Raw genomic sequence first — 57,671 nt, forward strand, 5'->3', positions numbered from 1 at the left:
CGACAGACGAGGGGCAGGTAAGCGCAACCCAGGCGATTGAATTTAAGGTAGATTTTGCCGACTATAACGCAGAGCAAGAAGTAGGCGTAACACGTGCAAACAAAGAAGTAAAGCTTGAACAACAAATGGTAGACTTGGGTAATGGAATCCTGGCACAATGCACGCTTCAGCGCGATACAACCAAGCAAACCAAGTCGGCAGCAACCCGCGCATTAGCTAACGACACGTATACGATGCTGGCTTACGACGCAAGCACACATGCGTATAAGGGTGACATTACCGGCACAGTAACCGGCGGCGTATTTACTGCTACTTCTGCCAATAAAGATATTATTCTTACGCCAGGTACGTACGACTTTGTGCTCTACAACAGCAAAGTGACCCGCAGCGGCAACAACCTCACAGTGAATCGTGCTGATGCCGACGCTGCACTGATCGGCCGCACACAACAAGTCATCACAGCCACGCCGCACAAACAGAAAGTACCATTCACCATGAAACATGTGGGCGCCAAAGTAAAGATCAAGCTCACAGGATATATGGACATCCCTGCCGTTACTGCAACATTAGCTTCGGTCAATGCGACCGATGTACCAGGTTCCTCCATTTACGATGCAGCCAATGATACATGGACAGCCGGAACTGGAGCAGCTGTATCTGCCAATACCACATATGCTGCTAGTGCTGAACCCAAATATACTTCTGCCACTTACACTTCAACCAGCAACGAAGACTTAGCCTTCATTGCAACCACTGATGTTTCGAAGCTCAAACTAATTTTCAACAGCGGTAGTATTTATCAGCAGAATATGGCTAACGCAGGCCTTACTTTCAAACCTGCTTCAACGTTAAAGTTCGAGCAAAACGGTGCCTACGTGCTCAATGTCAAACTGATGTACCGTTTTCTTTACTTGATGAGCGATGGCACCACCGGATTCATCAGCGAAACCACCTATGGTGGTGGCACTAAAACGCCTATTGCTGTGGTTTTGAGCCGCAGCAAGCATATGGCTATAGCTCTGAAAGATGCTGATGGTGATGATATGTATTGGTGCTCCAGTCCATATTGGGAAACGGAAGCCAACACACATTCGACATTCGTGGACGGGGATGCATCATTAGCTAGTAAAGCAACTAGTGGCTTAGACGAAACATGGAATGCGAGCTACAGTAAGGGGAGTTTTGGTGTTAAGGCAATTAATCCTGCTTTCATCAGCTTTAAAGCTGCTGCCGAATATAATCCAGGTGTGACTTATACGGGTTCACCTGCTTTGAAATGGTATTTACCTTCTGTTAGTGACTTTAAATGGATGTTCTCTAGTCTAGGTTTCGGTGATAAAACAAAGGTAACCCAGCTTCAGACCAGCTATTCTTGGTATGGGAACTTAGCTAATGTCGCCTTTACACAAGTGGGAGGTACTGTAATAACTGGTAAATGGTTCTGGTCAAGTACAGAAGGCAGCTATCACTATGCCTGGCCCATACGTTCAATCACGTCGTATGTAGAGTGGGTCTATATCCAAAAAAAGAATACCTGTCGCGTCCGCCCCTTCGTTAAGTATTAATGTTGGCGGAATGGCATAATTTGCTCATCCACGGACGTAGATTGTCAAAAATTCTGCCAGGCAGGCAATCCACGGTCGTAGATTGCCAAAAATTCTGCCAGGCAGGCAATCCACGGTCGTAGATTGCCAAAAATTCTGCCAAGCGAGCAATCCACGGTTGTAGATTGCCAAAAAATCTGCCAGGCAGGCAATCTACGGTCGTAGATGAGCAAAAATTGATACCAAGCTGCAGAAAATCGGAAAAATTTCGTATTTTTTCATACAAACTTAAATCAACAAAACAAAATGGTAATCAAGTCTATTCAAAAAACGCATCTCCAAAACATGGAGCATTATCAGTTTGCGTCGCGCGTGCTGCAACTCTGCAACGAGGCCAAAGTGGGGAAACTCACGGCGGTGTTGGGTCCGTTGGCAGCCTGCGTGGCCGACGAAGATCGGGTGCTGAACCAGCCGCGCACCGGGGCCGACACCAAGGCGCTGGAAGAGGCCGATCGCAAACGCGACAAATCCTATCAATCATTGCGGTTGCTCGTGGCGTTGCATCTCAACAGCGCCGACAAGGCCGTGTTGGCCGCCGCCGAAGCCGTGGACCGCGTGATGAAGGCCTACCCCGACGTGGCCGCAAGCAACTATGACAAAGAGACGGGCTTGATCAAAAACCTCGTGGCCGACTTGCGCACGGCTGCACTCGCACCACACGTGGCACGACTCCAAGCACAAGGCTACATCAACCTGCTCGATGCCGACAACAAAGCGTTTGACACGCTGTTTCACGCCCGGGTGAAGTCGGGCGCGCCCGCCGGCTCGTTCGACATCAAACCGCTGCGCGCCGCCACCGACAAAGCTCTCAACGCCGTGCTGCGCCGCATCGACGCTCTCGACGAGCTGGAGCCGTCGGCCCCGATCACCGCACTCATCACACAATATAACAACTTGGTGGACAATCGCCGGACACTGTTGGCCGGTCGGGCGGCCACGAACAAAGCCCACGCCGACAAACAGGCCGAAGCCCTCCGCAAAGAACTCGCCCCCCTCATCCGCAAATTTGAGGAAGCCAACGGCATCGCCCCCAACATCCTCACCTTTACCGGCAAAACCAAAGGCACCGGCAAACAGAAAGCCTATGAATTGGCGTACAGCACTGATCCGAAACGGACGATGTGGGTTGTGCGCGAGAAGGATGAGCTGAAAGAAGTGAAAGAGTGAAAAGATGAATTAACCGGGGAAAAGGGTGAGAAGATGGGTGATGGCTGTCTTTTCACCCTTTTGCTATTTGACAGACTGACATCCGCTGAAAATGAAATCTCTTGGTAGTGATTTGGAGTTATCACGGGAAAACGCTATCTTTGCAGAAAACAGACAGCATGCGTAAAGTGAAAGCAAACTTTTGTTGCACTGTTTTTGCAATCGCACAAATAAAAAAGGTAGGAGGCAAAGCAATGAATACAACGGCAATGCATAAGGAGACGGTAAAGATGGGAGTTTCCAGTATCGCTGGCATCAAATTTCTTAAAAATCTTGCCAAACGCATGGGATGGACGTTCGAACATGAACGCCGTACCGGGCTTGACGAGGCGATAGAAGATTTGAAGGCGGGGCGCGTACACAAGGCCAAGAATGTGGACGAACTTTTTCTTTGTGGAAGGCGAATTAAAGGTGAAAAGGTGAAAGAGTGAAAAAGGTGAATTAGACCGGAAAGGGTGAGAAGATGGGTGATGGCTGTCTTTTCACCCTTTTGCTTTGTGGGGGTAGGGGGGGGTGCATCGTGGGTTAATTACAGGCTGAATGATGAAAAACATCCATCTTGATTTATGCGCATTTTCCAACGCTTTTTCGTAACTTTGCAACGCCGTATGCTCGAATCGAATGCGAACGGGGTGCATTTTCGGCAACATTCGGAGGCGATTGGCACACGACTTTTTATAACAACGGGATGAAATTCAACGAGGTAATCGGGCAGAGAGAAGCGCAGAAACAACTGCTGCAAATGGTGAGCGAACAGCGTGTTGCGCATGCCATGCTGTTGTGCGGGCCGTCGGGTTGCGGAAAAATGGCGCTTGCGCTGGCTTTTGCTTCCTATCTGTTGGGCGAAGACGATAGCCTGCCGACACCGCAAAAACGCAACGCCGAAACGATGCTTCACCGTTGGGAGCATCCCGATTTGCATTTTACCTATCCCGTGATTAGGCCCACCGGCACGTCGAGCGAGCACAAGATGGTGAGCGGAGACTTCGCTCGGCAATGGCGCGAGATGTTGATGCAAGGCCCGTATTTCACAATGGACCAATGGCTCGACCGCATGAAAGCAACCAATCAACAAGCATTGATCGGCGCCGGAGAGAGCGACGAACTCACCCGGAAACTGAGTTTGAAGTCGAGTCAGGGTGGATTCAAGATCAGCATCATCTGGTTGCCCGAGCGAATGAACGCCGAATGTGCCAACAAACTGCTCAAATTGTTGGAAGAGCCGCCGCTTCAAACAGTGTTTCTGATGGTTTGCGAAGCGCCGGAAATGTTGCTCGACACCATTCGAAGTCGTACGCAGCGAATCGACATACGCCGAATTGCCGAGGCAGATATTGAAGAGGCTCTTATCCATAGGCGCGGCATCGACGAGGAGTCGGCCCGTCGCATAGCGCGAGAGTCCAACGGCAGTTGGCTCAAAGCCCTCGAAACGTTGGATGCCGGCAATGAAAACCGCCAGTTTCTCGATCTGTTCATCTCGCTGATGCGCCTCTCTTATCAGCGCAATGTGCGTGAATTGAAGAAATGGAGCGAGGCCGTTTCGGGTTTCGGGCGTGAGAAACAGCGTCGTCTGTTGATCTATTTTGCACGGATGATTCGCGAGAATTTCGTTTACAATTTCCGTAACCCTGCTTTGAATTACATGACTGCCGACGAGGAGAATTTTTCTAAACGTTTTGCCCGTTTCATCAATGAGGCCAATGTGACAGAAATTGCCGAGTTGCTGACCAAAACCCAACGAGACATCGGCCAAAATGCAAACGCCAAGATCGTGTTCTTTGATCTGGCACTGAAAATGATCGTACTGATAATGAGAAAATAACGACTTATGAAATATGAAGATTTGAATTACAAGATATGCAATGATTGCGACCGCGGACTTTGTCACAGTGCCTGCGGGCGACAAGATCGCCAACTCAACACGTATGACTGGTTGGCTGATGTTCCGGGCAATCTTTACAGCACCGATTTGGTGGAAGTTCAGTTTAAGAACACGCGCAAAGGATATTACCACAACGTGAATAATCTCGAGCTGCATAAGGGTGACACCGTTGCCGTGGAAGCCAATCCGGGACATGACATCGGTGTGGTGACACTCACGGGGCGCCTTGTCAAGCTGCAAATTAAGAAAGCAAACCTGAAATCTTCGGATGAGATCCGACGCATCTATCGCCTTGCCAAACAGGTGGATATCGATAAATACAAAGAAGCTAAAAGCCGCGAACACGGCACGATGATTCAGAGTAGGCAGATCGCTAAGGATCTCGGGCTGCAAATGAAGATCGGAGACGTGGAGTATCAAGGCGATGGCAACAAGGCGATTTTCTATTACATCGCCGACGACCGTGTGGATTTCCGGCAGCTGATCAAGATTTTGGCCGAGACGTTTCACATCCGCATCGAAATGAAACAGATTGGCGCGCGGCAGGAAGCAGGTCGCATCGGTGGTACAGGTCCATGCGGACGCGAACTTTGTTGTGCCACTTGGATGAAGAATTTTTCCAGTGTCAGCACCACTGCTGCACGTTATCAAGACATTTCACTCAATCCCCAGAAGCTGGCAGGCATGTGTGCCAAGCTGAAATGTTGTCTTAACTACGAGGTTGACAGTTATGTGGAGGCAAGCAGAAAACTGCCCGGCAAGGATGTTATCCTGCAAACACAAGACAGTGATTATTATTATTTCAAAGCAGATATTCTATCGGGACAGGTGACATATTCTACTGACAAGAATCTCGCTGCCAATCTCGAAACGATCTCGGCAGAACGTGCCCATGAGATTATCGAACTCAATCGGCAGAGCGAAAAGCCGTTGACACTCTTGGCAGACGGCAAACAGAAGGTCTCGAAAAAACCTGTCGATCTGCTGGCTAACGCAGATATCAGTCGCTTCGACAAGTCGAAACAATACAGAAAGAAAGACAACGGCCCGCGAAATAAGCGTAGATCGGAAGGCGAAAGACCGTTAAACGGAGAGCGAAAAGCCGTTGATCGTAAGCCAACTAACCGTTACCGGGAAAACGGCAAACAAGCGGCTGAAAACAAACAGGCTGGATCGGGCAGACAAGTGCGATATAATGGTAATCCGAATCGGCATAACCATGCTGCAAATCGGAGTCAGAAGTCGGATGCTCAATCGCAAAATGCAGAATGAAACTGATGCGAAAAGCCTTTTTCTCATCATTCCTGACACTCGTTCTGCTGTTCGGTGCATGCGGTAACAAGGTGTATGACCGCTTTTGTCATACGCCTCTCGAAGGTTGGGAGAAAAACGACACGCTCTCATTTGCCGTACCTAAGATTGCGAATACAGGACTTTACGGCATTGATTTATCCCTAATCACCAGCGCATCTTACCCTTTTCAAGGTCTGACACTCATCGTCGAGCAACATATTCTGCCCTCAAAACGCACTGAAATAGATACGCTCAGCTGTGTGCTCTTCGATCAAAACGGTCGGTCGAAAGGTCGGGGTATCAGCCGTTATCAATACGAATTTCACGTCAACGACCATCATCTGTCTTCTGACGACAGCCTTTTCGTCACCGTGAGGCATGATATGAAACGTGAGATTTTGCCCGGTATCAGCGATATCGGAATTCAAATCAGAAAGCGGTAGGTCATCTTCGGATCATTCCCCGACTGGCATCGATCCGAAGAAAAATAAACAATAGGAGCGTGAATCCCCATAAAGAGGAACCTCCGTAACTGAAAAACGGCAAGGGAATACCGATCACCGGTGTGAGTCCGAGCACCATCCCCACATTGATAAACACATGGAATAAGAAAATACTCAACACGCAATAGCCGTACACCCGACCGAATGTGAAAGGCTGGCGTTCGGCTAATTTGATGAGTCTTAGGATCAAAGCGAGGAACAGCAACAAGACGGTTGCCGATCCGATAAAGCCTTCTTCTTCGCCCACGGTACAGAAAATGAAATCAGTGTCTTGCTCGGGTACAAACTTTAATTTGGTTTGTGTACCATTGAGAAATCCCTTTCCTTTCAGTCCGCCAGAGCCAATGGCAATCTCACTTTGATGCACATTATAACCGGCTCCGGTCAAATCTTCTTCTAACCCGAGCAAAACATTGATACGAACACGCTGATGCGGTTCCATCACTTCATTGAGAACGTAGTCGGCCGAATAGAAAAATGCAATGGAACTGATGGTAAACAGTGCGATATAAAAATAGGAAGTCAGGCGCGAACTGATTCCCTGATAGATGAAATAAATGATCAGTGCAACAGCGATAGAAAGTTGAACCCACATGATGTCGAATGGAATGACATACTCGGAAAACAACAGAAAAATTAGGGTTATGCCTATTGATAAAGCCGCTAATCGCAAAGCGCGTTTCTTGTCATCGCAATACACATAGACCATTGCCGTAGAAAAGATTTGCACCAATAGCAGAACGATAAATTTTCCGATAGAAGTGGGGGTGTCCCAAAGCAAAACCTGCTCGTATTTGATGCCTGTCACGAAATAAATGATCATGGCAACGCCTGTGAAGAGAATGCTTCCGGGCATTCCTTCACGATAAAACATCAGGAAAAAAGCCAAATAAACAAGTGCAGAACCTGTCTCTTTTTGCGCCACAATAAACAGCATCGGAAGCATCACGACACCGCATGCAGCTGCAAAATGCTTCCATCGGTGGATGTTGAAACCGTAAGTGCTCATCAGTTTGGCTATTGCCAAACCTGTGGCAAACTTAGCAAATTCGGCGGGTTGCAGCCGAAGCGGTCCTAAAACAAGCCACGAACGCGAGCCTTTAATCTCATGCGGATTGAAGATTGTAGCGAAAAGCAACAGCAAAAATATAGCATAAATGACATAGGCAAAGGTGTCATAAAATCTGTCGTCAAGCATCAGCAAGATGAATCCTAAGCAAATGGAAGTGCCGATCCATACGATCTGCATGCCCGATCGAGCACCGAGACTGAATATTTCGGTATCACCATACGTGTAACTGGCACCGCAAACACTCACCCATCCAAATATAAGCAACGCTAAGTAAATGCCGATCGTCCACCAGTCGAGCGATGCAAGCACGCTGGATTGTTTATCTGTTCCTCGCTCCATAAGCTATTCTACGTCGTTGAAACTCTGCCGCCCGTTTCTCAGAAACATCAGAGAGTTTTCCTTTTATATATTGTTCCATCATCAAGGAGCCGATGGGTACGCCATAATCGGCACCGAAGCCGCCATTTTCCACATAAACAGCAATGGCAATCCGAGGCTTTTCCATCGGTGCAAACCCCATAAAAACAGAGTGATCTTGCCCTCGATTCTGTGCTGTTCCGGTCTTTCCACAAACGAGATAATCAGCTCGATTAGCTTCCCTACATGTTCCTTTTACGACTGATGAACGCATTCCTGCCACAATATAATCATAAGCTCGACGACTGGCACGCGTGTAATGGCGACGTGTGAAAGCCGTGTCTAATGGCTCTCCTTGCACCTTTCGGACTACGTGAGGAGTGTAATAATAACCTCGATTGGCGATAGTCGCACCAAGATTAGCAATCTGCAACGGTGTGAGATTCACTTCTCCCTGGCCTATTGCAATACTAATGATTGTCAAACCATTCCAATATCCACGATAAGCTTTATCATAGAACGTGGCGTTGGGTATTAAACCGCGTTTCTCTCCGGGCAAATCGATACCGATTTTATACCCGAATCCCATGCTCACCATATAGTCGCGCCAAGTGTTCATAGCTGTTTCAACATCCTTATATTTACGTCGGTTGGCCATCATATAATATAGTCCCCAACAGAAATAAGCGTTGCACGACGTGCTGATTGCTGAAACCAAATTGAGTGGAGAGGCATGACCGTGACATCCCACATGCAAACCGCGATAATAAAAGCCATGATGACAAGGGAACATCGTATGTGGAGTAATGATGCCTTCGGTCATATAAGTAAGTCCCTGAGATGTTTTAAAAGTCGAACCTGGTGGATATTGTCCCATGATCGAGCGGTTGAGCAGTGGCTTCCAAACATTGCGTGCCAAGGCGAGATGATTCTTTCCACGCTGGTGTCCCACCATAATTCGAGGATCGTAAGTGGGTGATGAAACCATACACAACACTTCACCCGTGGATGGTTCGATTGCAACAATACTGCCGATCTTGCCTTTCATCAAACGCTCTCCAAGTGCTTGCAGCTTGATATCGAGGCTCAATGTAAGGTTTTTACCAGCAACCGGGCGATGATCAAACCGCCCATTCTGATAGCTCCCTTGTATTCTTCCATGGGCATCGCGCAAGAGTATCTGCACGCCTTTCTCTCCTCTGAGTTCCTTTTCATAAGAACGCTCGATGCCGAGTTTACCGATATAGTCGCCCATTTGATAATAATCGTCGTCTTCTATATCGCTTGTCGAAACTTCAGCGACATCTCCCAAGACGTGTGCTGCATAAGGATATTGATACTGGCGCACGCTGCGCTTCTGCACATAAAAGCCCGGAAAACGAAACATCTTCTCTCGAAAGACACTGAAAACCTTGTCAGGAAGCTGACTCATAAATAATTGTTGGGTGAAACGAGAGTATCCTGGATTCTTCGATCGATCCTTAATTTCATCCATTCTTTTGATAAAGAAATCTTTGGCTATCCCCAAAGCATTACAGAATTCAGCTGTATCAAGCCGGCCGCTTTCTTCATTCATCACCACCATAATATCATAAGCAGGTTGATTGTAAACCAATAACTTACCGCCTCGATCAGTGATAATACCACGTGAGGGATATTCAATTTTTTTTTGAAACGCATTACTGTCGGCATTCTTCTTATAATCGTCGCTCATCAATTGCAGTGTAAAGAGCCGCACAATATAGATGACTATGATTACCACAGCCACTCCACCGATTATCAAACGACGATTTCCAAGATTGTAATCCCTCATGAATTGCTTTTTCTCATATTCTCAATCACCAAGATTAAAATCACAGTGAGAACCGTACTTCCACCCACAGCCTCTGCCCACTGCTGCCAATTAAAGAAATTGAATGTTTCTAACGTGAAGAATAATAGGCAATAAGTCAAGACCAAAAGAATGGTGTAATACACGAATTTAGCCGTACCCAGCGAATTTATTGTTGGTTCTAAATCCTCCGGACTGTCACGAGGAATAAAGAGCATCAATAAATAAGGCTGAATGAGTCCTATCAAAGTCATGGACACAGCACTCACACCGGGCGTGTTAGAAAATACATCTACGAAGAGTCCCATCATGAAACTCCATACTAAAATACCGGAACGAGGATAGTTACGACAGAACAATACCACGATGTAAACAGCAAGCAAAGGAGTTGCAAAATTAAAAAGATGGATGTGATTTAACACCAATGCCTGTGCCAACAAGAGAAAGCCAAATCCTAATAGTCGTTTAATTAAATTCGAATCCATTGCCGTTCTCGTTGTCATTACCTGTTTGTAAGCGAATCTTGTGCTGTTCTCAACAATTGCATACGCTCTTCCATCGGTGTATTATCAATCACACACACATCGCGAAGATTACCAAAATCGGTTGCCAATTGCACCTTTAAGCGATACGATAAACCATCAGTCGAATTATAAACATGCTTGATTGTTCCGACCAAAACACCTGGTGGAAAGATCGAAGAATAACCACTGGTAACCACTTTTTCATACAGTTTGAAGTGTGCATGCCGTGGAATATCGTCAACATAAGCCATATCGGTTGCACCACCAGTCCAATGCAATACGCCAAAATAGCCACGTCCTTGAATAGAACAACCAATATTCGACCGTGAATTCAATACTGGAATTACAATGGAATAGTGTGATGAAACTATATAAACAATACCTACGATGCCATTCCCGCAAGCTACTCCCATATCTTTATGCACCCCATCGGCCGATCCTTTATCAATAGTCATGAGATTATCGATCTTATTGACAGTGTTGCTAACCACCTTAGCGGGAATCAGTCGATATTGTTTGAGTTCAGATAGTTGGTTTGAGGATATTGTAGCACTGTCTCTTCCTGTTTTTGCAAGGGTATCCGAGAGTATCCGCACTTGTTGTTCGAGATACAAATTACGCTGAGTCAGCGTCTCATTCATCTTACTCAACGAGAAAAAAGACGCCATCTCGGAACTCCATTTATAACATTGACCGCTCACAGCATTGGCTGAAGAAAACCACACACTGCTCTGATAGTTGTTATATTGGAATAACAACACCAGACCAATCACTTCGAGGATGACGAAAACGAACCAATGATTGTACTTTGCAAGAAACTCCAAGAGATTCCGCATAGCCCTATCTCATCAGGAACGAGAAGCGATCTACGTTTTTCAAAGCTATACCGGCACCTTTTGCCACACTGTGCAACGGATCTTCGGCGATATGGAATGGAATATTGATTTTATCCTGCAAACGACGGTCCAAGCCACGAAGCAAAGCTCCGCCACCGCTAAGATAGATGCCATTCTTCACAATGTCGGCGTAAAGTTCAGGCGGTGTATTCTCCAAAGCAGATAAAACAGCATTCTCTATCTTAGCAACTGTCTTGTCAAGACAATGTGCGATCTCTTGATAACAAACCGGAACTTCCATCGGAAGAGCAGTATACGATTCGGTCCATGCACGATGTAATCCTCGGGAGCCTCTTCTCCAAGATCGGTTAAGGCCGAACCTACATGTATTTTAATACGTTCTGCCATTCGTTCGCTCACTTTCACATTGTGCTGACGGCTCATATACTCCTGAATATCAGACGTAAGATCATCGCCAGCAACACGAATCGAATTATTGGAAACGATTCCGCCCAAAGAAATCACAGCAATCTCGGTACTTCCACCACCGATATCTACAATCATATTACCCTCCGGAGCCTCGACATCAATGCCGATGCCAATAGCTGCGGCCATAGGTTCGAAGATCAGATAAACATCGCGACCGTCGGCGTGTTCGGCTGAATCGCGCACAGCACGAAGTTCAACCTCAGTACTCCCGGACGGTACTCCGATAACCATTCGCAGCGACGGAGAGAACAAACGACTGCCCGTGTGTACCATTCTGATTAATCCGCGCATCATTTGTTCGCACGCCGTGAAGTCAGCAATCACACCATCACGTAATGGACGGATTGTACGGATGCTGTCATGTGTCTTTTCATACATCATCTTTGCTTTCTCTCCGACGGCAATCATCTTGTCCGTGCGGCGATCAAGAGCAACGACCGACGGTTCATCCACAACGATTTTATCATCGCTGATGATAATGGTATTGGCCGTTCCAAGGTCCATTGCAATTTCCTGAACAAACGAAAAAAATCCCATTTCTTAGTTTTTTGAATTATGCGATAAATGATTTCTTATTTGGCAAACCATGCGTGAATGGCCGAATCATAACGACTGCTTACGCCGAAAGCACGTTCTGCCAGCATTTTGCGATCTTCGATGTCGGTCTGTGCACCGTTTTTGTTCAGCAGATTCAGCAACACCGGATATTCGGCTTTGCTCGGAACAATGACCACATCATTGAAGTTCTTAGCACCGGCACGTATCAATGAAATACCGCCGATGTCTATTTTTTCGATGATTTCGGCATCAGATGCACCCTCGGACACGGTTTGTTCAAACGGATATAAGTCCACGATGACCAAGTCAATAGTCGGAATTTCAAACTGTTTCATTTGTTCCGAATCATCGGGACGATCTCGCCGGGCCAGTATTCCACCGAAAATCTTCGGATGCAAAGTCTTCACCCGGCCACCCAAAATTGACGGATAAGAAGTCAAACTCTCAACCGCTTGGCAGTCATAACCCAATGATTCGATGAAATTCTGCGTGCCGCCGGTTGACAAAAAACGTACTCCTTCGGCATTCAATTTAGCGAGTAATTCATCCAACCCATCTTTGTGATAAACCGAAATAAGGGCTGTCTTGATTTGTTTAGTCTCAGACATTCGTTATCGTACTTATATATAATGAGATTGCAAAGTTAAGAAAATCCGTTGATTTCACATGATCTTCGAATTAAAAAAAACATAATAGCAGCTTCCCTCTCTATAAACCGTTAGAGGTTATCAATCAAAAAAAGCGGAAACTCATTCACATGAGCTCCGCTTTTCCATTTTATTTATCAACCATTAAAACAAATTTCAGTCCAGTTGAGCCAGTTTATTGTCAGAGCCAAGCACATCAATGATCTTGTGCTTGTAAAGCTCTGTCATCAGATCGCGTGCCGGGCCACAGTACTTACGCGGATCAAACTCGCCCGGTTTCTCGTTGAACACCTTGCGGACAGCTGCTGTAAAGGCCAGACGAGAGTCTGAGTCGATATTGATTTTGCACACGGCGCTCTTGGAAGCCTTGCGGAGCTGTTCTTCGGGAATACCCACTGCGTCGGGCAACTTACCACCATTCTCATTGATAATCTTCACATATTCCTGTGGAACGGATGAAGAACCGTGGAGCACGATGGGGAATCCGGGCAACTTCTTCATGATCTCATCAAGCACATCGAATGCCAATGGGGGCGGAACCAACAGCCCTGTCTTCGGGTCGCGGGTGCACTGCTCGGGTGTGAACTTATAAGCACCGTGGGATGTTCCGATAGAGATAGCCAGCGAATCAACACCTGTCTTGCTGGTGAAATCGATCACTTCTTCGGGTTTTGTGTAATGAGATACTTCCGAAGCAACCTCGTCTTCAACGCCGGCAAGCACACCTAACTCACCCTCTACGGTCACATCGAATTGGTGCGCATAGTCAACCACTTTCTTGGTCAGGGCTACATTCTCATCGTAAGGCAGTGAAGAACCATCGATCATCACCGAAGAGAAACCGTAATCGATACAACTCTTACAAGTCCCAAACGTATCTCCGTGATCCAAGTGCAGAACGATCTCGGGATGCTTGCAGCCCAACTCTTTTGCGTATTCAACGGCTCCCTGAGCCATATAGCGCAAAAGTGTCTGGTTGGCATAATTCCGAGCACCCTTGGAAACTTGCAAAATAACCGGCGATTTGAGGTCAGAAGAAGCCTTGATAATGGCCTGCAACTGCTCCATATTATTGAAGTTGAATGCCGGAATAGCATAACCGCCGTTGATGGCTCGCTTAAACATCTCACGAGTATTTACCAAGCCTAATGATTTGTAATCTACCATAATTTATTATTTAATTTGAAAACCTGAATCTAATCACGTGCAAAAGTAATACAATAATTTGTTAACGCAAAGCGATAACTAAGTTTTTAATGCCCTGGTGAGGTTAAAATTCTTAACAGTGCAGCGTTTGTCAACCGGAGTTTACACTCTCCTGGCTTTCATTGCTTTATCTTTTCTTTTGCAGCCGAATGGCATACGCCAAAACAACCACATATCCGATAAAAGGCAACAGGAATGGAACGACCATTCCGAAGCTGTCGGCCGCATATCCCATCAGCAAGAAACCACAGCCGCCAATGGGTGTCATCATCAGCAACGAAGACGCACTCTTGGTGAGATTCCCTAATCCAGATAAAGCCAAAGAGAATATTGTAGGAAACATGATGGCCTCGAATAAATAATTGCCGATCAATGACACCATTGAGATGGGTCCCCAATCGGCCAGCACCAGACCAATACACGCCACGCTGCCAACGGCACAACCAAGCAAGACCCGACGTGCATCGACACGCCGCATAATCCAACTACCCACGAATCTCCCCACCATGAAGAAGCCCAAAGCTATCGTCAGCACCACCGAAGCGGTGTTGTCGTTCATCCAACCTTGCCCTGTCACAAAGTTAATAAAATAGCTGTTGATAGATATTTCGGCCACTTCATAGGCCAACAACGACAGTAAACCGAAAACAAACAGCCTTTGATGCCACAACCGAGCAAAGTTTCCGCCACAGCTATTAGCCGTTTTGTCTGTAATAAAATGGGGTATTTCGGGTAGTTTTACGCGTGAAAAAGCCAGTGCGATAACCAACACCAGCACGCCCAAAATGGTGTAAGGGACGGCCACATCATTGTTTGTTTCCGTTTGCCGAAAGAAGAATTGCCCCACGGCAAACGTGGCAAAGAGGCTTCCCAAACCGTTGAACGACTGCGAGAGATTGAGTCTGCTGGTGGCTGTGGCCCTATCACCCAGCTCCGTCACATAGGGATTGGCAGCTGTTTCGAGAAAAGTGAGTCCGCAACCAATGATAAACAATGCTCCGAGAAAGGCGTGAAACGTGCCGATTTTGGCACCGGGAATAAAGAGCAAGGCGCCTATTCCGAACAGCAATAGCCCCAAAACGACACCGCGTCGATAACCGAATCGATTGATAAACAGCCCTGCCGGAATAGCCATCAGGAAATATCCCAGATAGGTTGTGACCTGAATCAGTGCCGATTGGGCGATGGTGATGTGGAGCTCGTTTTGCAAATGCTTGTTCAACACATCGAGAATCGCCCGCGCGAAGCCCCATAAGAAGAACAACATCGTGACCAAAACAAACGGCACCACATATCGCTTGTCAGTCAAAGCAGGTTTTGAAGTTGGCATCATTGATTGAAGGTAGATGGTTTTTAACGGTCAATAGATATTGAAACAAGGGACGGACACTCTCTGATCCGTCCCTTGTGATCTATTCGGAATTATTCTTTTTCAGGATCAATCACTCGCCAAACGAGTGAAGCCATAGCTCCGCCGACAAACGGACCGACGATAAATATCCACAGATTAGTCAATGCCGATCCGCCCTGAAACAGCGCTGGACCGAACGAACGAGCCGGATTCACCGAGGTTCCGGTATAGCGAATGCAGACGAGATGCACTAAAATCAGCGACAAGCCGATAGCCAACCCGGCGAAATTATTGGTTGCGCCATTGGTTTTGGCAGTCGTTCCGAGCACCACCAAGACAAAGACACAGGTGAAAAAGATCTCTGCCAATAGACCACCCAACACCGAAACACCATCCTGCAAATTGTTGGCACCGGTGCCACTGAGCTCTGAATTGGCTGTCAACAACCACAAAACACTGGCGCCAAGCACAGCTCCAATCACCTGAAACAACATATACATACCGGCATCTTTGGCACTCATGCGTCCGCAGAGAAAAACACCCAATGTGATGGCGGGATTAATGTGGCATCCCGAAATACCGCCAATCGTGTAGGCCATAGCCACTACCGACAGGCCGAAAGCCATTGCCGTACCGATCACTGTGCCTGCATTGGCCACATCGACACAGTTGGAAGAACAATTCAAGCTGACAGCTACGCCGCAACCCATTAAGACCAGTACCATCGTACCGATCATTTCTGCTAAATACTTTTTCATACTCTCTTATTATTAATTAAAAAAAATCGCGCGACCGATCATTTACCGATCCCCAAACCAGAATTCAGAAGGGATTCGGATAGACGCTATACACATATACTCCTCTCTAATATGTTGTTTGCACGGCTGCAAAGATAATTTAAGTTTTTTAATATTCCAAATTTATTGGGCGGCAAATCGTCTTTCAGTGTTTGCTTTCCAATCTTTTGAAACACAAATAGTAGCCTTTCAACTAAGCGTTAATCGCACGCCGATTAATCATTATTTGTCGTGCAACTGACGCTTAATCGGCACGTGATTAACGGATAGTTGCAACGAGGCGTGTCCCATGTTATTTTTCAAACGCCAAAGAATGGCGTCAAAATTTGGATATAATATGTGGGCGATTATATATTTTTTCGTATTTTTGCGCATCAAAAATATCAGATCATGGCTATCGTAATTGGAATCGATGTGGGGATCAGCACGACCAAAATCGTGGGTATTCGCGAAGACGGAATCGTCGTTTCGCCCATCCGAATCAAGGCAACCGATCCCGTGACGTCACTTTACGGCGCATTCGGGAAGTATCTGCACGACAACAACATTCAGTTAGAAGATGTGGAGCAGGTGATGTTGACAGGAGTGGGCAGCGCATATATCGATTCACCGATTTATGGTCTGCCCACGGGGAAAGCCGAAGAATTCATAGCCGATGGCTTGGGAGCGCGTTATGAGTCGGCGCTCGACAGAATGATAGTTGTGAGTATGGGCACGGGCACCTCGCTTGTTCAATGCGACGGCGACCATATTGAGCACATCGGCGGCATCGGAATCGGCGGCGGCACACTGCAAGGTTTGGCTCGAATCATGCTCAAGACAGACGATATCAACCAGATTTCCATGCTCGCACAAGATGGCGACATCTCACATATCAATGTTTTGATCGGCGACATCAGTGCTCATCCGTTGCCCGGCTTGCCGATGTCGGCCACAGCATCACTGTTTGGAAATGCCAGCAGCGATGCCTCGCGAGAAGACATTGCATTGGGAATCATCTGCATGGTGTTGCAAGCTATCGGTAGCAGTACGATCCTTTCATCGTTGAGGAGTGGCATCCGCGATTTCGTGATGATAGGTAATCTCACTTTACTTCCACAATGTATGGAAGTCTTTCCAGCCATGGAACAACTTTACGGGGTGCATTTCAGTATTCCCAAATATAGCGAATTTTGCACAGCAATAGGTGCTGCGCTCTGCTATATCAATAAAAAAGATTAACGTTTGGGGGAAATAGGTCGACGAGTTGACGAATAAAGGAGTTGACAAATAGACTTGTTGAGTTATCAACTTGTCTATTTGTCAACTTTCATATATCATCCTAAGATGTGCATTTTACCGACAAAGAAGAGCACGGTGTAACCCAATGCCATGCTGATGATGCCTACCACCAAACCGACTTTGAGCATATCATTCTGCTTCACCAAGCCAGTGGAATAGGCGATAGCATTCGGCGGTGTGGAGATCGGCAGACACATGGCGCTGGAAGCAGCCAAAGCAATACCGATAATGATGGTTGATGTTCCGCCGATAGCACTCAATCGATCACCCATACCCGTACAAACAACGGCCAAGATGGGGACAAGCAAAGCGGCTGTAGCTGTGTTTGAGATGAAGTTTGACAGAAAATAACAGATCAATCCTGAGATAACCAGAATCACAAGAGGTGACCATTGCCCGAAAGGAATGCTTGCAATGGCGGCGTCTGCAAGTCCCGAACCATTCATTCCGAGGCCGAGTGCAAAACCGCCGGCCACCATCCAGATGACACTCCAATCAATGGATTGCAGATCTTTACCATTGATAACACCCGTGATGGCAAAGACTCCGATGGGGATCAATGCAACATTGTTGGCATCTACACCTGTAAAAATGTCGAGCAACCACATCAAAATGGTGACGATAAATGTACCGGCTACCACCCACATACGCCATCCATGATGCACATTACCCGTTATTTCCAGTTCGATTGTCTTCTTTGAGAAAGGAAATAGCTTTTTAAGTACTATCCAACTGATGACCAGCAACGCGATAGCGAGTGGGAACATGAATGACATCCATTGGCCGAAACTAATGCCGAGATTCAGTCCCTCGGGATTATTCAGTGCCTGCAAGGCAATCGCATTGGGAGGAGTTCCGATGGGAGTAGCCATACCTCCGATATTGGCGGCAATGGGAATAGAGAGTGTCAAGGCGATGCGTCCTTTTCCGTTTGCAGGCAGTGCGGCGAAGACCGGCGTGAGAAAAGTGAGCATCATAGCTGCTGTGGCAGTATTGCTGACAAACATCGAGAAGATACCCGTGATCAACAAGAAGCCCAGTAACACATTCTCACTTTTGTTTCCGAATGGTTTGATCAGATTCTTAGCCAACAACACATCTAATCCTGACTTGGTGGCAGCAATCGCCAAGATAAATCCACCGAGGAAAAGCATAATGACAGGGTTAGCAAATGTGGCCATAATATCTTTGGAGCTGAGTAGTTTTCCAAAGGCAGCACTCTCTTCTCCTTTGAAAACCGATATACTATTATCGGATATGGTGAGGCACATCAAGGTGATGATACCCAATGATGTTGCCCACGAGGGGATTGCTTCGGTCAACCACGAGAGCGTAGCGAATACGAAAACTGCAATTACTCGCTGCTGAATGACGGTGAGTCCGTCGATGCCAAAACATGACTGCGGTAGATTCCACACAATGGCCGTAATGACAGCAATCACGATCAGCTCGATAACCTTCTTACTTTCAACATGGTTGGTCAGTACATTTGATTTTTCTTCTGACATAGTTTTGATTGTTTAGTTAATGGATTCAATAAGCGCAAAGATAGTATTTTTCAGAGAAATGCATACACTTCATTATCAAAAATCTTTATTTTTACGCTTATCGAGCTGTTTTTTTCGTATCTTTGTCGGTGCGATCGGTTCAGAATCAGTGATTAAAAGGGAATCCAGGTGCAAATCCTGAACAGTCCCGCTGCTGTAAGCCGTCCTTTATTGAGTACGAACACACATGCCACTGAGCTTTATCGGGAAGGCGTTCGTGCTCGGACAGCAAAGTCAGAAGACCTGCCATCGTTTATGATTTCCCACGACTCGAGGAAGGAATGGGATAGTACAAACAAATCATTTAATGAGATAAAGGAAAGGAACAGATGCGGTTTGCGTATCATTTTCTGTTCTTAGCGCTGTTGATGGGACTCCCGGTTACGGCCCATCCGACTGATTCGCTGCGTGTACACACACTCGACAGCGTAGAGATTTCGGCTGCCAAGGCGGATCATCCGGTTAAGTCGGCTGTGCCGGTTCAGACATTGAGCCAAGAGAAGATGTTGCACCTGGGCATCCAGGGTATTGCAGATGCATTATTACACATCGCCGGAATCACCGTCAGAGATTATGGCGGGGCCGGCGGAATGAAGACAGTGTCGGTAAGAGGAATCGGCAGCAGACATACGGGAGTGACCTATGACGGCGTGGCTTTGAGCGATTGTCAGACTGGAGAGATAGACCTTTCTCGTTACGCTCTTGACCACGTGTCGAGTCTTTCATTAACGATTGGGGATGGGGATGAGATCTTTATCCCGGCACGCAATGTCACCACTGCTGCTACGGTGAATTTACGGACGATCTCATCTCCTACCAACGATTTCACCACACATCTCAGGGCGCAGATGGCTTGGGGTGCATGGTGCACATTAAACCCGTCTTTTTATATAAGCAAACGGTTCAGCCGGCGATTTGCTTGTGCTGCAACGGCAGAATATACCTACTCGAAGAACGATTACCCTTTTACCCTTTACAATGTAGATTTGGTTACGCGAGAACGCCGAAACAACAGTCGGATGAGTTCGGGACATGCCGAGACAAATCTCGCTTATGATTTCAACGACCGCCATTCGGTCTCCGGCAAGATCTACTATTATGACAATGACAGACAACTGCCGGGCATCGTACATTATTATACCAATGAGAATGACGAGACACTGCGCGAACGCAACACCTTCGTACAGGTGCAATATCGCAGCAGACTGGACGATCGATGGTCGCTGCTGATAACCGGTAAGTTCAATTGGGCTATGTCTGATTATCATAACGGGCAGCCCAGCGGAGGCATTACCAGCGCACAATATTGGCAACGAGAGGCTTATGGTTCGGCAGCCTTACTCTATACGCCAGCTCGGTGGCTGGCCGTCGACTACTCTGCTGATTATGTGTGGCAGAACCTAAGCAGCAGCCTGACCACAGTCAAGACTCCATTCAGACATTCTCTATGGCAGAGCCTATCGACAAAGATCATGCTCGGGCGTTTCACTGCGATAGCACGATTACTCGGCTCCATCTATTTCAATGGAGCCAAAGACGGTGTGCCCAACCATCATGAATACCGGCTGTCACCCTCCATGAGTCTCTCCTATCGCTTGTTTCCGCGTGAAGAACTTTATCTTCGGGCTTTCTGGAAGCACATTTTCCGGGTTCCCACCTTCAACGAACTATATTATTATCACATCGGCAGTGCAGACCTGAAACCTGAAATAGCCGAACAATTCAATCTCGGTGTGACCTATGCCACATCAAACCGACAGTCTCCCTGGCGCGTGCAGTTCACGCTCGACACCTATATAAATAATGTAAAGGATAAGATCATTGCCATCCCGTTCAACATGTTTGTATGGCGCATGATGAATATGGCAAAAGTCCGGGCGTATGGCATAGACCTGACGACAGATGCCAAGCGACGAATTGGCATGCGTCATTCGGCAGGACTCACAGCAAACTACTCCTGGCAACGGGCCGAAAACCGCATCAATCCTGCGTCGGCATATTATAAAAATCAAATCGCCTACACCCCCATCCATTCTTTTTCGATCACACTGACCTGGCAGAATCCATGGGTCAACTGGGCGGTAACGATCGACGGGCAGAGCCAACGGTGGACGACAAGGGAGCATAGCCCGGGAACTGCCATGGCCGGATACACCGAAACAGACGTCAGCGCTTATCGGTCGTTCCCTTTGGGCAGAGGCCTCCTGACAACCAGAGCCGCAGTGATGAATGTCACAGACAAGTCGTATAGCATCGTGGCTCATTATCCGATGCCAGGCCGCTCGTGGCGGATTGCGATAAGATATGAATTTTAATCAACAACAAATATAAACGTATGAAAAAGTATTTAGTTAGTTTCTTATGGCTATTGATAAGCCTATCAGTGATCACGTCTTGTAGCGATGACGACAACAAAGGTGGTCGGGAACCGGTCGAAGTGACCGATGGTGTCTTTATTCTCAATCAGGGTAATTACTTCTCCCAGATCAACGGTTCGCTCGATTATCTCAACTACTCCACCAATCTCATCTCGCGCGACGTCTTCCAGCGGGCTAACGGCCGTTCCTTAGGCGGCACGCCCAATGATATCGTCGTTGTCGATGGAAAGCTGTATATAGCAGCAGCCGATGAAAATCGGGTGGAGGTCTTAGACGTGAAGACACTGAAAGCAGCCGCCCCCATAACCATCAAGACACCGCGTGCACTGGCCACCGACGGCCGTTTCGTCTATGTAACGAGCTATGCCGGTACGGTTTCCAAGATCGACGTATCGACCGGCAAGATCGTTGCCACATCAGTGAAGATCGGAGCTAATCTCGAAGGCATTACGGTATTGAACGGCAAACTGTATGTATGCAATGCCTATAACCCCGATTATACATACAACACCAATGTCGTCAAGCTCAGCGCATCAGACTTGTCTAAACAAGGAAACATCACCGTTGCAGCCAATCCGAACCGCATCCTGAACGACGGAACTAACGTCTATGTCATCAGTTGGGGTAATTATATGGATGTGTCACCCTGTTTGCAGAAGATCGATCCAGCCGACAAGGTGACGAAATTGACCGACGGAGCCACTTACATGGCTTACCATCAGGGGAAGATCTATCTCGTGAACCATGTTTATTCCAAACCCGATTACACGGTCTATGACTTGGCTACGTCGACGGTCGCAACCTTTATCGAAGGAAAAGAGCTATTCCAACCTTACGCCATAGCCGTAGATCCCGTGACGGGAAAGGTGTTCATCACATCTTACAGCAAAGATTCCGACACGGGAAAGGTCAGCTACACCACCGACGGCTATATCGCGGAATATGATTCCACGGGCGCCTTTCTCGGCAAGTTCTCGGTCGGCGTAGGTCCCGGCTCCCTGGTTTTTGCATCTCACCGGGAATAATAGATGCACCTAAGACTCTGTTTGATTCTATGGGCAGCGGTGGCGCTGTCATCGTGCGGCAGTCGGAACAGCAACCGACGGCACGATGACGGCGACACTCTTCGCTTTGCCTATGCTTCTCAGATCACGGCTGTCAGGCATCGAGACTATACGGTCGTCACATTAAAGAATCCTTGGCGACCGGGTCGAGTGCTGCACACCTATATTTTGGTTGATCGAAAAGATGCTGCGCGCGTGGGCCGACTTCCCGTAGGAACTGTGGTTTATACACCTTTGCGCAGCAGTGTGGTATTTACCACGGCACACTGCCGGCTATTGGAATATCTGCACACAGACGATGCCATCACCGGAGTTTGCGATTTGAAATACATCCTCATACCCCGGATTCAGCAACGGGTGAAGCAGGAACAGTCGCCGACTGCGGCGAGGCAATGGCACCGTCTATCGAGAAAATCATCGATTTGCATCCGCAGGCATTGCTGGTTTCTCCTTTCGAGAATAGCGGCGGATTCGGAAAGTTGGATAAGCTCGGTATTCCCATCATCGAATGTGCCGATTACATGGAGACATCGGCCTTGGGGCGGGCCGAGTGGATGAAGTTTTACGGTCTGCTTTACGGATGTGAGCAGCGGGCCGACTCGTTGTTTGCCGCCGTGGAGCACCATTATAATCGTTTGAAAACATCGGCAGAGAAGATGCCGCCAGGCCAATCGGTGTTGCTCGACCGCAAGACAGGGAGCGTGTGGTACTGTCCTGGTGGACAGAGTACCATTGGCAGAATGCTCGCCGATGCCCATGCCCGTTACGCCTTCGCATCCGACTTGCATAGCGGATCGCTAGCATTGCCGTTTGAGACCGTGCTCGACAAAGCCGGCGATGCTGACGTTTGGCTCATCAAGACATTCGGCGAGAAGATGTCGGCGCGAGCGGATCTGCTGGCCGAGTTTCCCGGATACGGTGCGCTGAAAGCCTTTAAGACGGGCCGGATCTTCATCTGCAACACCGCCGAGTACCCCTATTTCGAAGAGACACCATTCCGTCCCGACTACTTGCTCGCAGAGCTGATCGACATCCTCCACCCCAATGCTTCTCGCCCTCGCCTCCCATCCCACCACTACTTCTCATTGATCGGTCAGGAGTAGCAGACGGGGGACGTAAAATCAGTGCATGCACTCTTTCAAATGAGTGCATGCACTGTTTGCCAGCAATACATGTCTTGTTGTTCTGTTCTAATCCCTCAAACATCCTATTGGAACGACATACACGCCATCCTCTCTTCTGAAAGCATATTTGCCGACAGCAGTTAGGACCATCAGGAAAGCCGGATTCTTCATCTTATCCGTATCGATCTTATCAGCCAATGCCAATAAGTTGGCTGCTCCTTCTTCTATAAGTTTATCACCTCCCAGTTTGATTTCGATCAAACCGTATGATCCATTGCGCAAGTGAATCACCGTATCACATTCCAGCCCGCTCTTATCTCTGTAATGATACACCCTCCCATCCAATGCGTCAGCATAGACACGTAAGTCACGCACACACAAGGTTTCGAAAAACGACCCAAAGGTATTCAAGTCATTCATTAGATCCATCGGTCCGAGTCCTAATGCAGCACAAGCAATAGAGGGATCCACAAAATACCTGGTATCGGATGTGCGGATAGCCGTCTTGCTTCTCAAATTCGGATGCCATGCAGGCATATCTTCAATCACGAAAATCTGCCTTAGAGCTTTCAGGTAAGAACTTACGGTTTCGTCGCTCATGTCCTCCGAGTCGTTTGTGACGATATCGGTCAAAATGGTGGCAACACTGGTCTGAGTGCCTTGATGACGAGCATAGGACCTCATCAGTCGCCTGGCTCGTTCTTCGTCTCTTTGAATATGATCTACACGGGAAATATCGGAACGCGTAATCGCTTCGTAATATGCTATGGCCTGCATCAATGCAGCCTTCTCTGATTTCTTGGAGATAGACCGCGGCCATCCCCCTCTGCATACCAGGAAAACCATTTGCTCCATCGTGATATGATTGTTGGCCTCAATGGGACTTTGTGACTTGAACAGATTACCCAAACTGATTTCTCCATTAGACTCACCTGACTCCCATAGACTCATCGGCCTCATCATCAGCCAGCTATAACGTGCGGTTCCGGTATGATGTATCTTTTCCCGGTCAACAGGAACGGCAGAGCCTGTCAGCATGAATTGTCCATCCTCTCCACGATGATCGACCTCAAAGCGGATGGCATCCCAGAATCTGGGGACAATCTGCCATTCATCAATCAATCTGGGCGTATCCCCTTGCAACAGAAAGCGGATATTGGTTTGGGCCATCTGCATATACTGTTCCACATTGTCCGGATCATCCATATAGAGAACACTCTTAGCTTGTTGTTCGGCCGTTGTTGTCTTTCCACAACCTTTAGCCCCCTCAATCAAGACAGCTCCCATGGCATTCAATCTGTCGGTGAGCATCTGATCTGCGATACGTTTCTTGTAGTTCTTTGTCTCCATCATGATTTATTTTCTACAAAGGTATTGTTTTTAATACACTCCACCAAAGTTCTCAGCTACAGATTTGGCAATTTGGCCGATTTTCATTTGGCAATTTGGCCGGGTTTCATTTGGCAATTTGGCTTGTTTCATGATGTTGCTTCGTGAGATGAGTCGGCGTTCTTACCTTATATATATAAGGTATATACTCTATTAAATGAGATCAACTGGTGGCACGCTATGGCCGGATTCGGTCACAGACCGATATGGCATGCCGAGAAGTATACGACTTGTGCCCGACAACTCCCATGGGAGTCACCGACAAGTAGCATACTTCTCGTTCGGCAGCAGCGGACACACTCCTGTTTCATAACCATCAATATGCTTTGCCCTCGGCGTAACCCATGCCGGGGGCAAAGATTTTATGGGCTTCGTGCCTATATGTAATGGTAAATCCCTATATTTGCAGCCGTCAACAGATATGCCCCATGACAGGCAGAAACAAAATGAGATAAAGGATAAACGCAATGCAGACAATCGAACAATACCCTGATCTGATGACAGGTAAAAAGATTCTATATGTTCACGGCTTCGGTTCTTCGGCCCAGTCGGGTACGGTGAGGCGCATTCAGAGTGTGTTACCGGAGGCGGAGGTGATTGCTTATGACCTGCCACTGCATCCGACGGAAGCGATGGAACTGTTGCATGGCGTATGCGAGGATCAGCAGCCCGATTTGATCATCGGCACATCGATGGGCGGCATGTACACCGAGATGCTCTACGGCTATGATCGAATCGTGGTGAATCCGGCATTCCAGATGGGCGAGACGATGCACGAACACAATATGATGGGGATGCAGACGTTTCAGAACCCGCGTGCAGACGGCATACAGGATTTCATCGTCACGAAAGCATTGGTCAAAGAATATAAGGAGATAACCCAACAATGCTTTACCGCGGTGACAGCCGATGAACAGCAACGCGTGTATGGACTCTTCGGCGACGAAGACACCACGGTGCACACCTTCGACCTCTTTCGCAGTCACTATCCCCATGCGATACATTTCCATGGCGGCCATAGGTTGGATGATCAGTCGTTGATGCACGGCGTGATGCCCGTTATTCGCTGGATCGACGACAAGCAGGAAGGTCGTGAACGCGGTATCGTTTACATCAGTGCAGAAACTTTGGCCGATGCATACGGCAAACCGAAGTCGAGCCTCAACAAAACATACGACTACCTGATCGCGCACTATCAGGTCTACATCGTTGCCCCTGCCCCGACCAATGACCACTCGCAGCTCACGCAGTGGCAACAGTGGGCTGAACAATATCTCAGTACGCCCGCCCATGATCGCGTCATCTTCTGCAACCGCACCGCCCTACTCTACGGCGATTATCTCATTGCATCCCACCCTTCCAAGAACTTCATGGGCACCGGAATCCCCTTTGGCAGCGATGACTTCAAGACCTGGGAGAATGTGCTCACATTCTTTGAGAGGGTGAATGGGAATACGTAGATGGCTGCCCCACAATCAGGATACAGATCAAGGAGAAATGAGATATACGGGTGCTCATATGTTAAAAAAGCACACAAACTATTGCCTGGTTGATAAAAAAGATTTATCTTTGCCAACGAATTAAATATAGATATCTGACAATCAGGACTCTGCGGGTCTGTAACAGTGCCCTACGGCGGAGACGGTTTTCAGTAATAGTGTACGTCAATTACCACCTCTGTCGTGAGTTATTCACCATAGAGAGGGAGAGTTATAACTTATAATAGACCGTCTTTAAAGAGTTGATTGAGAGGTTTCTTAGATTTAGAGTAGAAACTGTCTTAGCATCTTAACAAATCAAGCATTTTATGTAGAAATAAATATAGACATAATTACCGAGTCCCAATTGACAAAGTAATTATGAGGAGAGCGTTATGCAATCCTTTCCGAAAAGGAAGCTACCATATCCCATCATACAATAATTTAATTGTTTTAATAAATGGATCAGAGCATCATCACCGTTACATCGCCATTACTCCCAGATCTTAATGAATTTCACAACTTGTTGAAAGAGATATGGGAAAGTAAATGGATCACCAATAATGGTTCTTTCCATCAGAAATTAGAAATAGCACTTGCCGAATATCTGAAAGTTCCATACGTAAGTCTGTTTACGAATGGCACCTTACCTTTAATCACAGCATTACAGGCCATGCATATCACGAGAGAAGTCATCACGACTCCTTATAGTTTTGTGGCCACAACCCATGCCTTGTGGTGGAACGGCATTAAGCCGTATTTGTAGACATTGATCCGCGCACGGGGAATATAGATCCCGACAAGATAGAGGCAGCTATCACGCCGCGGACGACGGCCATCATGCCTGTACACGTCTACGGAAAGCCCTGCGATGTGGAAGCAATTCAAGAGATAGCAGATAAGTATGGATTAAAAGTTATCTATGATGCCGCCCACGCTTTCGGAGTGGAGGTAAACGGTAAGAGCATTCTCAATGCCGGAGATATGTCAACACTCAGTTTCCATGCAACCAAGGTCTACAATACGATCGAAGGGGGTGCAATGGTGATGCACGATGAAAAAACGAAGAAACGCATCGACTACTTGAAAAACTTCGGCTTTGCAGGAGAGACAGAAGTGGTGGCTCCGGGCATCAACAGTAAGATGGACGAGGTGCGCTCCGCCTACGGACTGCTCAATCTCCGCCAAGTGGATGCTGCCATCGCCGCCCGGCAAAAGGCGGCTGTGGCCTATCGCGAGGCATTACGTCCCGTGGCAGGTATCTCTTTCTGGGACGATATGCCTGGCGTACGCCATAATTATAGCTATTTCCCCATATTCGTAGACGCCGAGGAATATGGTATGACGCGCGATGAACTCTACATCAAGATGAAAGAGCAAGATGTATGGGGGCGTCGCTATTTCTATCCCCTCATCAGCGAGTTCTCCACTTATCGCGGATTACCGAGTGCTACTCCCTCTAATCTACCACAAGCCACCAAAATGGCCAACAGCGTGATATGCTTGCCCATGCACCATGCGTTGAGCGAAGAAGACATCCAAAGAACCATTGATTGCATTGTATAAGGTTATGAAAACACAGACTTCCTTTTATACAGACGAAGAACTATCAGCATTAGGATTGAAATCATATGGGAAAAATGTATTAATCAGTCGCTATAGTCGGATATATAATCCACAGAATGTATCGATTGGGAGTCATGTTAGGATAGATGACTTTTCAATAATATCTGCTGGTAAGTCAATAGTAATTGGGAACTATGTACACATCGCTTGCTATGTATCATTAATAGGGAATGAAAAGATTGTTATCTCTGATTTCTGTGGAGTGTCTGGGAGAGTTAGTATTTATTCTAGTAGTGACGATTATTCAGGCAATGCAATGACAAATCCCATGATACCGGATATTTATACTAATGTTCAAAACTCTCCGGTATTATTAGAAAAGCATGTAATCGTAGGGTGCGGCTCTGTCATATTACCAGGTGTTGTTATAAAAGAAGGGGCAGCAATTGGTGCATTATCTGTCGTCGTGTCCAATTGTAAGGCGAATACTATATATAGCGGAAACCCTTTAAAGGCCATTATCCCTAGATCACAAAAATACAAAGAATTGGAAAAGAATTTATTAATATAAATACAATGAAAGAGAAGATATTAGGAATCATTAATGAAATACGAACTGTAAAAGGTTTAGAGCAGTTAGGAGAAATTCACGAAGAAGACAATCTTCGTGACGACCTTGGTTTAACGTCCTTCGACTTAGCGGAGCTGACCGTGAAGATAGAAGATGCTTTCGATATCGACATCTTTGAAGACGGACTTGTGAACACAGTTTCAGAGATTTATGCTAAACTAAAGAAGTAATGGCGATATTCCTTTATGACAGAGACCGAGCGTATTCGTATGATATGCTGCTGGAAGAGATTCAGCTGCACAAGGAATACTATCCCTATCATAAGGCCGATACTCTCTTCGCATTCTTCACAAATCTGGTAAAGGCAATCGCGACGAACCAACCCTTGGTTCTGTTAGATTCCGACCTGTCGATTTCAGAGATGCCGAGCATAGACCCTACGCTTATCAACAAGCCAGTGGCATTGCCCGAATACTCTTTTAGCCATATCGACGAGCTCATAACAGCCATGCAGAAATCCACTTCCACGATTACGATTTTCACATCAGGCACAACCGGGCAGCCGAAGCAAGTAGTCCATTCCATAGACACGCTCACACGTTCGGTACGCACAGGCGAGAAATATCGGAATCAGGTATGGGGGTATGCCTATAATCCCACGCACATGGCCGGTTTACAAGTATTCTTCCAAGCCTTCGAGAACAAGAACACGCTGATTAACGTGTTCAACGACAGCAGGAAGGAAGTATATCGCAAGATAAAAGAGTTTAGCATCACCCACATCTCAGCCACACCCACGTTCTATCGCTTATTGCTACCTGTAGAACAGGAGTACCCCTCGGTTGTTCGCGTGACGCTGGGAGGAGAGAAGTCGGATACACATTTGCACGACGAGATACACAAGATTTTCCCGCAAGCAAAGATTAACAACGTATATGCATCCACCGAAGCCGGCACACTGTTCGCAGCTAAAGGCGAATATTTCCAGATACCAGAAAAGAACCGCCACCTGTTTCGAGTGGTAGACGATGAGTTATTGATTCATCGCTCATTGTTAGGCCAATCAAGCAGTTTCGCCTTCGATGGCGATTACTACCACTCCGGCGATCTGATTGAATGGGTAGACGAGGCAGCAGGACTATTCAAGTTTAAAAGCAGGAAAAACGAACTCATCAATGTCGGAGGCTACAAGGTGAACCCGCAAGAGGTTGAAGAAGTTATCAACAGCATCCAGGGCGTGCGCCAATCGTTGGTATATGGCAAAGCCAACGCCATACTTGGCAACGTTCTTTGCGCAGAATTGCAACTGGATGAAGGCGCGCAGCTCACGGAATTGGATATAAGACAACAGCTACAAAGCAGATTGCAAGATTTCAAGATTCCCCGCAGAATAAAGTTTGTAGAGGCTTTCTCGCTGACGCGGACGGGTAAATTAAAACGATAGGTAACCGGAGCGTCACGCTTTATCAACTTTTCGCATAAAAACACGCTGAAGCGTCACACTCTATCAACTTTTTGAACAAAAATACACTGGAGCGTCACGCTCTATCAACTTTTCGCACAAAAACACGCTGGAGCGTCACGCTTTAGTAATTTTCAAGTTAATAAATCATGATCGCTTGTCGAGCAGGTATTCTGCAAACAAGTAAACAACAAAAAAAGACAATGAACTATTTAGTAACAGGCTGCTCCCGCGGCGTCGGACTCGAGATATGCAGAGTGCTCCTGCAACAAGGTCATACCATTTACGGAATTGCCCGCAGCTTCAGCAAAGAGTTTCAGCAGCTGCAAGAAGAATACCAAGACTGCCTATATTTTAAAAGCGTAGACCTGTCGGACTCAGAAAACGTTAGGGCGTCTATCTTTAAAGACTTTGTATCGAACAAAGTGCGCTTACACGGCTTCGTGAATAACGCCGCCATCGCTTACGACGACATTGTGACCAATCTGAACCTCGCAAAACTTCAAGCGATGTATGCCGTAAACGTGTTCACGCCGATGATGATAACCAAATATGCCATTCGCAATATGCTGCTGCATCACACCCGAGGCTGCATTGTTCACATATCGTCCATCAGCGCCCACACCGGCTATAAAGGTCTGGCCATGTATGCCTCATCGAAAGGAGCATTGGAAGCCTTCTCGAAAGATACAGCACGAGAATGGGGCGAGCTCGGTATCAGAAGCAACATCGTCGTCCCCGGCTTCATGGAAACGAGCATGAGCGCGACACTAACCGAAGAGCAGAAAAGCAGGATATACAAACGCACGTCGCTCAAAAAAGCCACCTCAATCAACTCTGTTGCCGAAACCGTAGCCTTCGTTCTAAGCGACAAAGCACAAAGCATGACCGGACAGAATATCCACGTCGATTCCGGAACAATTTGAACACAGATGTTTAGTGATGAATTACGAAGCAACAAAAATCGAACAAGCAATATCGCCTACGGTTAGAAATTCCAACTTAGAGCTGTTCCGTATCCTATTGATGCTGATGATCATTGCGCATCACTATGTAGTCAATAGTGGATTATTAGCATGCATCAATCCTACGGGTATTACGAAGAACAGCTTATTTCTAAGTCTATACGGATGGGGCGGAAAGACCGGTATCAACTGTTTTATTCTCATTACTGGCTATTTTATGTGTCAGAAAGAGTTCTCATGGCGCAAGTTCTTCAAGTTAGTCTTTGAGGTTTATTTCTATGCAATAACAATTTATCTTATCTTTATCCTCACCGGTTATGAGACTTTCTCTCTGTCTGGAATTTTCTACCTTATTCTTTACATCCCCGCAGATGTCGGGAGAGGTTTTGTCGGTTCGTTTATTTGCCTATATCTCCTCATCCCGTTTATCAATAAAATGATACAGGGTCTTAACAAGAAAGAGTATCAGCATCTTTTAATTATACTACTGATCATCTTCACGGGTATTGGGACCTTTATACCTGGACGATTTTATGAATATATTGGATGGTATACAACAGTTTATTTGATTGGCGGATATATACGTATTTATGGTATTCCCTGGCTATCAAGTCTTAAAGGAAGGAGCTTTTTTCTCGTATTAAGCCACGGGGTAGCCTTTGCCAGTATTGTGTTTATCCTGTATTATTACAAGTTGAAAGGAGGAGCGACTAATATCGAGAATATTTATTATTTCGTAAATGATTCCAACAAACTATTTGCTGTTCTATGCTCTGTGTCTCTCTTCGTCCTCTTTAAGGATATTAACACAAAAAAAACAAATATATACATTAATAAGGTAGCGACAGCAACTTTCGGTGTATTATTGATACATGGCAATAGTGATGCAATGCGTCGGTTTCTTTGGTATGATTTATTAAACAACGATTCTTATTACGGTTCACAATACCTTTGGTTACATGCAATACTCTCTGTTATGGGTGTTTATACTGTTTGTGTCATCATTGATTTGTTAAGAATTAGGTTGATAGAACGTCCATTCTTTAGGTTTTTAGACAAGAATCTCTTTTTGAATAAGTAGTAAGGATCATGGCTTCGGAGTTAAAGAGTAAAACTGTACACGGGCTACTATGGAGCAGCATTGATCGCTTCTCCACACAAGGCATTAGTTTTGTTTTCTCTATATTCTTGGCAAGAATCCTGACCCCACGGGATTACGGCATTGTTGCCATGATTGTTGTCTTTACGGCTATTGCGCAATCGTTTGTAGATAGTGGTTTTTCATCTGCACTTATCAGAAAACCCGACTTAAATGAGAAAGACAAATCAACAGCTCTCTTATTTAATATCGTTGTCGGTGTTGTTTGTTATGGTATTTTATTCCTACTTGCTCCACTGATTGCCAACTTTTATCATGAGCCTATTTTGTCACCTATTGTAAAGATAACGGGACTCTCTGTCATTTTTAATTCTTTATGCGTCGTTCAGCGAGCTTTATTCACCATTGATGTAGACTTTAAAACCCAAGCTAAGATCTCGCTTATATGTACTCTTGCAACAGGTATCATCGGTTTGGCAATGGCATACAAAGGGTATGGTGTTTGGGCTCTTGTGGTGCAAAGCACAGCAGCGACACTGATCAACTGTCTGCTATTATGGTATTTTTCAGGATGGCGACCACGTTCCGGCTTTCATAAAGAGTCATTCAATTATTTATTCGGCTATGGTTCAAAGCTACTCGCGTCGGGTTTATTAGATGTGATATATAATAATACATACCCGATTCTAATAGGTAAATTCTATACCCCTGCTCAACTGGGATTTTATTCAAGGGCTCAAACATATGTAGCCTTGCCTTCATCAAACATAACAGGCATATTACAAAGAGTAACATTCCCCATATTAAGTTCTATTCAAGACGATAAAGAACGGCTTGCCGTGGATTATAGGCGTATTTTACGCCTCTCTGCATTTATTATATTTCCGTTAATGATAGGCATGGCAGCTGTGGCAGATCCCCTGGTGCGAGTTTTAATTACATCAAAATGGGAAGGATGTATCGTGTATCTCCAAATTCTGTGCTTTTCCATGATGTGGTATCCAATACATGCCATTAATCTTAATTTACTTCAAGTAAAAGGCCGCTCAGACCTATTTTTAAGGTTAGAGATTGTAAAGAAAGTATTGGGAGTTGCTGTTTTATGCATAACACTCCCCATTAATATTACAGCAATGTGCATTGGCTTAGTTGTCTTTTCCATCATTGCTTTATTCATCAACACCTACTATACAGGAAAATTAATCAATGTCGGATATCTACGACAATTAAAGGATTTGTTACCTATCTTCACGAATAGCTTAGTGATGGGGGGAATAGCCTATTTTGCAGTACTCATGATTGATTCTAATATCATAAAACTAATGATCGGCACAATTGTAGGACTTATTTATTATATCTCCACAGCCTATCTTTGCAAGTCTGAGGAACTAAAAGAGGTATGGGCAATCATAAGAAGGAAATAAGATGACAGAGACTCCGGTAGTAACCATACAATGCTTGGTTTATAATCATGAGCCATACCTGCGCCAATGCTTAGATGGCTTTGTCATGCAAAAGACAAACTTTCCTTACGAGGCCATTGTGCACGATGATTGTTCAACAGATCAATCTGCAGCCATTATCAGAGAATATGCAGAGAAATACCCCGACATTATCAAGCCGATATACGAAAGTGAGAATCAGTACTCTAAGAAAGACGGCAGACTGATAGAAATTATGAATGAACATACAAGAGGGCGTTATGTAGCATTCTGCGAAGGCGATGATTATTGGACAGATCCCTATAAGTTACAGAAGCAGGTCGATATATTGGAGAAGAATAAGAATGTAATGTTGGTCTATACAGATTACGAAACTATCGATTATGCTGGAAACAAAATCATAAGACCTTATTATGAAAAACTGAAAAAGGAATCTACAAGTGGAGATTTATTACCCAAATTGATATTGAAGAACTATCCGCTGACGCTGACCACATGTTATCGACGTGAAGTATTATTGTCCAAACTATATCAAGACTGCGAATTAAAGTATGATTATACCACGACTCTTACAGCGGCAATGCTGGGGGATCTATACTATTTACCTGAAAGTACGGGGAAATATAGGATGACACCCAACGGAATGATTGTCTCGCGTAAGGAGGAACTAAACAAAGATCTGAGAAGAATTTTAAGATACTTTATTGAGGAGATTCTAAATGGGCAAGGAAAAGAACGGAAATGTCTGACAAATCTTCACATTCGCTTTAATATTATTAGAGCAATGTTATATGAGCGAGCAACCTTGTCCGAACTTCTAAAAAAATACAAATTCCTAAGAATACTTCTCCCATTCGTTGTCATAAATGAATGTATGTATCGTATTAAGCACAAATTCTTTTCTATCTGTTAAATATGGGTAAAGAGAATTATATCACCATTGCAAAGGCCATTGGAATATCTTTAATGGTTGTAGGGCATAGTGGATGCCCTGCAATACTAAAGAATTTTATTTATTATTTCCATATGCCATTATTCTTCTTTTGTAGTGGATATTTTTTTCATGTCCCCACCTCAGCTTCTTCTCTTTTGAGTTTCTGCAAGAAGCGGGTTCAAGGTTTATACATACCATATATTAAATGGTCGTTGATTTTTCTCGCTTTACACAATCTCTTTTTTCTCTGCAATATCTATAATGAATCTTATGGTTATGAAGGGCACGCATTCACTTTCTATTCCCCGACAGACTTTCTAAAAAGGTTTTTACACATCGTTTTTTCTATGGATAAACAGGAACCACTCTTAGGTGGATTTTGGTTCCTAAAAACTCTGTTTATTTCTTCACTACTGATAAGTTGCTTATTTTACATCCAACAGAAGTTGAAGCTAAAAAAAAGAGTTGTTTTTCTTCTCATGGCACTAGAACTATGGGGCTTTAAATATATGAATGTGTCCATACCTATTATAGGAGAAGTTTCCATTCATTTCATGGGAGGTTGTATCTTTCTTATGGGTTTCCTTTTTCACAAATATGAGAAAAAATATTTCTATGGAGTAACTATAACATCAATAACGTTCGCGTTGCTACTAATATTTTCCTTGAGTAATAAAGAACTATCTATGTTTTGCACATTCCATGAAACTTTATTATACCTCTGTCTTTCTCTCTGTGGCATCATCTTCACATTCAATATTTCTAAATATATAGAGAAAATCGGGAGGGGCATAAAGAGAATGTTCTATTATATGGGACAAAATACCATGATTATATTAGCATTGCATTTTATATGTTTTAAAGTCATAAGTCTACTATATATACTACTTAATGGAAAGGATTTAACTCTTTTATCTTCATTCCCAACGATAGAATCCATTGACAACACATGGTGGATCTTCTACTCTTTTGTTGGCATCGGTCTCCCGCTCCTGTTAAAATATCATTACGATACCTATCTTTCCCCTTTACTTAATAGAAAAAGATGAAATTCAGTATAGCCATACCTGCCTTTAAAAGTGCATTCTTAAAAGAATGTATTGATAGTGTGCTGAATCAAACCTATAAGAACTTCGAGCTAATCATTGTCAATGATCATTCGCCCGAAGACATTAGAGGAATTATAGAACAGTTTGCCGATATAAGAATTAGATATTATGAAAATAAAAAAGGCTTCGGGGCAAAGGATGTGGTTAATAATTGGAACAAATGCTTAGAATATGCCACCGGTGATTACATTCTCTGTATGGGTGACGACGACAAACTGAAGTCAAATTGTCTGTCTGATTATGTGGCATTAATAAACCAATTTCCCAATCTTGATGTCTTCCACGCAATGACTGAGTTAATAGATGAAAGTTCTACGCTCATCAAGATTTTAAGTCCAAGACCTAAATATGAAACTGTTTATCAGATGATATGGGAGCGATGGAATGGACGGAGTATGTTTATTGGAGACTATTTGTACAAAGTCAGTACTTTAAGACAACATGGTGGTTTTTTTTATCTTCCCTTTGCATGGGGGTCAGATGCCATCTCTGCTTATATTGCAGCAACACCTCAGGGAATAGCAAACACACAACGCCCAGGGTTTCAATATAGAGTTAATAGCCAGTCAATTAGCAGAAAGCACGATAACATCAAAGGGAAAATCCTCGCATTACAAAAAGAACGGCTATGGTTTGAAGACTTCTTCAAAGGATGCCCTAACGATCAAGAAGACATCGAAATCCTTACTCGGTTACAGGAAAACATTGATATACATTTCCAAAAAATGTATGCAGACGATATTGTTTATGGGATATCCATGAATCTATGGTCTCAATCTCTCTATTGGATTAGTCATGCCTACGAGAATAAATTGTCAATACCTTTTATCATGAAGTGTATTGTCAGAGGGCTTTTTTATCACATAAGAAAATGAAAATCGGGATTATAACATTTCATGCAGCCTTTAATTATGGCTCCATGCTTCAAGCATACGCACTGCAAACTTATTTGTCAAGGCAAGGACATGATGTGGAAATCATCAATTATCGGTCGCATTACCAAAAATCTATTTATTATAAACCTTTTGATATTCACTCCATATATTCTATCCTGTCTAGCTTCAAACGATTGCTGTTATATCCTTCTTCTCTTTGTAGATTGAAAACAAAGTGGGAATTATTTAACTCTTTCTTAAATCAGAATCTAAAGATTACAAAAGAATATAATACTATCCATGAGCTGGAAAGGGTGCCTTGGGACTACGATTTACTCATCACAGGTAGTGACCAAATATGGAATACGGGGGCACCAGATAGTGGAGAAGCCTACTTCGGTAACTTTATCAATAATGCAAATACAAAGAAAATTGCATATGCACCATCATTAGGACAATACCCTGAAAATGTTGATACAAAATTCCTAAAAGCACAAATTCGAAATTTTACCGCACTATCCGTAAGGGAAGAAAAGGCAAAAGACTTGCTCATTAAATACGGTATCGCCAAAGACATTAGCGTCGTATGTGATCCGACATTACTGCTAGATGTACAAGCATACGAACGATTGTATAGAGAGGAGCCCCTCATCCAAGGTAAATACATTTTTTTCTATACACCGGTAGGGCTACCATTAGATTATTTCAAAATTGTTAACGATTTTGCCGAGACATTAGGAATGCCGGTTATTACGGAGCGTGCCTATTATCCGAAAGACATCAAGAAGTACAAACATATAATGAACTATCCAGAGGTCGGTCCCTCCGAGTTTCTCAACCTGATAAAAAATGCCACCTATGTGTGTGGAGGTTCTTTCCATTTACAGGCCTTCTCAATCCTTTTTAGGAAAGAGTTTTATTGTATTAATGGAGATAAAGATAGTAGAACACACAATCTATTGGTAAAATTAGGGCTTGAAGATCGAATCGTAAGCCTTTCTCATCCTACAATTGTTACGTCCCACCCCACCATTAATTACGACAATATATCTAATAAATTAACCTATTACAGAGAGCCTTCTTTCGATTTCTTAAATAAATATACAGTTAAATAACAGATGAATTTTATTCATAAATTTTATAAAGATATTGTTGGAGCCGGAATATGGAATATCGGTTTCATAGAGAACACTATAGATGGGATCTTAAATGGAGAAGAACTTCTAATTCGGCCCATCAAACATCCTTTCAAGGATAGATGGTTTGCTGATCCTTTCATTTTAGACTATAATGATAACCAAATTATTCTATTAGTAGAAGATCTACTAATAAAAGAGGATAAAGGACGGATTTCAAAACTTATCATAGATAGGCTTACCTGGAAACTCGTAGATGTCCAAATTATTTTGGAATTGGATACGCATCTGAGTTTCCCCTTTATTATAAGAAAAAATGGACGTATATATATATGCCCTGAAAATAGTAAAAAAGGTTGTTGCGAGATGTATGAGTATGATATGGAAACCAATAGTTGCATTTTCATCCAACGTCTTTGTGATGAACCTCTAACGGATGCAGTTGAAACATCATTATTTGGGGAACCTCTTTTATTTTCGACAAAACTTCCGCATGCAGAAGACAAGGAATTGGGCATATACCGATATAATAAAGAATTAGGTAAATATTTGTTACAAAACACCTATCTTTTTCAAGAGAATATTGCCAGGAATGGAGGGGACTTTTTCTTATATAAAGGCGTAGTTTATCGTCCAGCACAAGAGTGCAATCAGACTTATGGACATGGTATTGTACTGCAAAAGGTCAAAAAAGAGAATGAGCATTTCTCGTTTCATAATATAAGAAAGCTTTATTCGACAGTTTCTAAGTATAATAAAAGATTACATACATTTAACATTTATAAAGATTGCATTGTTGTTGATATTGGTAGAGATATGCATCCTTTTTTATCTAAAGTTTTTTTTACTATTCGGAGAATAATTTTATTTGTATTATGCCGCGAATAAGATATCAAGGGGAAAAAAATACACCTATTAAAATCAGTATAATTGTTCCTGTATATAATGCTGGATCCACAATTAAAAGATGTATTGATAGCATACTACATCAAACATTTTCTGATTTTGAGGTTTTATTGATTGATGATGGAAGTAATGATAATTCAGGACTCCTTTGTAATTCCTATGCGAAAAAAGATAACCGAATACATGCATACCATAAGCAAAATGGAGGTGTTTCTTCTGCACGGCAGTGGGGGATAGAACACTCACAAGGAGATTACACTATTCACGTTGATCCTGATGATTGGATTGAGCCGTTGATGTTAGAGCGATTATATCAAATAGCACTTATAGAAAATTCTGATATGGTTATTTGTGATTTCTATGAAAATGGGAAAAATAAGCAGAAGTATTTGTCACAAAAGCCAACATCTCTTAATGCAAAAGAGCTATTAATCGATGTTTTAACTCATCTCCACGGATCTTGCTGCAATAAGTTAATAAGGCGGGAATGTTACCAAAAATATAATGTTCAATTTCCCTTAGGAATAAACTATTGTGAAGATCAATACGTCATTATAGCATTATTACAACACCCGATTAAGGTCTCATATCTTCCAGAGGCATTCTATCATTATGAAAATACGGACAAGAACTCATTAAGCAGAACATATAATGAAAGAACTTATGAATACGATCTAAATGTTTATAGAATCTTTGAAGATTTATTAAAAGATTCTGATGGGTATAATATTGGTATGAGAATGAAACGAATGGACATCATCTCAAGGGCATTTAATTTTGGATATAATTATTACTCTTCATCCAAATTTAAGCATTATTTTTATGATTATCGCTATTCCATTCTACACTGCAACACCTATCCATTGTACGAAAGATTCTTTTTATTTTGTTCATGTATAGGTTTGTACAAACCGACATATAAAGTTTTTATGTTCTTAGTATCTTTAAAATCGTTATTACGCTTCTCCTAAAAGAAATGAAGATTTTTATCCTCTGTACACGCCTTTGCTATGGTGGAGCCGAAAGAGTCGGGATCATGCTGGCCAACGGATTCGCAGAGAAAGGACATGATGTTACTCTTATAGCGAATCTCTTCGATGAGATTACCTATCCTATCAACTCACGTGTAAGGATTCTTAATTTAGTTGCATCCAATCAAAATAAAGTAAGGAAGTGGGGTAGTTCTATCCGATTGGTACGAAAATACATGAAGCGGTATCAGCCGATGTTTCTATTGGCATTCTGAACACATGCTCTCTCATTGCCAAAATTGCAGCTATTGGACTGAATATTCCTGTTGTAATGACAGAACATGATGCTTTTGAGAGGCCAGCATCCGCTCCGTTTACCTTTTGGAAATGGTTCGTAAAGTTTCAACTCAATAAGATTTATCGATATGTAACTGTACTAACAGAGGCAGATAAAAAAAATATTGGCAAGCGCTTGAAAGGTGTTTACGTTATGCCCAATCCGCTATCGCTCACACCAACGATTTCTATCCCTCCCAAAGAAAAAATCATTTTGGCAGCAGGGAGATTGGAAGATTGGTATGTAAAAGGCTTTGATACGCTTATCAGCGCATGGGCCCAAATAGCTCCAAAACATAGAGATTGGAGTTTGCAGATTGCTGGTATAGGCAGTGAGGAGGAGAAAGCTTTCCTGCAAAATATGGCTTATAATAATCATATAGAGGAACAATTTCAGCTTTTAGGATTCAGGAGAAACCTGGAATCATTGTATCAGAAAGCCTCATTGTTTGTCCTTAGTAGTCGATATGAGGGATTTGGGCTTGTTTTAATAGAAGCCATGTCGCAGGGATGTGCATGCGTGGCTTGTGACTATAACGGTAGGCAGCGCGAAATCATTACCCAAGATATCGAAGGATTGGTGTGCACACCGGATAACATAAATGACCTCGCGGATGCTATCAGACGGCTAATTGAAAACGAACAACTAAGAAAAATGATACAAAAACAGAGCATAGAAAGGTCTAAATATTATCAGATTGGTGCCGTGATTGCACGATGGGAGTCGCTATTAAAACATGTTGTAAGTCATTAAAACGAAATGAAGATACTTGAATTTATGGATATGAAATCCACAAAGTATGGTGGATTGGATCGGTTTATGGTTTATCTGATGCAGGCGATGCCTCAGGATCAATTCTTCTTTGTATTCCAAAACTATCCTCAGAGTCAATCCATGGTAGATGATTTTACGAAATGTGGAGCACAAATCATTGTACTCGACACAGATGGCAAGAAAGCAATCAAAAACATTCCTGCCGTTATCTCTCTCTTTCAGAAGATTAAACCCGATATTATTCACTTCCACTTTGCCAATAGTTTTTTCCTCTATGCCCCGATAGCCAAGATTCTCGGAATTAAAAAGATATATAAAACTCAGCACTGTTGTCTCACCACAGATACGTTGAAACAGATTACCCACAAACGAGAACTCTCCCTTAAAACGAAAATAGCATCATTCAACGGCTTAACTTATCATGTCTTTGATAAAATCATTATGTGTGGTAAATATGTAAAAGAGCAGTTTGAAAGTATCTATGGAGAATCCCATCGTCATATGTTGATCTATTTTGGAGTACCTGCTATACAACGTTTGTCCACGGAAAAACGAGACGAACTAAAAGATCAACTGCACATTCATCACGACACTCCCGTCATCATGACTACAGCCTTTGCTGATCCGGTAAAAGGTGTTGACATCTTGATACAAGCATTACCACATATCAAGTATAGCAATTATACCGTCTTGCTAGTGGGTTTAGATGAAGAACTGATACTTACAAAGGAGCTTCATACTCTGGCTGTTAGTCTTAAAGTTGATTCCCATATTCGATGGATAGGCATTACCAATGAAATCTATCAGTATCTCTCTATCGCAGATATTTATTGTCAACCTTCACGATCTGAGGCATTGACCTTGGCTGTATGTGAGGCAAAAGCAATGTCCCTGCCTGTTGTTGGAAGCAATGTTGGCGGTTTGGCAGAGATTTCGAATCTTTTATTTGAAACGGAAAACCCAAGAGATTTAGGAGAAAAGCTGAATCTGTTACTTAGTAATCCCACCATAAGGGAAAAATATGCACAAGATTCTTACAAGCAATATAAAGAGGCTTTCGATATTCATGTAGGAGTTAGTCAATATAAAAGATTATATCAAGAATCGTAATTTTACAAGAAGTCTCTAATCATCACTATGACTATACTTTTTATCTTACTTTATGTCATTGCAGTAGCAACCCTCCATATAGATGCCAATACCAAGAATAGGATATTGATAATAATCTGCGCTATCTTGGTTTGGCTGATTGGTTCAAGAGACATCAATTGGCCAGATACAATCGTCTATGTCATGTCTTTCAATCAGTCTCCCACGCTATTCCATCTCAACGAATATAGCTCTCCTCTCGGATACACCGAAATGGGCTATTTTTATTTGGGAGCACTCATTAAAATGTTGTCTAACAGCTGGCGGTTCTATTTGTTTGTAATGGCCATACTGTCAATATTTTTGCTATATAAAAACCTTAATAAATACTGTATTTATCCTCTTTTAGGCTTATGTGTTTATGTAGGGCGATTCCTCTTAAACCGGGATATGGTACAGATGCGATCTTCATTAGCCATTCTTTTAATTATATGGGGATTACAATATGTATATAAGAAAAGGCTTATACCCTTTCTTCTCATTGTCTTTCTCGCCTACTCTTTCCATCACATGGCGTTGATTGCACTTCCTTTTTATTTTATCAATCTCTTAAAGATAAAGAAAGTTCATATTATTATCAGCATTCTTATTGCTTTTCTCCTTTCACAAGTGGCAGCAGAAGGAATATCCGATTATGTAGATGATTGGAGCACAGACTTGCAATATGAAACATATACACAGAATGAATATGTAGAACAATCCCTCAAATTGGCTAACCCCATGATTTATTTTCAATTAGCTATATTGATATTGTTCACATTTTTGGAAGAGAGAATAAAAAATTTCGAACCTTACTATTATACTCTTAGAAATGGGTATTTATACTCTACACTCATTTTGATTCTATTTTGCAATTATACAGCTTTATCAGGACGTACCTCAACAATGTTTGCCACTTGCGAGATTTTTATTATACCATTAATTACCATATCTCTTTCACAAAGAATAAAATATCTCTTTCTCTTAGGAACAGGAATCGCATTATTCTATTTCTTCTTTACGAAATACTCTGATGCTCTTATTCAAATACAAAATGTTTGATTCATGCTTAAAAACATCTTTCTCTTGTTGCGCCCCCAACAGTGGTTGAAGAATATCTTTATCTTCATACCATTGTTCTTCAGCCGTCACCTGCTGGAGATACACGATGTGGGTATTGCCGGTATCGCTTTTATCGCTTACTGCTTCATGGCAAGTGCCATCTATTGTTTCAATGACATCTTAGATGTAGAATCCGACAGAAAGCACCCGCAGAAATGCAAGCGCCCGTTGGCAGCCGGTAAAATCTCAAAGACGGGCGGTTATCTGCTGATGGGCACCTGTATCGCCCTATCTTTGGCGTTTGCCTCACTCATATCCACACGAACCGTGCTCTACGGACTGCTCGGTGTCTACTTTGTGATAAACCTTGCTTATTGTCTTTACTTAAAGCAGAAAGCTATCATCGACGTATTCATCATTGCTGTCGGCTTCGTACTGCGCGTGTTGGTAGGAGGTTTTACCACCGGCATCTATATCACCCATTGGATTGTACTCATGACCTTTCTCCTCGCTCTCTTTCTTGCATTTGCGAAAAGACGCGACGATGTGGTTATCTATGCCAACACCACAACGATGATGCGCAGAAATGTAAATCGCTACAACCTTGAATTCATGAATCAGGTCATTTCCCTTATTGCCGCCATTACAATGATTTGCTACATCATGTACACGGTCAGCGATGATGTCATCATGCGCTTTCATTCACAATACATCTATCTGACTGCTGTTTGGGTATTGGCCGGTCTCATCCGTTATCTGCAGCTCACCATTGTCGATGTGAAAAGCGGAAGCCCCACAAAAGTGTTGCTCAAAGACCGCTTCGTGCAGGCATGTATCGTCGGATGGATACTTCATTTCGCCCTTTTCATCTATCTGTAACCGCTCGCAATGCCCCAAACGTTCCGTCATATAGCCGTGTTGCTCTATGCAACGCTCTTCTATACGGTCTTCTTATCAGCCTTTCATGCTTGTGGGAGGTACGATAACGCTCTTCCATCTGCCCCTTTCATTCCTGTTTAGCTGTCTGTTTTTTGGGAAAGAGACAGGCCGACACGTAAGAGAGATCGCTTCAGCATTGATCATCATCATCGTATCGATAGGTCTCTCAGCACTTATCTATGACTACAGTGCCGACGGACAATGGTACCACATGCCTGCTGCCTATGCTCTTTCCCATGGATGGAATCCCGTCTACGAAAGTCACAACCCCATCATAGCCGATGTTCATACGGCCAATCTCTGGATAGACCACTATTGCAAAGGCATTGAGACGATGGCTGCCACCATTGTCGCTGTGACAGGAAACGTAGAGTCGGGGAAAGCTGTCAACCTCATCATGCTGACGGCCACTTTCCTTTTACTATGCGATTTCCTTTCTTCTGATTTCCCTCTCAAGTCCAAACGGAAGATTCTCTTTTATGCCTTCGTCTTGGCTCTTTCTCCTATTGTGGCCTGCGAACTGTTTACGTTTTATATCGACTGGGTGACTTATTACAGTGTGGTGTGGTTGTTCATCATCTTATACCGACTGAACAGGAAGCCGAATCATAGGCTGCTGTATCTTCTTTTCATGACCATCTTCATCGGGGGAAGCACCAAACTCAACATCACCTTTTGGATGGGCTATTTCGTTTTCTTCTTCCTTATCTTCCTATGGGTGAAGAAGAAACGAGCACTCTTGAAGCGAACGTTGCTCACAGCGAACTGAGCGTAGTCTCCATGCTGTTCATCGCCTGCTTCAACCCTTTCATTACCAACTTTAAAGACCATCATAACCCCATCTATCCTTTCGGCGATAAACAGTTGGGAGCAGCCGTTACAAGTGCCATTATCTCTGGATGTCAACCTCGATACATCGTCAACGAACCCAGAATAAAGCAAGTCTTTATCGGGCTGACAGCACGACCCAATGGCGGCTATAGGTCTGCATACATTCCGCCTTACAAGATAACAGCGACCAACATCATGAAATCCGGTGCCATGACAGCCAACGTTGGCGGTGGCGGATTGTTTTTTATAGACATCCTGTTGTTGAGTATCATACTATTATTGTTGTGCCGCAATCATCCCGCTCGTAAGCCCGTGTTACTAACAACGGTCATTCTCTTTCTGGCACAGTTCGTCTTGCCCTATGGCTCTTGTTACCGATATGTACCCTTTGTCTATCTCATCCCGTTGCTGTTCATGCTCTATTCCGAGCTGGCCGGTTTCAGATGGCGCGGTGCCCGCTATATAAGAAGGGTCTTGTATGTGCTCGTACTTCTCAATATTACCCTCGATACAGTCATTGCAACGGGCTTTGGCATCCGTCATACATATATTATTCGCACGTATGTGGAGAAGATACGACAACAGCCAAAAGCAGCCACCTTCAAAACCACCAACTGGAGTTTTATCCATAAAGTTTACGGGGGAAATGTGGAAGACACGACTATCACAAACCCATCAAAGGCTTCGCGTTTCGTACCTATTCCCCATCAGAAGGGCGATTCCATCTGGGTAGATGCGACAAAGATTACCCCGCTACCATCGTTTAAGAATCCTTTGTTGAAAAAAGTAATGGAGTTATAACCGTGAAAATTGCGTATATCGTTAATCATCTCGGACAGACGGGAGTCAATCATGTGGTGTTGGACTTAATCAAACAGATGCAGCATCACGGTCACGACTGCCGTTTGTTTTATTTCGAGGACAACACAGAACCGATTGCCTTTCCTTGTGCAACGGAAAAGACTTCGCCTGCGGAGGGGACGATAGACTTCAATGCCTACGATGTGGTACACACCCATGGATTGAAAGCCAATCTCTATGTGCTGCGTCATAAGCCCCGCCATGGCAAGGCACGTTGCGTTGCCACCCTCCATTGTTATGTCTTCCAAGACTTTGCCGACCTCTACGGTCGCATCAAAGGTTTTCTTTTGGGACTTATCTTCTTGCTGTCGGTATTGCGCCACGACAAGATTGTCGCACTCAGCAAAGATGCTGTGGCCTATTACAGCCGATGGCTCAGCCGGCGAAAGCTGTGTGATGCCTACAATACACGCGATATTGACAAGTCTGAAGACTTAACCCCCGACGAACGAAAAGAAATTCTTACTTTTAAAGGCGATGACACATTGATAGGCATGAACTGTGTGCTCATTTTGCGCAAAGGTATCGACGTGATGCTCAAAGCCATGCGCCTGTTGCCCGACACTTATAAACTTTACATCGTGGGGACAGGAAAAGAAGAAGCATTATTCAAGTCCATGGTCGACAAAGATCTCGCCCCGCGCATTCACTTTGCAGGGGCTCGTCCACGTGCACATCGTTATCTCTCTCTGTACGATATCTATGCACTGCCAAGTCGCAGTGAGGGTTTCCCGTTGGCACTGCTCGAAGCCGCCGACTACGGTAAGCGGGTGGTCTGTTCCGCCTTACCCGTTGTTAAGGAATGTTTCACCGCCGATGAACTAATCACATTCCCCATGCCCTCAGAAACGGCATTGGCAGCAGCCATTCAAACAGCCATGACACGTCCGGAGCTATGCACAAACATCAAGAAACGTTTTGACCGAGACTATTCTCCCGAAAGTTTTTATCGGAGATATATGATCATTTATCAGCACAAAGAATCTTGCTAATGCAAAGAAAGAAAACAGCAAATCAAAAGCAATATTTTCGGTCGATAAAAAGATAACTTTTATCGCACAAAAGCTATCTTTTTTTCATGTGAAAAGCATTATCGCATTAAGCAAAAATACTGTTGTGTTGTGTAAATCCAGTTTTAGACCCGTGTAAATTCGGATTTACACCCGTGTAAATTTAAAATTAGATCCGTGTAAAAAAGTACGATCATGTCAAGTACAAGACATTCATTCTCCGAAGTAGTTGTAACCTGCTTATTATCAAGTCCATTTCGGATGGAGAGAAATGCACAGCTCTGTCTATATAAAAAGAGAAACATCCACTCCTCCATCTGAAAGCATCAAACAGAATATATGAATCAACTGAAATTCTCGGTGGCCATGTCGGTCTATAAAAACGATAACCCCGAATATGTGCAGACAGCACTCGACAGTATCATCCAGCAAACTTGCGTACCCGACGAAATCGTATTGGTGGCCGACGGTCCCATACCCGACGCCCTGCGCGAGGTTATCGAACGCACACGCGAACGATTCCCCCAGCTACGCCCCCTCTATCAGGAGAAGAATGCAGGGCTTGGCGAAGCGCTCAGAATAGCTGTGGAACATGCCCATTACGACTACATTGCACGCATGGATAGCGATGACATCTCGCTGCCGGAACGCTTTGAGAAACAGATGAAATGTTTCGCTGAAGACCCTTCCCTCTCGATTGTTGGAGGCATGATCACGGAGTTCGTCGGCGAGCCTACAAATATTGTCAATGAGCGCACACTTCCATTAGACGATACGAGCATCAAGCAATTTATGACTTCGCGCTGTGGAGTTAACCATGTGACGGTTATCTTCAAGAAAAGCGATTTGATGAAAGCGGGGAATTATCAATCTGATTATCGGCAAGAGGATTATTATCTCTGGGCACGAATGATGAGAGAAGGATGCAAGTTCTTGAATATTCCAGATGTCGTTGTTAATGTACGATCAGGAGCTAATCAATTCTCCCGTCGTGGCGGATGGAAATATTTTAAGGATCATATGGAGATTTTCAAATTAATGTACCGCTGGAAACTCATTTCCCGCAGCCAGTTAATGAAGAATTATCTATTGAGATTCTTACAGGTGGCTTTCCCTAATCGACTGCGTACGTGGATTTACCAACACCTGCTGCGTGGATAAAGACCTCCGACAAGGCGACCTCGGAAAATCGACTTATATTATATAAGGAAAGCTTGGTAGACAATGATTCCGCTCAGGGAGATATAGAATAGAATGGTAAATTTCAGCCATACAGAAAGTTTATTCCTAAAACTATATCGGTCGGGCGTTTGGGAAGAACCTTTGGAGCTAAATTCCTTTACAAACAGAGAAATTGATTGGAAAGGAATATTAAGGTTGGCCAAACAACAGACTGTAATAGGATGCCTTGCTGATGGAATAGCAGAACTTCCAGAATCTGCCATTCCACAGAAAGTATATGCAAGCCTACTCAGTTGGGCTGTGGTCATACAACAGAATAATGCCCGGATGAATGCCATATTGCCTGGTCTCTTCACCGAATTAGAAACGCACGGCATCCGAACCTGGCTACTGAAAGGGCAAGGCGTGGGAATAAATTATATCCATCCACAATCACGACAGTCGGGAGATATTGATCTATTCATTATGGATCGGGCAGACTTCCGTAAGGCTAATGAGCTGATGCGCACACGTCTGCAATTGATTGATGATTATTCCGAGACTTATTTACACGCTGCTTACATTGATAGAGGAATTCTGATCGAATTGCACGGAGATATTGTAGGACGTATTAACCACAAAACAAATTCGCGGTTAAACAGCTGGTATCGCCAGTTTGTAAATGACTTTGAGGATCGAAGCATCACTATCGGTAATGGCAAAGTAAAACTTCCTCCGATTAATTTTGATGCACTCTTCATCTTCATTCATTTGGTAAGGCACTACTTCGGAGGCGGAATCGGATTGCGTCAGGTGACAGATTGGATGAGATTCCTTTATGTGATGAATGATCAGATAGATCAAGACAGGCTTTATAAAGATATTAAGTACTTAGGTTTGAATAAAGTTTGGTCTGTCTTCGGAACAATGGCAGTAGACTTTCTGGGGTGCCCACAAGAAGTAATGCCATTGTATAATCCTCAATACGCGCATCAAGGCGTCGGATTTTAAGATATATTTTAGACTCGGGAAACTTCGGCTTCCATGATCAGCGAACGAAAAGTAATTCTCGATATTACTATATACGCAGATTCAAGGCCTTTACAGGCCATATACAAATGATGTTTCGCAATATCATTATGTTTCCGAAGGAAGCTTTTTATAGTCTCCCTTATTTCCTGAAAGATGGGTTACAACGAACTTTTGCTAATCGAAAAGCCAATAAATAGATATGGATATGAATTGGAATGCTCTACTTTTATGCGTGGTCTTACCGTTTTTCAGTGCAATGATCCTCGTATTTTGGATACATCCCAAAATAGTTGAGATTGCTAAGAATAAAGACATTGTAGATAAACCCAACAGACGGAAACTACAACATGAGGCCGTCCCTGTATTAGGAGGGATTGCCGTTTTCTGGGGATTAGTTTTAGGTGCAGGGCTTACCGGCGTGTTCTTTGAGAGCAACGCACTATTCCCATCATCAGTCGCTACCACTGTCATGCTATTTTTAGGCACGACCGATGACATCTTAGGATTAAGTCCATCATTGAGATTAGTTGTAGAAATCGTTCTAATCGCCTTTGTCATCAATATGGAAGGAGTGAGCATTAATGATTTTCACGGATTATTGGGATTAGGTCAACTTCCGCAATGGATATCGATTTCCATCTCCATTCTTGCCGGTGCCGGAATTATTAATGCTATTAATCTGATTGACGGAGTGGACGGACTCTCATCGGGCTTCTGTTTGATGGCATGCACCATTTTCTGTTTTGCGTTTGTGACTTCGGGGTCTTACAAGATGGCTACGCTCACAGCCTTATGTGCCGGATCTCTGCTCCCTTTCTTTTTGCATAATGTCTTTGGCCGGAAATCTAAGATGTTTATCGGTGACGGGGGAACACTAATGATGGGTATTCTGATGTCAGAATTTACCTTCCACATCATAGCAACAAATTCAAAGGTGGCATTTCAATATACCAATATGGGAGTTGTTGCATTCACATTAGCAGTGTTGTCGATCCCCGTGTTCGACACCTTACGCGTAATGACAGCTCGGATCATCAAAGGAGGTTCACCCTTCCATGCCGATAAGACACACTTACATCACCTTTTCATCGATTTAGGGTTCTCTCACGCGGGCACAGCCATCACTGTCCTCATATTAAACATGCTAAACATCTCGTGTTGGCTGGCCACATATCAATTAGGAGGAGATGCCACCGCTCAACTCCTCTGCGTGCTAATCACGGGAATCCTCACAACAACGGTACTTTATTACACCGTCAGGCATTTAGGTCCGTCTAATCCGATTATTCGAACGCTCAAATGGATCGGAAAGCACAGCCACATCGAGAACAAAAGTTATTTTCTCCGTCTTAGATTGTTGCTTGACAAGATATAGGCAATCAGATTTTATCACAACTGCAAACAAAGAATCGCCGTAAGTAATCCCTATAACTTACGGCGATTTTTTTATACCAACGTGAGTCCGATGAGTGATCAGTATTTGAAAATTTCACGAATCGGATTACAAGCACATATAATTCCATCGAATTCACAGTAAAAAAGACAACAGGCGTCCATCTTTTTCTATTTTCTAATCAAAATAGATGTCGAGAGATGATCAAATCTTATTTTTTTGAGCAAAAAACACGTCGGAAATTAACCAATTCCTTGTTCGGTTAATTTCTGACCAGCCGGAAATTAACCAATTCCCTGTTCGGTTAATTTCTGATGCATCGACTATGCTAAAATTCCTATTTCTCCATCCTATGATGTATCGGATAGTATAGTTTTATTTTAACTCAATCATTCGAGTAATTGGATGATGTGGTTTTGTCTTAACTTCATCATTCGAGTAATCGGATGGTGTGTTTTATTTGCTTGTTTATTATAATCACGTTATATTATCTAAACAAGGCTCGGTAGAAGACATTAGAGAAACTGTATGCCGAAACGCACATGATCGTCAAGCAGATATAAGAGCGGGAATTAAAAAAGGCACTGACGCAGTAATGCGTATCAGTGCCTTATTGTGTATTGGTGGGTATTACCCTATAATAGGGCTTTGAACTTCTCGTCAAGAACGTCTTTGCTGGTAGCACCTACGAATTTGTCGACTACTTTGCCATCCTTAAAGAATAGGATGGTAGGAATATTGCGCACACTGAACTGTGCTGCAATTTCGTCATTCTCTTCAACATCGCACTTGCCGACAACGATCTTTCCATCGTAGTCGTTGGCCAATTCAGAGATGATCGGTCCCACCATACGGCACGGGCCGCACCACGTTGCCCATAGATCCACGACTAATGGCTTGTCGCCTGTTCTGTAACTCTCGAAGTTTTCGGTTGTGATCTTTACTTCCATTGCTTATTTCCTTGTAATGATTAATATTGTTTGCAAAAGTAATTAATTATCCATATATCAACAAGAATTGTGCCATGAAATGTCAGATCAGTATGGAGGACATTTCAATTGACATGGTAAGACATCCCGGGATTAACCTCAATATAAGTCACGAGCTTGTGTTTCAGACTGATGGGACCCATTTTCGAACGCAGTAGGACATGGCTGTTATTGCCCACGTCATGTATTTGGAAATACAATTGAGTGTTGCCCGGACTGTCACGAAGCATTGTTGAGATATCATTGACGATCGTTTCGTCTACGGAGGTGGTGTCCATGGTGATAGTGAACTTCTCGATTCGCTGATCCTTTACCGTTTGGAGATACTGTATATCGGATATCTTGAAGTCGTAATAGTCGCTATCCCGATATTTCTGCACGCATTTAGCAGTGATGAACACTGTGCTACCTTCGACGAGCATCCCTTTCCATCTCCCCCACTCTTCCCCGAAAAAAGCAAGTTCGCCGGAGCCTTCGAAATCCTCGATGGTAACAAATCCACATGGTTTCCCCGTTTTAGTAAACTTGGATTTGGTGCCGGTCACGATGCCCCCGATAACAATCTGATCTTTCTTTGACAGCGACACTTTGTCATCTAACTCAGTGCAGTGCGTGTTGCACATCGCCTTGAGGATGATATCAAATTCGTCCAAAGGATGAGCAGACAGATATATGCCCACAAGATCGCGTTCGCGGTTCAGCGTTTCGATGGTGCTCCAAGGCTCTGCCTGCGGCACTTGTGGCGTGGCAATCTCTATGGCTTCGGTCGATCCGAATAAAGAATTCTGTGCTTGCGACTGTTCTTGTTGATACAGTTGTCCATAGCGGATCAACGAATCAAGGAAGCTATCGCCCTTGGCATTGATGCCGAAATAGTTTTGTCGTGCAATCTCAAAACTATCAAAACCGCCACTGAGTGCCAGACTCTCAAACGCCTTCCGATTGACGACACTAAGATTGACACGCTCGGCAAGGTCGAATACACTTTTATATGTGCCATTCTTTTCTCTCTCATCAATAATGGTTTGGGCCGCCGCATCCCCCATTCCCTTAATGGCAGCCAATCCGAAACGAATTGCTCCGTGTGAGTTGACACTAAACTTCTGTCTGCTCTCGTTGACATCGGGACCGAGACACTCTATACCATTGCCCGGCACTCGTCCATCAGTTTGGTAATCTCGCTATATTAGCCAGATTTCGGCTCATCACCGCAGCCATATACTCGGCCGGATAATGCGCTTTGAGATAGGCCGTTTGATAAGCCACCCATGAATAACACGTGGCGTGGCTCTTATTGAAGGCATAAGAAGCAAACTTCTCCCAATCTGCCCAAATCTTCTCCAACACTTTCGGATCATAGCCATTGCGCTTTCCACCTTCGACAAACTTCGGTTTCATGGCCTCGACAATGGCTTTTTTCTTCTTTCCCATCGCCTTTCGGAGCGCATCGCTTTCACCTCTCGTAAAACCGGCAAGCTGCCGTGAGAGAAGCATCACTTGCTCTTGATAGACTGTGATGCCATAAGTGTCTTTGAGATATTTCTCCATGCAAGGAATATCATAGGCTATCTTAGCGGGATCGCGTTTACGAGCGATGAAATCGGGAATATAATCCATCGGTCCCGGTCGATAAAGCGCATTCATCGCAATGAGATCTTCGAAAACCGTAGGATGTAACTCTCGCAGATATTTTTGCATACCGGCAGACTCAAATTGGAATGTTCCTACGGTGCGGCCGTCGCAATACAATTTATAGGTTAAGGGATCATCGATCGGAATATGATCGAGATCCACCTCTATCCCAGTACTCATCTTGACATTCTCAACGGCTTCTTTTAAGATAGATAAGGTCTTCAAGCCGAGGAAGTCCATCTTGATCAATCCCGTAGATTCTATGACATGTCCGTCATACTGCGTGCAATGGAGTTTATGCCCGGGATCTGATTTATCTTCGGCAACCGACACCGGCACCCAATCGCTGATAGGATCACGACAGATGATGAAGCCGCACGCATGGATTCCGGTTCCTCTCACTGTGCCTTCCAACATCTTGGCATAAGTCATCGTGTTATGAAGTCGGGTGTCGTTGCTGGCTTCTGCTTCCCGAAGTTCAGGTATACTTTTGATCGCATTGGGAAGATTCATTTTCAATCCATCGGGAAGCCTATCTGGGATAACCTTGCAAAGATGATTCGCTACATCCAAAGGCAATTTCTCCACACGGGCCACATCCTTGATAGAGTTCTTCGTAGCCATCGTTCCGAAGGTGATGATATGTGCGCAATTATCGTGTCCATATTTGTCTTCCACCCATTCCAAGACACGGTTCCGACCGTCATCATCGAAATCTGTATCGATATCCGGCAACGAGATTCGATCGGGATTGAGGAATCTCTCGAACAGAAGATCATATTTAATCGGGTCTATCTTCGTAATGCCCAAGCAATAAGCAACCACCGAACCTGCTGCGGAGCCACGCCCCGGGCCCACCATCACATTGAGTTGATCACGTGCAGAGTTGATGAAATCTTGCACAATGAGGAAATAACCGGGGAAACCCATTGTCTTCATGACATGCAGTTCGAAATTGATTCGTTCGGTCACCTCATCGGTAAGCGGCTCTCCATAACATTTCCGCGCACCCGTATAAGCCAGCTCCGCTAAGTAATCTGCTTCGAATTTAATCCGATAGAGTTTGTCTATACCGCCTAACTTCTCCACTTTTTGTTCCCCTTCTTCACGCGGCAACTGGTTTTCGCCGTTTTCATCGCTGGTAAACTCGTCGAAGAGTTGTTGTGGAGTGAATCGCTTCCGCCATTCCTCCTCTGTACCAAACGACTCAGGAATAGGGAAGAATGGCATGATTGGGCCATGCTCAATATCATAAAATTCCACCTTGTCTAATATCTCCAACGTGTTAGCCATAGCCTCGGGAATGTCTGAAAAGACTTCGTTCATCTCCTCACGCGTTTTAAACCACTCCTGTTTGGAATACCGCATGCGATTGGGATCATCGAGGTCCTTGCCCGTGGAGATACACAACAGATGGTCATGAGCTTCTGCATTCTCCCTGTCTACGAAGTGTGCATCATTGGTACATATCAGTTTGATGCCATACTCCTGTGCAAACTTGATCATCATCGATTGGCTTTCTGCTGCATCGGGAAAGCCTCCCGGTTAGCAACCAAATTCGGATCTTTCACCTCATGGCGCTGAAGCTCCAAGTAATAGTCAGCTCCAAACACGCGGTGATACCATTCCACAGCTTCCCGCGCACCTTCGATATCGTCTTTGATAATCTTTCGCGGCACCTCGCCAGCTATGCAAGCAGAACACACAATGAGTCCTTCGTGATAACGTTCGAGATCTTCACGATCAGTGCGAGGTCGCATATAGTAACCGTCTACCCATGAACGCGAGACGAGTTTGATGAGATTCTTATAGCCTTGATAGTTCTTGGCGAGCACGATCAGATGATAGCCGCTCATGTCACCGTTTTCTTTCACCTTATCAGTCTTATGATGTCGAGCCACATACATCTCACAACCCAAGATCGGTTTGAAAGGTTCTTTACCCGCATCGCGACGCTTACCGTTAATCTTGTTACAGTAATCAAAGAATTCCTTGATACCAAACATATCGCCGTGATCAGTGATAGCCATACCCCGCATACCATCGTTCACGGCTTTGTCTACCAATCGAGGAATGCTCGACTGGCCGTCTAAGATAGAATAATAAGTGTGAACGTGCAGGTGTATATAATCTTCCATTGCCCTAAATCCTGATTAAAATCGAGCGTAAAGTTACGGATTAAGGTCGAAACAGCCAAAGAAAGGATTCAAAAATTTGTGGGATAGCTGAAAAAGATCTATCTTTGCAAACAGTTTTACACATAGACGCTACTATGGGCAATAAAATCAAGAAGCTGAAAAAGATACGAATCCATCGAGAAGGCACGTCAACACTCCTTTACGGCGGCATAGCCGTCATCATCATATCCGCTCTTGCATGGTTCGTTTCCGATTCAAAGATTCCTTTCGGAATATGTCTCGTGGTGCTGGGAGCGGCCTATGCCATCGTCGTGAACTTCTATCAGTGCCCCATCAGATATTTCAGTGAAGATGAAACCGACAAGATCGTTGTGGCTCCGGCCGACGGCAGGGTCGTGGTCATCGAGGAAGTAGAAGAAAACACTTATTTTCATGATAAGCGACTGATGGTATCAATTTTTATGAGTCTCTTCAACGTACACGCCAACTGGTTCCCTGTTGACGGCCGGGTTAAATTTGTTCGTCACCAGGATGGTAACTATCACAAGGCATGGTTACCCAAAGCCAGTGAGGAAAACGAGCATGCCGATATTATGATCACCACTTTTGACGGTGTGGATATTCTCTGCCGACAAATTGCCGGAGCCGTTGCGCGACGCATCGTGACTTATGCCAAGGAAGGCGAAGAGTGCTTCATCGACGAGCACCTGGCTTTATCAAGCTCGGTTCACGCGTGGATGTCTTCCTCCCCTTAGGCACAGAGATCTGTGTCAAAATGGGGCAGAGCACAGTAGGCGACCAAACCGTAATTGCAAGACTGCAATGATCAAAAAGCATATACCTAATTCCATCACGTGTTGCAACCTGATTTCAGGTTGTGTGGCCACTACGTTCGCACTCGGTTACAACCCGGAGATGGCCCTTTTGTGGATCGTGATAGGGGCAACATTCGACTTTTTCGATGGCATGAGCGCCCGATTATTAGGTGTCTCCTCCCCTATCGGCAAAGAACTCGATTCGCTTGCCGATGTCGTAACATTCGGTGTGGCGCCTGCCACGATTGTCTTCTCCGAACTATATGTGCTCGATTATCCTGCATTTTTAGAACCAGTGCAGCACTTACTGCCGTTCTTTGCTTTTGTGATGGCCGCCTTTTCGGCCTTGCGTCTGGCTAAATTCAATCTCGACACGCGTCAGACCACGTCTTTCATCGGTCTTCCTACTCCTGCCAACGCCCTCTTTTGGGGAGCATTGATCGTTGGCCAAGGCGACCTGTTCTCAACTTATCACTGGGGACTTCCCCTACTGCTTGTGCTTATTTGCATCAGCAGTTGGCTGATGGTCTCCGAGATTCCGATGTTTGCTCTGAAATTCAAGCACTGGGGTTGGAAAGGCAACGAGGTGCGTTATGGCTTCATTCTGTTATCCGCTGTCTTGTTGGCCGTGTTCCACATCACAGCCTTTGCACTGATCATCGTCTGTTATTTGCTCATTTCGTTCATCCTAAACAGGAAGCAGACACCCACAGACAGCGCCATCCAGCAACATTAATCTTGATCCGATGGCAGCACTTCTCCATTTCATTTTAGTCATGATTCTCACTGCCGGCTTTATCGTCGGCATTGCGGTCTACATCATTTACACCCGTGTGAGCAAAGCGGCGCGCCACTTTCGCGATCAGATGGACGGAACTGCCAACAACGGTCACCGCTCCCAACAGACCCGCACGGCCCATGGAGAAATCATCATCGATAATCGCACTCCATCCGAAGCCGGTCGCAAGATCTTCTCAAAAGACGAAGGAGAATATATAGACTTCGAGGAAGAGAAAAACACCTGATCAATGTTTTTCATCTCATTGATGAGTATATCAATTCAGCACACACCTTTCTTGCTATCCCTTTGAACAGCCACCGAGCCATAGGGGCCGTGCATAAACAAAAAGTAAGGACTCTCTGTGAGAGTCCTTACTTCTGTTTCTGTGATCCGCATGGGGCTCGAACCCATGACCCCAACATTAAAAGTGTTGTGCTCTACCAGCTGAGCTAGCGGATCTCCGATGATGCTTTCTGTCCTAAAAGCGAGTGCAAAGATACAACATTTTCTATAAACACCAAAATATTCTGTGTTTTTTCTTAAAAATATGACTCTGATGCCGCCTCAATGGTATCGAAAGGTGCCACATCCACGATTGCAACAAAGCTGCCTGCAAACGTTCTCTGACCCGGATCACAGCGCACATGATCTATCTGCCGAAAACCCAATGAGAGGTATACGACCAGTGGGGCACAAGTCGTATAGCCGTGGGGCACAGGTATGCGACTTGTCGCAAAGGCTCACGAAGCCAGTTGCCGGCAGGGCAGCAGGCACGATCTATGATTCTATTTCGGCGTCGTTTTCAAACTCCTTGGTCACATATCGTTGCCAATAGGCAATGATGAGCGTGGTGAGCGGGAGCGCGATGATCAAGCCTATGAAGCCGAGCAATGCCCCCCAAACGGAGAGAGAAAGCAACAGGATGGCGGGATTGAGTCCCATGGCCTTGCCCATCACTTTGGGCGTGACAACCATGTCGCTGATAATTTGCACAATGATAAACACCAGCACGGCTCCACCAAAGATCATCCAGAAGTTTTGCCCGGTGTCAGCAGCTTTGAGCAGTGCCAGAAAGGCCGTGGGAATGAGAGCGAATGTGTGCAGATAAGGCACGAGATCGAGAATGCCGATGAGAATACCCAGTCCGATAGCCATCGGGAAATCAATGATAGTGAAACCCACACAGAACATCACGCCCATGCAGAGCGCCACAATTCCCTGTCCGCGAATATAGTTGTTGAGTTCGCGTTCCACATCTTTGGCCAACTCGTGCCAGAAGGGACGGTTTTTCTTCGGGAAGATCTTGATCCAATTATTGGTGAGATACTCGTAGTC

Annotated in this window: 48 protein-coding genes, 1 tRNA gene, 4 pseudogenes and 1 riboswitch (1 of these 54 running past the window's edge); of the genes and pseudogenes, 38 read left to right on the top strand and 15 right to left on the bottom strand. The window is 44.4% G+C overall.

Features of this window, described 5'->3' with window-relative positions; translation table 11 throughout:
• Positions 1-125 precede the first annotated feature (125 nt).
• The 6 genes from JCM12259_RS00735 to JCM12259_RS00760 all read left to right on the top strand — a co-directional run bounded on the left by JCM12259_RS00735 (position 126) and on the right by JCM12259_RS00760 (position 6,428).
• Positions 126-1,565, top strand: coding sequence for a fibrobacter succinogenes major paralogous domain-containing protein (locus JCM12259_RS00735; protein ID WP_148299530.1), 1,440 nt, complete (start codon positions 126-128; stop codon positions 1,563-1,565).
• Between the two features lie 285 nt (positions 1,566-1,850).
• Positions 1,851-2,771, top strand: coding sequence for a DUF6261 family protein (locus JCM12259_RS00740; protein WP_025065038.1), 921 nt, complete (start codon positions 1,851-1,853; stop codon positions 2,769-2,771).
• A 233-nt stretch (positions 2,772-3,004) separates the two neighbouring features.
• Positions 3,005-3,241 (top strand): hypothetical protein, encoded by a 237-nt coding sequence (locus tag JCM12259_RS00745; RefSeq protein WP_148299531.1) that lies wholly within the window; start codon positions 3,005-3,007, stop codon positions 3,239-3,241.
• A 257-nt stretch (positions 3,242-3,498) separates the two neighbouring features.
• Positions 3,499-4,632, top strand: coding sequence for a DNA polymerase III subunit (locus tag JCM12259_RS00750; RefSeq protein ID WP_025065040.1), 1,134 nt, complete (start codon positions 3,499-3,501; stop codon positions 4,630-4,632).
• Positions 4,633-4,638: 6 nt separating this feature from the next.
• Positions 4,639-5,964, top strand: coding sequence for a PSP1 domain-containing protein (locus JCM12259_RS00755; RefSeq protein ID WP_025065041.1), 1,326 nt, complete (start codon positions 4,639-4,641; stop codon positions 5,962-5,964).
• Positions 5,965-5,969: 5 nt separating this feature from the next.
• Positions 5,970-6,428 (top strand): gliding motility lipoprotein GldH, encoded by a 459-nt coding sequence (locus tag JCM12259_RS00760; RefSeq protein ID WP_025065042.1) that lies wholly within the window; start codon positions 5,970-5,972, stop codon positions 6,426-6,428.
• A 1-nt stretch (position 6,429) separates the two neighbouring features.
• On the opposite strand, the gene rodA is transcribed toward JCM12259_RS00760, so the two are convergent.
• The 9 genes and pseudogenes from rodA to JCM12259_RS00805 form a co-directional block, all read right to left on the bottom strand.
• Positions 6,430-7,899 (bottom strand): rod shape-determining protein RodA, encoded by a 1,470-nt coding sequence (gene rodA / locus JCM12259_RS00765; protein WP_025065043.1) that lies wholly within the window; start codon positions 7,897-7,899, stop codon positions 6,430-6,432.
• Positions 7,880-9,730 carry a penicillin-binding protein 2 gene (mrdA, locus tag JCM12259_RS00770; protein WP_025065044.1) on the bottom strand — a complete coding sequence of 617 codons (1,851 nt, stop codon included), beginning with the start codon at positions 9,728-9,730 and terminating at the stop codon, positions 7,880-7,882. Before mrdA ends, rodA begins: the two co-directional genes overlap by 20 nt.
• Positions 9,727-10,233 carry a rod shape-determining protein MreD gene (mreD, locus tag JCM12259_RS00775; protein WP_025065045.1) on the bottom strand — a complete coding sequence of 169 codons (507 nt, stop codon included), beginning with the start codon at positions 10,231-10,233 and terminating at the stop codon, positions 9,727-9,729. The genes mrdA and mreD overlap by 4 nt, the downstream gene beginning before the upstream one ends.
• A 17-nt stretch (positions 10,234-10,250) precedes the next feature.
• A complete protein-coding gene (gene mreC, locus JCM12259_RS00780) occupies positions 10,251-11,108 on the bottom strand; it encodes a rod shape-determining protein MreC (protein ID WP_025065046.1) in 858 nt (285 codons plus the stop codon).
• A 4-nt stretch (positions 11,109-11,112) separates the two neighbouring features.
• Positions 11,113-12,134, bottom strand: a pseudogene (locus JCM12259_RS13030) (rod shape-determining protein).
• Positions 12,135-12,169: 35 nt separating this feature from the next.
• Entirely contained in the window at positions 12,170-12,763 is a 594-nt protein-coding gene (locus JCM12259_RS00790) for an IMP cyclohydrolase (RefSeq protein ID WP_025065047.1), read from the bottom strand.
• A gap of 195 nt (positions 12,764-12,958) precedes the next feature.
• Entirely contained in the window at positions 12,959-13,969 is a 1,011-nt protein-coding gene (locus tag JCM12259_RS00795) for a class II fructose-bisphosphate aldolase (RefSeq protein ID WP_025065048.1), read from the bottom strand.
• A gap of 166 nt (positions 13,970-14,135) precedes the next feature.
• Positions 14,136-15,338, bottom strand: coding sequence for a sugar MFS transporter (locus tag JCM12259_RS00800; protein WP_025065049.1), 1,203 nt, complete (start codon positions 15,336-15,338; stop codon positions 14,136-14,138).
• A 92-nt stretch (positions 15,339-15,430) separates the two neighbouring features.
• A complete protein-coding gene (locus JCM12259_RS00805) occupies positions 15,431-16,117 on the bottom strand; it encodes an MIP/aquaporin family protein (protein ID WP_025065050.1) in 687 nt (228 codons plus the stop codon).
• Positions 16,118-16,546: 429 nt separating this feature from the next.
• Here JCM12259_RS00805 and coaW point away from each other — a divergent pair, with 429 nt between their 5' ends.
• Positions 16,547-17,377 carry a type II pantothenate kinase gene (coaW, locus tag JCM12259_RS00810; RefSeq protein WP_025065051.1) on the top strand — a complete coding sequence of 277 codons (831 nt, stop codon included), beginning with the start codon at positions 16,547-16,549 and terminating at the stop codon, positions 17,375-17,377.
• A gap of 95 nt (positions 17,378-17,472) precedes the next feature.
• Here the strand turns inward: coaW and JCM12259_RS00815 are convergent, their stop codons facing one another.
• Positions 17,473-18,945 carry an SLC13 family permease gene (locus JCM12259_RS00815; protein ID WP_025065052.1) on the bottom strand — a complete coding sequence of 491 codons (1,473 nt, stop codon included), beginning with the start codon at positions 18,943-18,945 and terminating at the stop codon, positions 17,473-17,475.
• Between the two features lie 117 nt (positions 18,946-19,062).
• A riboswitch (cobalamin riboswitch) is annotated at positions 19,063-19,249 on the top strand.
• A 64-nt stretch (positions 19,250-19,313) separates the two neighbouring features.
• Here JCM12259_RS00815 and JCM12259_RS00820 point away from each other — a divergent pair.
• From JCM12259_RS00820 to JCM12259_RS17570, 3 genes are all read left to right on the top strand, one after another.
• Positions 19,314-21,299, top strand: a complete 1,986-nt coding sequence (locus JCM12259_RS00820) for a TonB-dependent receptor plug domain-containing protein (RefSeq protein ID WP_025065053.1) — start codon at positions 19,314-19,316, stop codon at positions 21,297-21,299.
• 20 nt (positions 21,300-21,319) lie between these two features.
• On the top strand, positions 21,320-22,387 hold the full coding sequence (locus tag JCM12259_RS00825; protein ID WP_025065054.1) for a DUF5074 domain-containing protein: 1,068 nt from the start codon (positions 21,320-21,322) through the stop codon (positions 22,385-22,387).
• A gap of 431 nt (positions 22,388-22,818) precedes the next feature.
• Complete coding sequence (locus JCM12259_RS17570) at positions 22,819-23,529, top strand: ABC transporter substrate-binding protein (protein ID WP_309546388.1); 711 nt, start codon at positions 22,819-22,821, stop codon at positions 23,527-23,529.
• An 87-nt stretch (positions 23,530-23,616) separates the two neighbouring features.
• Here JCM12259_RS17570 and JCM12259_RS00835 read toward each other — a convergent pair whose 3' ends face one another.
• Complete coding sequence (locus JCM12259_RS00835) at positions 23,617-24,900, bottom strand: ATP-binding protein (protein WP_199898768.1); 1,284 nt, start codon at positions 24,898-24,900, stop codon at positions 23,617-23,619.
• 506 nt (positions 24,901-25,406) lie between these two features.
• Between JCM12259_RS00835 and JCM12259_RS00840 the strand changes: the two genes are divergently transcribed.
• From JCM12259_RS00840 to JCM12259_RS00960, 25 genes and pseudogenes are all read left to right on the top strand, one after another.
• Positions 25,407-26,399 (top strand): YqiA/YcfP family alpha/beta fold hydrolase, encoded by a 993-nt coding sequence (locus JCM12259_RS00840; RefSeq protein ID WP_025065056.1) that lies wholly within the window; start codon positions 25,407-25,409, stop codon positions 26,397-26,399.
• A 478-nt stretch (positions 26,400-26,877) separates the two neighbouring features.
• A pseudogene (locus JCM12259_RS13040) lies at positions 26,878-27,983 on the top strand (DegT/DnrJ/EryC1/StrS family aminotransferase).
• A gap of 4 nt (positions 27,984-27,987) precedes the next feature.
• Positions 27,988-28,554 carry an acyltransferase gene (locus JCM12259_RS00850; protein WP_025065057.1) on the top strand — a complete coding sequence of 189 codons (567 nt, stop codon included), beginning with the start codon at positions 27,988-27,990 and terminating at the stop codon, positions 28,552-28,554.
• A gap of 5 nt (positions 28,555-28,559) precedes the next feature.
• Positions 28,560-28,784, top strand: coding sequence for an acyl carrier protein (locus JCM12259_RS00855; RefSeq protein ID WP_025065058.1), 225 nt, complete (start codon positions 28,560-28,562; stop codon positions 28,782-28,784).
• Complete coding sequence (locus tag JCM12259_RS00860) at positions 28,784-29,998, top strand: ANL family adenylate-forming protein (RefSeq protein ID WP_025065059.1); 1,215 nt, start codon at positions 28,784-28,786, stop codon at positions 29,996-29,998. The genes JCM12259_RS00855 and JCM12259_RS00860 overlap by 1 nt, the downstream gene beginning before the upstream one ends.
• A 221-nt stretch (positions 29,999-30,219) precedes the next feature.
• Positions 30,220-30,942, top strand: a complete 723-nt coding sequence (locus JCM12259_RS00865) for an SDR family NAD(P)-dependent oxidoreductase (RefSeq protein WP_025065060.1) — start codon at positions 30,220-30,222, stop codon at positions 30,940-30,942.
• A gap of 16 nt (positions 30,943-30,958) precedes the next feature.
• The gene (locus tag JCM12259_RS00870; protein WP_025065061.1) at positions 30,959-32,062 is read left to right on the top strand and encodes an acyltransferase family protein; all 1,104 of its coding nucleotides are present in this window, start codon (positions 30,959-30,961) and stop codon (positions 32,060-32,062) included.
• Positions 32,063-32,070: 8 nt separating this feature from the next.
• On the top strand, positions 32,071-33,504 hold the full coding sequence (locus JCM12259_RS00875) for a lipopolysaccharide biosynthesis protein (RefSeq protein WP_025065062.1): 1,434 nt from the start codon (positions 32,071-32,073) through the stop codon (positions 33,502-33,504).
• A 1-nt stretch (position 33,505) separates the two neighbouring features.
• A complete protein-coding gene (locus JCM12259_RS15670; protein WP_025065063.1) occupies positions 33,506-34,435 on the top strand; it encodes a glycosyltransferase in 930 nt (309 codons plus the stop codon).
• Positions 34,436-34,437: 2 nt separating this feature from the next.
• Positions 34,438-35,505, top strand: a complete 1,068-nt coding sequence (locus tag JCM12259_RS17685) for an acyltransferase family protein (RefSeq protein ID WP_025065064.1) — start codon at positions 34,438-34,440, stop codon at positions 35,503-35,505.
• Entirely contained in the window at positions 35,502-36,440 is a 939-nt protein-coding gene (locus tag JCM12259_RS13055) for a glycosyltransferase family 2 protein (RefSeq protein ID WP_025065065.1), read from the top strand. Before JCM12259_RS17685 ends, JCM12259_RS13055 begins: the two co-directional genes overlap by 4 nt.
• Positions 36,437-37,555, top strand: coding sequence for a polysaccharide pyruvyl transferase family protein (locus JCM12259_RS00895; RefSeq protein ID WP_025065066.1), 1,119 nt, complete (start codon positions 36,437-36,439; stop codon positions 37,553-37,555). Before JCM12259_RS13055 ends, JCM12259_RS00895 begins: the two co-directional genes overlap by 4 nt.
• 3 nt (positions 37,556-37,558) lie before the next feature.
• Complete coding sequence (locus tag JCM12259_RS00900) at positions 37,559-38,464, top strand: glucosamine inositolphosphorylceramide transferase family protein (protein ID WP_025065067.1); 906 nt, start codon at positions 37,559-37,561, stop codon at positions 38,462-38,464.
• Positions 38,452-39,453: a glycosyltransferase family 2 protein gene (locus JCM12259_RS00905; RefSeq protein WP_051559038.1), complete on the top strand. Its 1,002-nt coding sequence runs from the start codon at positions 38,452-38,454 to the stop codon at positions 39,451-39,453. Before JCM12259_RS00900 ends, JCM12259_RS00905 begins: the two co-directional genes overlap by 13 nt.
• A 5-nt stretch (positions 39,454-39,458) precedes the next feature.
• The gene (locus JCM12259_RS15680) at positions 39,459-39,728 is read left to right on the top strand and encodes a glycosyltransferase family protein (RefSeq protein WP_148299532.1); all 270 of its coding nucleotides are present in this window, start codon (positions 39,459-39,461) and stop codon (positions 39,726-39,728) included.
• A 56-nt stretch (positions 39,729-39,784) separates the two neighbouring features.
• Complete coding sequence (locus JCM12259_RS13060; protein WP_051559043.1) at positions 39,785-40,543, top strand: glycosyltransferase; 759 nt, start codon at positions 39,785-39,787, stop codon at positions 40,541-40,543.
• 6 nt (positions 40,544-40,549) lie between these two features.
• Positions 40,550-41,674, top strand: a complete 1,125-nt coding sequence (locus JCM12259_RS00915; RefSeq protein ID WP_025065069.1) for a glycosyltransferase family 4 protein — start codon at positions 40,550-40,552, stop codon at positions 41,672-41,674.
• Between the two features lie 27 nt (positions 41,675-41,701).
• Entirely contained in the window at positions 41,702-42,754 is a 1,053-nt protein-coding gene (locus tag JCM12259_RS00920) for an EpsG family protein (protein ID WP_025065070.1), read from the top strand.
• Between the two features lie 3 nt (positions 42,755-42,757).
• On the top strand, positions 42,758-43,633 hold the full coding sequence (locus JCM12259_RS00925) for a UbiA prenyltransferase family protein (RefSeq protein WP_006949572.1): 876 nt from the start codon (positions 42,758-42,760) through the stop codon (positions 43,631-43,633).
• A gap of 46 nt (positions 43,634-43,679) precedes the next feature.
• Complete coding sequence (locus JCM12259_RS00930) at positions 43,680-44,462, top strand: hypothetical protein (protein WP_148299533.1); 783 nt, start codon at positions 43,680-43,682, stop codon at positions 44,460-44,462.
• The gene (locus JCM12259_RS00935) at positions 44,408-45,325 is read left to right on the top strand and encodes a hypothetical protein (protein WP_148299534.1); all 918 of its coding nucleotides are present in this window, start codon (positions 44,408-44,410) and stop codon (positions 45,323-45,325) included. Before JCM12259_RS00930 ends, JCM12259_RS00935 begins: the two co-directional genes overlap by 55 nt.
• Positions 45,326-45,327: 2 nt before the next feature.
• Positions 45,328-46,377 carry a glycosyltransferase family 4 protein gene (locus JCM12259_RS00940; RefSeq protein ID WP_025065073.1) on the top strand — a complete coding sequence of 350 codons (1,050 nt, stop codon included), beginning with the start codon at positions 45,328-45,330 and terminating at the stop codon, positions 46,375-46,377.
• 357 nt (positions 46,378-46,734) lie between these two features.
• Entirely contained in the window at positions 46,735-47,556 is an 822-nt protein-coding gene (locus JCM12259_RS00945) for a glycosyltransferase (RefSeq protein ID WP_025065074.1), read from the top strand.
• Positions 47,557-47,649: 93 nt separating this feature from the next.
• Positions 47,650-48,567 (top strand): nucleotidyltransferase domain-containing protein, encoded by a 918-nt coding sequence (locus tag JCM12259_RS00950; protein WP_025065075.1) that lies wholly within the window; start codon positions 47,650-47,652, stop codon positions 48,565-48,567.
• 226 nt (positions 48,568-48,793) lie between these two features.
• The gene (locus JCM12259_RS00960) at positions 48,794-49,963 is read left to right on the top strand and encodes an MraY family glycosyltransferase (RefSeq protein WP_025065076.1); all 1,170 of its coding nucleotides are present in this window, start codon (positions 48,794-48,796) and stop codon (positions 49,961-49,963) included.
• Between the two features lie 653 nt (positions 49,964-50,616).
• Here the strand turns inward: JCM12259_RS00960 and trxA are convergent.
• Both trxA and dnaE read right to left on the bottom strand, forming a co-directional pair.
• Entirely contained in the window at positions 50,617-50,931 is a 315-nt protein-coding gene (gene trxA, locus JCM12259_RS00965) for a thioredoxin (RefSeq protein ID WP_025065077.1), read from the bottom strand.
• 104 nt (positions 50,932-51,035) lie between these two features.
• A pseudogene (gene dnaE, locus JCM12259_RS13065) lies at positions 51,036-54,740 on the bottom strand (DNA polymerase III subunit alpha).
• 134 nt (positions 54,741-54,874) lie between these two features.
• Between dnaE and JCM12259_RS13070 the strand changes: the two are divergent.
• From JCM12259_RS13070 to JCM12259_RS00985, 3 genes and pseudogenes are all read left to right on the top strand, one after another.
• A pseudogene (locus JCM12259_RS13070) lies at positions 54,875-55,566 on the top strand (phosphatidylserine decarboxylase family protein).
• A complete protein-coding gene (gene pssA / locus JCM12259_RS00980) occupies positions 55,563-56,291 on the top strand; it encodes a CDP-diacylglycerol--serine O-phosphatidyltransferase (protein ID WP_036888343.1) in 729 nt (242 codons plus the stop codon). Before JCM12259_RS13070 ends, pssA begins: the two are co-directional and overlap by 4 nt.
• Before the next feature lie 10 nt (positions 56,292-56,301).
• Complete coding sequence (locus tag JCM12259_RS00985; protein WP_025065079.1) at positions 56,302-56,580, top strand: DUF4834 family protein; 279 nt, start codon at positions 56,302-56,304, stop codon at positions 56,578-56,580.
• Between the two features lie 142 nt (positions 56,581-56,722).
• Here the strand turns inward: JCM12259_RS00985 and JCM12259_RS00990 are convergent.
• Positions 56,723-56,795: transfer RNA gene (locus JCM12259_RS00990), tRNA-Lys, on the bottom strand.
• Between the two features lie 318 nt (positions 56,796-57,113).
• On the bottom strand, positions 57,114-57,671 hold the 3' portion of the coding sequence (locus tag JCM12259_RS00995) for an AI-2E family transporter (RefSeq protein ID WP_025065080.1). The gene runs 531 nt beyond the window's last position; the window shows 558 of its 1,089 coding nt (coding positions 532-1,089); its start codon lies off the right edge, out of view — the gene reads right to left on this strand; it ends in the stop codon at positions 57,114-57,116.

The organism is Hoylesella enoeca JCM 12259 (genome assembly GCF_000613405.1).
Lineage (GTDB): Bacteria > Bacteroidota > Bacteroidia > Bacteroidales > Bacteroidaceae > Prevotella > Prevotella enoeca.

Excerpts from the sequence above, each read along its gene's own strand:
- JCM12259_RS00735 (WP_148299530.1), top strand. The coding sequence starts at position 126 with ATGGTAGACTTGGGTAATGGAATCCTGGCACAATGCACGCTTCAGCGC.
- JCM12259_RS00740 (WP_025065038.1), top strand. The coding sequence starts at position 1,851 with ATGGTAATCAAGTCTATTCAAAAAACGCATCTCCAAAACATGGAGCAT.
- JCM12259_RS00745 (WP_148299531.1), top strand. The coding sequence starts at position 3,005 with ATGAATACAACGGCAATGCATAAGGAGACGGTAAAGATGGGAGTTTCC.
- JCM12259_RS00750 (WP_025065040.1), top strand. The coding sequence starts at position 3,499 with ATGAAATTCAACGAGGTAATCGGGCAGAGAGAAGCGCAGAAACAACTG.
- JCM12259_RS00755 (WP_025065041.1), top strand. The coding sequence starts at position 4,639 with ATGAAATATGAAGATTTGAATTACAAGATATGCAATGATTGCGACCGC.
- JCM12259_RS00760 (WP_025065042.1), top strand. The coding sequence starts at position 5,970 with ATGCGAAAAGCCTTTTTCTCATCATTCCTGACACTCGTTCTGCTGTTC.
- rodA (WP_025065043.1), bottom strand. The coding sequence starts at position 7,899 with ATGGAGCGAGGAACAGATAAACAATCCAGCGTGCTTGCATCGCTCGAC.
- mrdA (WP_025065044.1), bottom strand. The coding sequence starts at position 9,730 with ATGAGGGATTACAATCTTGGAAATCGTCGTTTGATAATCGGTGGAGTG.
- mreD (WP_025065045.1), bottom strand. The coding sequence starts at position 10,233 with ATGGATTCGAATTTAATTAAACGACTATTAGGATTTGGCTTTCTCTTG.
- mreC (WP_025065046.1), bottom strand. The coding sequence starts at position 11,108 with ATGCGGAATCTCTTGGAGTTTCTTGCAAAGTACAATCATTGGTTCGTT.
- JCM12259_RS00790 (WP_025065047.1), bottom strand. The coding sequence starts at position 12,763 with ATGTCTGAGACTAAACAAATCAAGACAGCCCTTATTTCGGTTTATCAC.
- JCM12259_RS00795 (WP_025065048.1), bottom strand. The coding sequence starts at position 13,969 with ATGGTAGATTACAAATCATTAGGCTTGGTAAATACTCGTGAGATGTTT.
- JCM12259_RS00800 (WP_025065049.1), bottom strand. The coding sequence starts at position 15,338 with ATGCCAACTTCAAAACCTGCTTTGACTGACAAGCGATATGTGGTGCCG.
- JCM12259_RS00805 (WP_025065050.1), bottom strand. The coding sequence starts at position 16,117 with ATGAAAAAGTATTTAGCAGAAATGATCGGTACGATGGTACTGGTCTTA.
- coaW (WP_025065051.1), top strand. The coding sequence starts at position 16,547 with ATGGCTATCGTAATTGGAATCGATGTGGGGATCAGCACGACCAAAATC.
- JCM12259_RS00815 (WP_025065052.1), bottom strand. The coding sequence starts at position 18,945 with ATGTCAGAAGAAAAATCAAATGTACTGACCAACCATGTTGAAAGTAAG.
- JCM12259_RS00820 (WP_025065053.1), top strand. The coding sequence starts at position 19,314 with ATGCGGTTTGCGTATCATTTTCTGTTCTTAGCGCTGTTGATGGGACTC.
- JCM12259_RS00825 (WP_025065054.1), top strand. The coding sequence starts at position 21,320 with ATGAAAAAGTATTTAGTTAGTTTCTTATGGCTATTGATAAGCCTATCA.
- JCM12259_RS17570 (WP_309546388.1), top strand. The coding sequence starts at position 22,819 with ATGGCACCGTCTATCGAGAAAATCATCGATTTGCATCCGCAGGCATTG.
- JCM12259_RS00835 (WP_199898768.1), bottom strand. The coding sequence starts at position 24,900 with ATGGAGACAAAGAACTACAAGAAACGTATCGCAGATCAGATGCTCACC.
- JCM12259_RS00840 (WP_025065056.1), top strand. The coding sequence starts at position 25,407 with ATGCAGACAATCGAACAATACCCTGATCTGATGACAGGTAAAAAGATT.
- JCM12259_RS00850 (WP_025065057.1), top strand. The coding sequence starts at position 27,988 with ATGAAAACACAGACTTCCTTTTATACAGACGAAGAACTATCAGCATTA.
- JCM12259_RS00855 (WP_025065058.1), top strand. The coding sequence starts at position 28,560 with ATGAAAGAGAAGATATTAGGAATCATTAATGAAATACGAACTGTAAAA.
- JCM12259_RS00860 (WP_025065059.1), top strand. The coding sequence starts at position 28,784 with ATGGCGATATTCCTTTATGACAGAGACCGAGCGTATTCGTATGATATG.
- JCM12259_RS00865 (WP_025065060.1), top strand. The coding sequence starts at position 30,220 with ATGAACTATTTAGTAACAGGCTGCTCCCGCGGCGTCGGACTCGAGATA.
- JCM12259_RS00870 (WP_025065061.1), top strand. The coding sequence starts at position 30,959 with ATGAATTACGAAGCAACAAAAATCGAACAAGCAATATCGCCTACGGTT.
- JCM12259_RS00875 (WP_025065062.1), top strand. The coding sequence starts at position 32,071 with ATGGCTTCGGAGTTAAAGAGTAAAACTGTACACGGGCTACTATGGAGC.
- JCM12259_RS15670 (WP_025065063.1), top strand. The coding sequence starts at position 33,506 with ATGACAGAGACTCCGGTAGTAACCATACAATGCTTGGTTTATAATCAT.
- JCM12259_RS17685 (WP_025065064.1), top strand. The coding sequence starts at position 34,438 with ATGGGTAAAGAGAATTATATCACCATTGCAAAGGCCATTGGAATATCT.
- JCM12259_RS13055 (WP_025065065.1), top strand. The coding sequence starts at position 35,502 with ATGAAATTCAGTATAGCCATACCTGCCTTTAAAAGTGCATTCTTAAAA.
- JCM12259_RS00895 (WP_025065066.1), top strand. The coding sequence starts at position 36,437 with ATGAAAATCGGGATTATAACATTTCATGCAGCCTTTAATTATGGCTCC.
- JCM12259_RS00900 (WP_025065067.1), top strand. The coding sequence starts at position 37,559 with ATGAATTTTATTCATAAATTTTATAAAGATATTGTTGGAGCCGGAATA.
- JCM12259_RS00905 (WP_051559038.1), top strand. The coding sequence starts at position 38,452 with ATGCCGCGAATAAGATATCAAGGGGAAAAAAATACACCTATTAAAATC.
- JCM12259_RS15680 (WP_148299532.1), top strand. The coding sequence starts at position 39,459 with ATGAAGATTTTTATCCTCTGTACACGCCTTTGCTATGGTGGAGCCGAA.
- JCM12259_RS13060 (WP_051559043.1), top strand. The coding sequence starts at position 39,785 with ATGACAGAACATGATGCTTTTGAGAGGCCAGCATCCGCTCCGTTTACC.
- JCM12259_RS00915 (WP_025065069.1), top strand. The coding sequence starts at position 40,550 with ATGAAGATACTTGAATTTATGGATATGAAATCCACAAAGTATGGTGGA.
- JCM12259_RS00920 (WP_025065070.1), top strand. The coding sequence starts at position 41,702 with ATGACTATACTTTTTATCTTACTTTATGTCATTGCAGTAGCAACCCTC.
- JCM12259_RS00925 (WP_006949572.1), top strand. The coding sequence starts at position 42,758 with ATGCTTAAAAACATCTTTCTCTTGTTGCGCCCCCAACAGTGGTTGAAG.
- JCM12259_RS00930 (WP_148299533.1), top strand. The coding sequence starts at position 43,680 with ATGCAACGCTCTTCTATACGGTCTTCTTATCAGCCTTTCATGCTTGTG.
- JCM12259_RS00935 (WP_148299534.1), top strand. The coding sequence starts at position 44,408 with ATGGGTGAAGAAGAAACGAGCACTCTTGAAGCGAACGTTGCTCACAGC.
- JCM12259_RS00945 (WP_025065074.1), top strand. The coding sequence starts at position 46,735 with ATGAATCAACTGAAATTCTCGGTGGCCATGTCGGTCTATAAAAACGAT.
- JCM12259_RS00950 (WP_025065075.1), top strand. The coding sequence starts at position 47,650 with ATGGTAAATTTCAGCCATACAGAAAGTTTATTCCTAAAACTATATCGG.
- JCM12259_RS00960 (WP_025065076.1), top strand. The coding sequence starts at position 48,794 with ATGAATTGGAATGCTCTACTTTTATGCGTGGTCTTACCGTTTTTCAGT.
- trxA (WP_025065077.1), bottom strand. The coding sequence starts at position 50,931 with ATGGAAGTAAAGATCACAACCGAAAACTTCGAGAGTTACAGAACAGGC.
- pssA (WP_036888343.1), top strand. The coding sequence starts at position 55,563 with ATGATCAAAAAGCATATACCTAATTCCATCACGTGTTGCAACCTGATT.
- JCM12259_RS00985 (WP_025065079.1), top strand. The coding sequence starts at position 56,302 with ATGGCAGCACTTCTCCATTTCATTTTAGTCATGATTCTCACTGCCGGC.